Source organism: Methanofollis sp. UBA420 (assembly GCF_002498315.1).
In the GTDB taxonomy this organism is placed as follows: Archaea; Halobacteriota; Methanomicrobia; order Methanomicrobiales; family Methanofollaceae; genus Methanofollis.
In genome coordinates this window covers 477,713-535,383 of record NZ_DAGX01000005.1, presented here as the reverse complement: position 1 = coordinate 535,383, position 57,671 = coordinate 477,713, and the positions used below count along the sequence as shown (strand labels likewise).

The following is a 57,671-nucleotide window of genomic DNA, read 5'->3' as shown; positions in this document are numbered from 1 at the left end:
CATCGCATAGAGGAGGTTGAAGAGGACATCGGCCTTCGGTACGGGGACGTAGTCAGTCCCGAGGATATGCGGCAGGGCCAGACGGTAGAGGGTCTCGAATTGCGGTTCTCCGGCATGCCAGAAGAGGCACACCCGCTCGGAGGATGCCGCGTTCATCTTTTCGATCGCCGTCTTGATCTCCGGCATCCCGAGCGAGAAGGACGCGAGGACGAGATCGTACTGGGGCTCGAGATCATCGTCGGCGACATCCTCCCAGCGCTTCTGCACGCACCTGATATTTTCGGTCCCCTCTTTTTTCATGTACTCCTGCAGTACGGTCATCATCCCGTCCGAAGGTTCGACGGCTGTCACGTGCGCTGTCCGTGAGGCGATCGGTACTGTCAGCACGCCGGGCCCGCTCCCGATCTCAAGCACCCGCGAGTCAGGGGAAAGGTGCAGCGCTTCGAGGGTCGCACTGACGCGGTCGGTGTGGCTGGAGTTCTCTCGACCATAGTCGCGGAGATAATTCCGTGCACTCTCGGCCGAGTCCCAGTGCTGTGCACAGGTGGAGACGGCCGATCCGGAGCGCTGTATCATCACGCTCTTCCATTCATCATTCCAGTCAATCGTATTCAGTGTCATGTTCTCTTCTCCATGTCGGGTTCATCCCGGGATGAGGAGTGCAGGGATGAACCCGTGTTCTCCCGGGGACTTCACAGATTTTCTCATGCTCCTTTTGGTCTATCCCGCCCGGGATCGGGCCGGGACAGACCGATCGTGAGCAAGTGATGAGGAAGATCATCCCTCGCATCTCTCCTCATGTGAACAATGCATTTTACGGCCGGTTTTTTTTGCAAAACGCACGTGGGAGATGGCGTTTCTCCCCGATATCGGGGAAGATGCAGGGATACTTTGTTTTTCACGCCCTGCGGAGCCGGCGTTTGTTCAGCAGCGGTGTGATTATTTTCGATACTTTATTATTTGGTGTTATCTATTTCATATATTGTCTTAAGGGAGTTGACCATGAAGATTGTCGTATGCGGAAAAGGGGGGAGCGGGAAAAGCACCATCGCGTCCCTCCTTGCAAAAAATTTTGCAAAAAATGGCTGTTCCGTCCTTGTCGTCGACACCGACGAGTCGAATTTCGGCCTCCACCGGCAGCTGGGGGTCGATCTTCCCCCCGACTTCATGGGGTATTATGGCGGTAAGCAGGCCGTGGTGGAGAAAATTTTTCAGGCAGCCCCGAACTATGATTCGGTCTCCTTTTTCGATAAGGAATGGGGTTTTGTCGATATTCCCCCCGCGTACCTCTCGGGACATGACGGCGTGAAACTCATCGCCATCGGGAAGATCCACGAGGCGGGCGAGGGCTGTGCATGTGCGATGGGGATGATGGCAAAACAGTTCATCGGGAACCTGAAGGTGAAGCCGGGCGAAGTGGTCATCACCGATACCGAAGCCGGTATCGAACATTTCGGGAGGGGTATCGAGGAGAATGCGGACGCGGTCCTCATGGTGATCGATCCCTCCTACGAATCCCTCAAACTGGCCGAAAAAGTTGCAGAGCTGAGCACAAGCATCGACAAACCGGTATTTTTCGTCCTGAACAAGGTTGACGGATCCAGCGAACACTTCATGTGCGACGCCCTCGGCGGCAGGCACGCCATCGCCGCGGTGATACCGGTGGACCCGTCCCTCGCCCTGGCGGGGCTCCGGGGGGACGAAGTCGAGGCGGACTCCGCCGATATCGAACATCTGGGCCGGTTCCTCCAGGATACCCTGGCCGTGTAATGGCAGGGTGATCTGCGCCCGGCGTGCCGACCCTTTCCCCCTCTCACTCCTTTTTCCTCACCCCATACCGCAGGTGCACCCTGCCCTTCCCCACTTCCTTCGACCCGATCAACTCCAGGTCGACGGGCGCGTCCACCCCCCTGAACAGTTTCGTGCACCCCGCCCCCGCGATCGTCGGCGTCACGACCAGACTGACCTCGTCGGCGACCCCCGCCTCGATCAGGGCGCCGGAGAGGCCGCCGCCGCTGTCGGTGGCGACGCGGGAGATCCCGAAACGCGCTTCGAGTTCGTCCAGCGCCGCTTTGAGGTCGACCCGCTCCGCCCCGCACCTGATGAAGGGGTACTCCCTCTCCCGGAGGTACGCGATGTAGTCCTCCGGCGTCGCGGCGGAGACCAGGACGACGACGTCCTTGATATGCTCCATCTGCCGGTAGAAGTGGAGCAGGCCCTTCAGCACCCCCCTGCTGTCGACGAAGACGCCGATCGGGCGGGGGTCGTCGGGACTGACCGCCGGCCTCCGGAGGTCCGCGGGGCCCTCCGGCTGGTCGATGTCCATAAAAGTCTCGATGCCTGTCCGCGCCGTCGTCGAACCCACGAGCATCGCCTCCGGCCCGAAGGCGAGGAGGATTTCGTAGTGCAGGCCGATGTCGATATCATAGCCGGTGGTCGCGCTGTCGAGACTGACCGTCGTGTGGATGATCACGCGGGGGGACATGGAGGAAAATTCGGCGCCCCCCTATATAATCCGTCCTCGCGGGGCGTGAAACAAAAGTCGGGGGCACAGGATCTGCGGTATGGTCCGGCCCGTCGTGTACCCTACCCGGCAGATCTGTACATCGTGAAGGCGGAAAAATCGTTCTCCGCAGAAAAGTACGGGGGAGATCAGGCCCCCGCCGCCGTGGTCTCCTCCGTCGTCGTCTCCTCTGTGGTTGTTTCTGCCGCGGTCGTCTCTGTCCCTGTCGTCGCCGTCGTCGTCCAGGGCATGGTCACGTCAGGCGGCAGCAGCACGGCATCGATGCCGTGGATCACGCCGTTCGTCGCCATAATGTCGGCCTCCACCACGGTTGCGCCGTTCACCATCACCGTATCGCCCGACACCGTGACCTTCAGCGTGCTGCCCTCCAGCGTCGTGAGAGAGGTGACATTCTGGAGGTCGGTCGCCGTGTACGTCCCCTCGACGACATGGTAGAGGAGGACCGGTTCAAGCAGAGCCGGGTCGGCCCGGATCGCGTTCGTCTGGTCCTTCGTGAGGCTCGTTGCGAAAGCGGTGTTATCCGGTGCAAAGAGCGTATACGGCCCCTCTGTTGCAAGCGTCTGGTCCAGTCCGGCAAGGAGGAGCAGTTCGCGAAGCACGGAGTATTCCGGCATCGTGTTCAGAGTCCTGAAGATGTCGGTCTCATTTCCGGTTGGAACTCCCGTCTCCGTCACCGTCGGCGTCGTCTCTGCCGTGGTGACCGTCGCTGCCGGCGTCTCTTCAGTGGTCGTTGCGGTGGGCGTCGGCGTCGGCTCGGCAGGTCCCTGCTGTGCGCATCCCGCGATGAGCACTGCGCCGAAGCAGAGGATCACAAACGCAAAAACAAACAATTTTTTCATCACATCCCCTCCGTATTCCGGGCTCTTCTCTGGACATATGACACACATTATAAATGCATTTGCATGCGTGCGACGACCCCGGCACCTCCGTCACTTCGTCAGCGACCCCCCGATGAGCCCGCCCACATAGTCGAAGGGGTCGAGCACGTTTCTCCGGGACACTCGCGACGTCCCCCTCTCTCGTTTTGCCTCCCCGAAAAAACCTGTACTATGTTCCGTACTGCATCTCCAATGTCCATATCATTTAAATGAAAAATATACGTTCAACAATGTCATTATTAGAATCTATCGGTCAAAATACCAACATATATATGTAACAAAATGGAATCGCGAGCATCTCAGCCCCCCGTGAGGCGCGATCTCATTTTGCATCCGGGGAAGCTGACGTCCAGTTTATGAGGTGGCTTAAAATGGAAAAAATCCCCCCATTAGGGAAGAAAGTACCTATTTTTCTATTCCTGCTGGTGGCCCTGGCCTGTATCATCGGCCCGGTCGCCGGGGATGAAGAGGGCACAGTCCCGCCCGAAACAGTGGCGTCCTATGAAATGATTACGAATATCTCAGTCCCGACGGAAACCGAGACGCCGGTGGAAACCGAGACACCAGTGGAAACGCTACTGGCACTCTCGCTCGCCGCCGATCCCCCTGACGGCCCGGTGCCGCTCACCGTGCGGTTCACCGGGACGGCGACGGGTCCGGCGGTCGACATCTGGGAGTGGACAATCGACGGCGTCGCGGCGGACGCAGACGGCCCTGACCTTACTCACACTTTCACCGGGGCCGGCACCTACACCGTCGCCCTCACCGCAACCAACGCGAGCGCACACCTCGCGAACACCACGTCGATCGAGATCGTCGCGGAGGAAGAAACACCCCTCATGATCGCCGCCAGGGCCGGGGTCATCCACCCCCACATCTGGAATGTCTCGAAGATCGAGGGGAGCGGTAACGTCACCAGTCTCTGGGAGATCCAGGATCAGATCGGAGACGGTGACACCATCCGCATCTGGGGCATGGCGGAGAGCGCGGCGGACCGCGTCTACGAGAGCGGCATTACCATCAACGTCCCCGACGTGATGGTCAAACAGTGGGAAGGTTCGCCCGCCCAACCCCTCATCGCCGGCCCCTCGGCGGTCGGCCCCTCGGCGGTAGCACCGATGTCCCCCGGCCCCGCGGCACCGGCCTTCGCCGTCACAGCGGACAACGCGACCTTCCGCGGCCTCAACATCTCCGGCAACGCCGCCGGGATCTACGCCGCCGGGGATCCTGAAGACCACATCCGGGGCCTCACCATCGCAGACTGCACCTTCGTCGGGAATGGGGCAATCGGCGGTCCGAGTGTAAATCCTGGTGGCGGTGCGCTCTATGCCGAATATGTCGATGATCTCTCGGTCGAGAGGACAGAGTTCACCGAAAATAGTGCAGGCGTTGGCGGCGGAGTATGTTTCGTGACATGCACCAGGATCACGGTCACCGGTACCGCCTTCACACGCAACGCCGCGATCTACGGTGGCGGCGGGCCGGCTCTCATGAGTTCTGAGTTATTCGACGACGATTACTATGGTTCCGGCGGCGGCGCACTATTCGTGGACTGTACACGTCTCGCACTCCTCGAAACAACCTTTGAGAACAACACCGCAATCAACAGCGGCGGCGGGGCGGAGTTCCATTATTGCGAGAACGCCACGCTCACCGGCGTCACTTTCACCGGCAACGAAGCAGAGGAGTGTGGTGGCGGGGCGGAGTTCCATTATTGCGAGAACGCCACGCTCACCGGCGTCACTTTCACCGGCAACGAAGCAGAGGCGTATGGCGGCGGGGCGGAGTTCCATTATTGCGAGAACACCACGCTCACCGACGTCACTTTCACCGGCAACGAAGCGGAGGATTATGGCGGCGGGGCGGAGTTCTGGGAATCTTCGGGGATCACGCTCAACGGCGTCATCTTCATCACCAACACGGCGAACTCTGGCGGCGGGATGGATCTCTATGAGACATCCGACGTCACGCTCTCCGACATCACTTTCACACGCAACAACGCGGATCGTGGCGGCGGGGCATATCTCTATGAATCATCCGGCGTCAGGCTCTCCGACCTCTCGTTCACAGCCAACAACGCGACCAGGTACGGCGGCGGGGCATACTTCGATGACTGCACAGATTCCGGGGTCTTCGATGTCACCTTCACCGAAAACGACGCAACCAACGGTGGTGGGGCATTTATCGGGTGGTGCGAGAACATCACCATCACCGGCACCACGTTCACCGGCAACACCGTGACCGACCACGACGACGGGGACGTCCCGCGGAGTCTGGAGTCCTCCGACGATGAGTTAGAGAGTTCCGGCGGCGGGGCGTTCTTCTATGACTCATTCGGGATCATCATCGCCAACTGCCGCTTCGACAACCTCGACAATATCCGTGCCGAAAGGGAATCCGAAGAACCCGAATTTAGAGAAAGCGACATCATAGAAAGTTTCTCCGCAATCCTGAACACATCCCGCACGCCGGGGACGAACATCGCCGGCGGGCCGTACCTCGGCGGCAACCTCTGGCTGAATGACCCCGCCCAGAACATCTCGGAGTGGTGTGCTGACGCGGACTTCGACGGCATCTGCGACGAACCGCTGCTCATCGCCATGAACGACGGCGAGGAGTTCGGCACCGACCATCTCCCGCTGGTGTACGGCGGGACGGTGGCAATCGCCTCGACGCCCGCGGGGGCGTACATCCACCTGGACGGCGTGAACATCACCCGCACAACAGACACCTCCCTCTCCCTCCCTGTCGGCGACTACACGATCACCGTCACCCTCGCCGACTACGTGACCCCTGAAAATCGGACGGTGACGGTCTCTCCGGGCGAGACGGTGCCCGTCGTATTCGACCTCGAAGAAGTGTGCGGGATCCTCAACGTCTCGTCCGTCCCGGCCGGGGCCCGGATCGTCCTCGACGGCGTGGACACCGGAAGGTTGACCAACGCGACCCTGGAAGACATCCTGCCCGGAGAGCACAATGTCACGGTCGTCCTCGCCGGCTACAAAACCCCTGAGAACCGGACGGTGACGGTCTCTCCGGACGAGACGACAGAGGTCGCCTTCGCCCTCGAAGCCCTGCCGACCCCGACACCCACCTCATCCTCATCAGGTTCGAGCGGCAGGCACTCCGACCTCGCTGCCGACTCGACAGGAAAGATCCCGGCCGGCGGCAGCGGCACCCTGGCATTCCGGGGCCCGGCCATCTACGAGATCAGGGTGACGGTCGGCGAGAGCATCCAGACTCTCCTTGTCACCATCGGGCGGAGCGGCATCCCCTCCGGCGTCGAGGCCCCGGCCGGTCTGGTCTTTGAGTACGACGAGGTGACGATCTACCACACGACCGACGACGCGATCGAGGGTGCCCTCATCCTCTTCAGCATCCCGAAGGCGTGGCTGGCGGAGAACAGTATCGACCCGGCGGACGTCGTGCTCTACCGCTACCACGACGGCGCCTGGCAGGCCCTCCCCACCGAGGTCACAGGTGAGGACGAGACCTCCTGGCACTTCTCGGCGCAGAGTCCGGGCTTCTCCCTCTTTGCGATCGGCGGAGAACCAGCACCCGTCGCCGTCAAAGTGCCGGACGTCGGGGCACAGGCCGGGACGACAGAACCCCTCCCGCCGGTGACTGAAACACCGGCATCGCCCCCGGCGGAGACACCGCAGCCCTTCCCCACCATGATCCTCCTCCTCTGCGGGGCGGCCGTCCTCCTCATCGCGGCAGTCGTCCTCTGGAAGAGGAGATAAAACCCAACACTTTTTTTCGGAGCATCCCCCTCCGTCACTTCGTCAGCGACCCCCCGATGAGCCCTCCCACATAGCCGAAGAGGCCGAAGAGCGGGAAGAGGGCGACGACGATGAAGAGCGTCGACCCGAGGAACCCCAGGTAACTGATGTCGCCCGGGGCGGTCTCGATGCCATACACCAGGATGGCGGCCGCCAGCACGACCGCGTTCAGGAGGCCGACATAAACGCCCGCTTTCCCGCCGTTCTTTGCGCCCCCTCGCACGATCCAGCCTGCCACGATCCCCCCGACGAAGGCGCCGCCGATGGTGATGAGGTAATTGATGACAAGCGCCACCAACAGCCCGCCTATCACGCCGATCCAGAACTTCTGCGAATCTGATTCGTTCATGGAATTCGTCCTCCTGGCCATCGGCATCCGGGAGGGTCCGGCAGGAAGCAGTGTCTGCACGGACGAGATTGCGTTCCCGGATGCATGGCAGGCAGGAGATATTCACGACCGTATATAAATATGGGTGGACCGCCGCCGGGGCCGCGGTGCCGGGCAGATGCCCGGTTTTCGGGAAAAGTATAATGCCGGTCCCGGGGTAGTGACCCCGGTAGCGGACCGCCGTCTGGCGGACGACGAGGGCGGTCCGGGAGAGAAAGAGGCGAGAGATATGTTGCGAAGAAGGGGAGAAGTCGCCCGGAAGGGCGGAGAGGAAGCCGCACAACGGTATAAAATGAAAGAGAAACTCGTCTCCATCGGGGACGACTACTGGATCGAGGACGCCGCGGGAAAGAAGACCTATAAAGTGGACGGCAAGATGCTGCGCATCAGGAACACCCTGGTGATCCAGGACAGCGACGGGAAGGACCTCTACAAGATCCAGGAGAGGATGCTCCATATCAAGGACACCATGGAGATCGAAAAGGCCGAAGGCGGCACGGCCGCCACGATCAAGAAGGCCCTGATCTCCCCTCTCCGGGACAGGTGGACGGTGAAGATCCCGGACGGCGAGGACTGGAGCATCCAGGGGAACATCCTGGACCACGAGTACAGGATCGAGGCCGGGCGGGAGAAGGTCGCCGAGGTCTCGAAGAAATGGTTCCGTATCCGGGACACCTACGGCGTGGAGATCGAAACGGGCCACGACGCCGCCCTCGTGCTGGCGGTCACGGCCGCGATCGACCAGATGGCGCACGACTAGGCGGCCGGGGACTCCGGGGAGCAGTATTATATCGTCCTGCCTCCCTTCCCCTCCCGGGGAAGGGGTATGGCCATGAAAAAAGAGCCCGGGGGAGGACCGACCGACGGCCGGACGGGTGGGGGCTCGTCCCGTGTGTTTATGGAGATGCTCGCGTCCTCCAGCGGCTGGCTCTTCATCCTTGCCGTGATCGGGTCGGCCCTGGTCTCGGTCAGTCTCTTTGTCTTCGGGTTCGTCCTCACCGTCCTGACGGTCCTTGAGACATTCACCGCCCTCAGTTTCGAGCCCGCAGCCCTGGAAGCACTGCTCTCCATTTCCATCAAGATCATCGACATCTTCCTCGTGGCCACGGTCTTCTACGTCATCTCCCTGGGCCTGTACGAACTCTTCATCGCCAAGGCCCCTCTCCCCGGCTGGGTGGAGATCCGCGACCTCGACGATCTGGAGACCAAACTCCTCGGCGTCGTCGTCATCGCCCTGGCCGTGCTCGTCCTGGGGCAGGCCGTCACCTGGAGGAGCGACGTCTCGACCCCGATCCTGGAATTCGGGCTTGCCGTCGGTGTGTCCATTCTCGCGATATCGGCATACCTCCGGGTGAAGAGGTGACGGCAAAACTATATCTCGCTCCCTCCCCCTCAGGGAACCGATGGCATACCGGCCGAACATCGACGACGAGTCGGTCCTCAGGCGGTGGATGGGCATCGAGGCCGGGCGGATCAACGACGCCCTCGTGGCCGAGAGAAAGACCCTCGCCCGCCTGCTCGACGAGAAAGTTCCGTCGTCGACGACGAAGGGAGGGAAGGAGTACGTCTTCGACAGGGAGGTGATCCGGACCCTCGGCGACCGCCTCCCCCGCGAGATGCACGACCGCCTCTGGCTCCCGATCGTCTTCTCCTTCTCGCCCGAGGTGCGGGACAGTTTTTATCTCCGGGACGGGACGGCGCTCCTCGCCCTCAAGACGCTCGGCGAACTCGGGGCGATGCGCGAGTTTTATAAAGGGCGGCTCTGGGTCTCGAACGCGATCGTCTACGCGATAATGCAGAAATACCCGACCGTGATCCAGATCGGGATCGGGTGACCGGTTCTATCTCCCGAACCTCCGCACGAGAGCCCAACAGACGGCCAGTATCCCGGCGAAGAGCAGGAGGACGGCGAGGTCGTCGGCGGTGAGGACAAGATATGTGGTGTCCACTGCCGCCTCCCCCTTTGCGCCGTGGCCGCGGGCGTCGGCCGGAATACGCAGGAGTTCCTGCGGCGTCGCTGCGGCGCGATAGTCCGCCGGGGTGGCGTTGAGGGAGCGGTCGTCCCCGAAGGGCGTCAGGTTCACGAGGGGGAAGGACGGCACGGCATCCGTGGCTACGGCCGGCACCGCGAGCAGGGCCGGGAGGAGAAGAAGTACGACAGTCTGGAGGCGCATGCGGGTGTGCATCCCCTTTTTCTCTCATCGGCACGGCCCTATGTATACCTGCCGCTCTTGCTCAGGCACCCGCCCAATTCTCCGTATCGTTGCGGTACACACACCTGCCATCTTTTCCCGGCGACAAACGGGATTTCACCCATTTTTTCAGGTGAAGGCGTCCTGTCCATTCGGCTCCGGCCCATCTCCCTCAGCAAATTATATATGATAATATTATAATTCATACCCGATGTACCATGGCTGATATTATCGTCACCATTGGCCAGGTCGGTGGAAGCGTGATCGCATTCCTGCCGTACCTTGTCGCCGCAGTGATCATCCTGATCATCGGCTGGATCGTCGGGCGCCTGCTGGGCTCTGTCGTGTCGAAGTTCCTGGACCGGATCGGCGTGGACGACGCCCTCAGAAAGACGGGGCCGGGCGAGGCGGTCGAGAAGAGCGGCTTCATGATCGTCCATCTCTTCGACCTGCTCGTGCGGTGGGCCGTCTACCTGATCGCGATCATGGTGGCGGCGAGCGTCCTCCAGATCGAGACTCTCTCGCGAGTGATTGCCGCTATCGTCGCCTATCTCCCGAACATCGCGGCGTTTGTGATCATCCTCATCGCCGGCCTGATCCTGGTCGACTTCTTCGCCGACGTCCTGGAAAAAATGAGTTCCGCGGCCGAGGTCGCCCTTGCCGGGCCCATGATCCTGGGCCTGCGGGTCTTCCTCTACTTCGTCGTGATCATGCTTGCCCTGACGCAGCTTGCCATCGACCTGACCATCGTCTACGTTTTCATCGAACCGATCGCCTGGGGCGTCGGGCTCGGGCTCGGCGCTGCTATTGCGATCATTGTCGGCTTCGGCCTCAAGGACCGGAGCCCGGAGATCCTGGACACTCTGCTGTCACAGGAGAAAAAATAATTTTTTTCGGGAGAGAGAAGGGAGGTTGAGTTCTGGAATGATGTGCCTGGTTCACTCGTGTGCCTGGAGGACTTCGGCATTGGGGGCGTTGTTCCTGACGCTCTCTATTCCTTTCAGGCACGACTCCTTCGACTTGTAACTCTGGCTCGTGGCGATGACCTGGCCGTTTGATGCTTTGAGCCTGAACCTGAATTCCCCGGACTTGTCCTGGTAGACTTCGAATTTCCCTCTGGGCATGGTTCCACCGATGATAGAGTTGAATTGTCGCTATAAATATCTTTTTATTTTTCACAGGGATTATTCGGCCCTCTCATGGACGGACCGCCGTCCTGTTTCGTCACCCCTATGTAGGGTGTGCGCCAACAGAGTGGTGATGCACCTTACCTGCCCTGCCTGCGGATGCTCCTTCGAGTACACCGGACGGGCGACATTCTTCACCTCCTGCCCGGCCTGCAAGAAGCGGGTCACGATACGGAGGAGGAAGTCGGAGACGAGCGACTTCGGGGTCTCGAAACGGGAGTGCCACGACGCAAGGGCTTTTTACGGCCGCAAGATCTATGCGGCGGCCGGGGCGGGCAGGGAGAGTGCGATCGCCGAGAACGATCTCCCGCCGGGCGTCAGGAACGCGGTCCTCTGCCGGGACAGCAGGGACCTGGCCCTGATCCCGGACAACAGCGTCCACCTGATGGTGACGTCGCCGCCCTACAATGTGGGCAAGACCTATGACGACGACCTGGACATGGAGGAGTACCTCGCTCTCCTGCGGGCGGTCTTTGCCGAGACGTACCGCGTGCTCGTGCCGGGCGGCCGGGCCTGCGTGAATGTGGCGAATGTGGGAAGGAAACCGTACATCCCGTACCACAGTGCGATCATCGGGGTGATGGCGGAGATCGGGTTCCTGATGCGGGGCGAGGTGATCTGGAACAAGGCGACGGGGGCCGGGATCTCGACGGCCTGGGGGAGCTGGCGGTCGGCCTCGAACCCGACGCTCCGGGACGTCCACGAGTATATTCTGGTCTACTCGAAGGGGTCGTATGCCCGGAAGAAGGGGGAGAGGGAGGACACGATCGGCAGGGAGGAGTTCCTGGAGTGGACGAAGAGTCTCTGGACGTTCCCGACGGAGTCGGCACGTAAGGTCGGCCACCCGGCGCCTTTCCCGGTGGAGCTGCCGTATCGCTGCATTCAGCTGTACACGTTCAAGGGCGATGTGGTCCTGGACCCGTTCGCGGGTGCGGGGACGACGGGCGTGGCGGCGCTGCGGGCGGGCCGGGACTTTGTCTGCGTCGATTCGGACGCGGGCTACGCGGAGCGTGCGAAGGAGCGCCTGCGGGCCGAAGGCTGGGATGGCTGAGGAGGTGGCGACCGCCCGTCTCCGTCTGGTGCCGGTGACGGCGGCGCACCTGACGGCCGACGCCGCGGCCCTCTCGTCTCTCCTCGCCGCCGCGGTCCCGGACGCCTGGCCGCCGGAGACTGTCGAGGATGCCATCCCGACGTTCCTCTCCTGGCTGACGGAGGACCCGGCGAGCGAGGGCTGGAACCTCTGGTATATTGTCTCACCCGATGGGGTGCTCGCGGGGTCGTGCGGTTTTGTCGGCAGGCCGTCGCCCGATGGGGAGGCGGAGATGGGCTACGCGGTCCTCCCGGCCTTCCGGGGCCGCGGCTATGCGACCGAGGCGGCGGCGGCCCTGGTGGACTGGGCGTTCGCGCACTCCGAGGTCGCCTGCGTGACGGCGCAGGCCGACCCGGCGAACCTGGCCTCGGTGCGGGTGCTGGAGAAGGTCGGGTTCGTGCCCGACGGCGCCGGGGACGAGGGGTGCGTGCGGTTCGTGAGGAGGCGGTGGGAGAATTCCCCGAATTTTACATGCACTTGATATGATCAGGGACGGAAAACGACCTCTTCATGATCGCTTTTCATTTTGCGTGTTCTTTTCGGGAGATTGACGATGTATTTGACATAATTGAATTGGAATATTATTTCCTTGCATTATTGCACCCTATCATATGTCACTGCCTTCAGACACTCTTGATCTACTAAATGTCTATTCTCGAAATGATTTATGAAAGAAGTTTGAGATTGTCGACTCTCGATTGAATAATCGAGTAGAGTATAAATAAGCAAGTTTAAACTCTCGTATGTTAATTTTTATTTTGATAATCGGTATTACTTGATTTATGACTGCAGAATACTACTAAAAACAAATACCCTTACTTTTAAAACGTGGGTTGAATGAAATGACAAATATTGATGATTTAATCGAATTTGATAACGAAAACCGTAATTTGGATTTCAAAGGAGCGCAATACATAAAAGAGAACCATGAAGATTTTATAAAAGACCTTATCTCAATGGCAAACGCGGAGACTAATGATGAGCGTTATATTGTTATTGGGATTGTTCAGGGTAATGAAGGAGAAAAAGAACTTCGAGGCATAGAAAAAAAAGATTTTATTGATGATGCCGTTTACCAACAGTTAATCAGAGAAAATGTAGAGCCAGATATAAATTTTGAATATTTCTTACATGAATATAATAGGAAGTATTTTGGGGTCTTCAGAATTGAAAACTGTACCGATAAGCCCTATATGATGAAGAAAGATTATCGACGATTAAAAAAAGGAGATTCGTGGATTAGAAAGGGGAGTCATCAACCTCGTATGGTTCGGAGAGACTTAGATAACATATATGAACAAAAAACGGTTTCGATTGGTTTTAATGGACCTGTAGAGGTATTATTTGAAGAAAATAGATCTCCTCGTATAAGCATACCTACGGCAGGAGAGTTTATCTTACCCTCAGAGCGGAAAGCTAAAAATATTCACCAAGCTATTGAGGAGAAAAAAAACCCTATTATGAAGAAACCAACATTGTCCTATCTGGATGGTCTCACTAATTTAAATGCGTATAATTTGCTTGCTGGCATAAAGCCCTATTCTGAAAGGACATTAGAAGAACTCGAAGAGAACCTAAAGAGCGTCAAAGAAGATTTTGCTGATGATGACATATACTTCTGTTTCGAAGAAATTGGCTATAAATTGAATCTAGTTATTGAAAATAAAGGAGAGCAGTATATTGAAGATGGGCAAATTCATGTTTGGATCCCTAAAGAGGATGGATTGCTTGTCGCATCTAAGGTCCCTAATAAACCCAATAAAAATCCCTTTTTGCACTATGAAGACTTAATTAATGCGGCGAACGGACCCAGATACCCAAGAGTCACAGAATTTGAAAACTATATAGTTGTTAAAAGATCTGTTGGAAACATAAAACATCATATCCCAATTATTGCCTTTGAGAAGCCAGTTAGAATATTTTTTAGTAATGTTTTGACAGGTAAGTCTATCGAAATAATATGCGAGATATTTGGAAAAAATCTTAAGAAATCTCTATTAAAAACTTTAATTATCGATTTGATCGAGCCAAAAACAAATGATTAAGATCAGATCATTATGGTAAAGTTATACTTGCACAGTCCCATTTTTATATCTCTCAACATCCTCCAAGGAGTAATGATCCCCGAACCATTCGCCTCCAACCTCTTCGCCCAAGATCATGCCGTTCATCTCCCCTGTATCCTCGCGGCGAAACGAAAGACCTCAGGCTACCACACCAACTGGTGGTCACCATCACCCACGACACTCTCCTGCTCAACACTCCACATCGGCATCGAGATCAATCACAGGCAATACAAGCCGGAAGGACAGATGAACCCCTTACCAGAGGCTCTATGAAAATATGTATTCACAATATATCCTTCACCGTTCTCACTCGGGAGCCCCCCCTAAAACTCACACATCACCGGAGGAACTACACATGACCCTCCGCGCCTACGCCGACCTGCTGCGCATCCACTTCGCGTTCGCCTGGCCGCTCCTCTTCTGCTCGGGCCTCTTTCTCGCCTTCGGCACGTACGGCGGTTTTTCGTGGTCTCTGGTCGTCACGGCCGCCCTCATCGGCCTCTTCGGTTTCGAGGCCGGGATGGTGCTCAACGACTACGTGGACAGGGAACGCGACACGCGGGACGTCGAGGGGCGGCTGACGCGGTACTGGCGGCTCTTCGGGACGCGGCCCCTTGCCGAAGGAGAGATCCCGGCTGAGCACGCCCTCGCCCTCTTCCTCCTCCTCGCCCTCGCCGCGCTGGCGTTGATCGCCACCCTCCCGTACCCGCACTCCCTCTGGGTGGCCGGGATCATGGCGTACAGTTATGCCGTCGAGGTCTTCTACCAGCTGAAGAAGAGGGACCAGAGATTCCCGATCGCCCAGGTCGTCGGGCGGACGGACTTCGCCCTCTTCCCGGTGGCGGGCTACCTCGTCGCGGGGATGCCCGACCTGACGGCCCTCCTGTACTTCCTCTTCTTCTACCCCTACGCCCTCGCCCACCTCGGCGCGAACGACCTGGTCGACGTGACGAACGACCGGGCGCGGGGGATGCGGACGGTCCCGCTGCTGTACGGCACGCGGGCGGGCGTCCTCTGGGTCGCGGGCTTCACCGCCCTCCACGGCGTTCTGGCCCTCCTCTTCGCCCCGGTGCTCGGGCCGACGGCGCGGGCCGGCCTCCTCGTCGGATTTGCCCTGCTCGTCGTCGCGAACCTGGTCATCCTCCGGGGCCGGACGCCGGAGGCGGCGATGCGGGTGCTGCCCCTCTTCCACCTGGCGATGGTGGTGTATGCCGCGGGGATGGTTCTCGGGGCGGTGTGGTGACCCTGCCGCGGGCAGATCACTTTCGCCCCGCTCTCTGAAAAGAAGCGCATAAATATGATGATTTGTTTCATTCGCCGTGCGCTGCTCTTCTTTATCTCCTATCGGGCTCACTCTCTCTTCGGTGCGGTGCCGCCGGTCCCCGGATGCGGCGGCCCGCCCGGGAGTTGAAAAAAACATGAGAGAGATATCTCAGGATGTCCCCGGTCGGGGGGTCGAGGACGGTACGGACGGATGGACGACGGAGAAGAGCGAGGTGGCGGGATGCGCCGGTTGAATGGCAGCCTTCATGCTTCCCCGTGCGCCAACACCGGATCCCGGAAGACCGCCGCATCTCCGTCGGCCCGCGAGGAGATCACCGCCGTCGATCCTGTCCCCCTGTACCTGGTCCCTCACACGGTCACGGTCGAGGTGAAGAGGTTTGGCGGGGCGATCTCGGAGCTCCATGTGACGCGGGGCGCCCGGCACATGTATGCGGTCACGGTGGTGGTGCGGGAATGAGTGCCACTCTCCGTCTCGGGTCCGACGACGCCGTCTACCTGCTCGTCGGCCGCGAACGTTACCGGATCGCACCCGACGACCTGCGCGGCCTGATCTTCCACGGCCACGCGGTGCCGGTGACGCGGGAGGGCCCGGCGATCGTGGGCCACGCGGCGGTGAACCCTGCCGGCCGTGCGGTGAAGGTCTTCACGGTCTCCGGCCACTTCATCGTGCCGCTCGTCTCGTTCCGCCGCGTCGCCGCGGGCGAGGCCCGTTCCGCCCCGCTATTTCCCCTGGTGCCGGAGGGGTGGCCGTGATCGCCGCCGCCCTTGCCGCCCTGTTCTCCGGCGGCGTGGTGGAGGTGCGGGCTCTCGCGGACTATGCGACGCACTCGGGCTACTTCGACGATTTTGCGAAGTGTGCGGCGGCAGCCGAGGCCCTGGACGCCGACCCGGAGGTCCGCGGGATCTATGTCACCCTGAACGCGGTGAACCCGGCCCTCCTGGCCCGCCGGGCGAACAGGGTGAAGATGCGGCTTTCGCGTTCCGACGCGACGACCTCGGACGCCGACATCGTCCGCCGCCGCTGGCTGCCCGTCGACCTCGACCCTGTGCGGCCGAGCGGGGTGTCCTCGACGGAGGAGGAGCATGCCGCGGCGCTCCGCCGGGCCGACGCGATCGCCCTCTGGCTCGACGAGCAGGGCTTCCCCCATCCGATCCGCGCCGACTCAGGGAACGGGGCTCACCTCCTCTACGCGATCGACCTCGCGAACGACGACGAGGCGACGGCCCTCGTCAAGGGCGTGCTCGCCACCCTGGACGCTCTCTTCTCCGACGAGACAGTCGCCGTGGATACGGCGAACTTCAACGCCGCCCGGATCTGGAAACTCTACGGCACGTGCTCGCGGAAGGGGGACACCACGGCCGAACGCCCGCACCGGCGGGCGAAGGTGCTCTCGGTGCCTGAGGAGAGGGAGATCGTCACGGCCGAGAAACTCCGGGCGATCGCCACCCGCCTCCCCGTCGAGGCGCCGCCGGCGCCAAAGGGCGGGACGATTGACCTCGGAAAGTGGCTCAGGGAGCACGGCCTCGGCGTCCGCACCACCAAACCCTGGCAGGGCGGGACGCTGTACGTCCTCGAAGACTGCCCCTTCTCGACCGCCCACCGCGACGGCGCCTTCGCCGTCCAGTTCCCGAGCGGTGCGGTCTATGCCGGGTGCCATCACGCGAGTTGCGGCGGCGGGACGCAGAGGTGGCCCGAACTCCGGGCCATGCACGAACCGAAAAAACAGAAGGCGAGAGAGGAGGTGCCGCCACCTCCTCCCCCCTCGCCGCCGGCGCCCGACCCCGCGTACCGCGAGAAAGCCCTCGACATTTTGGAGCACGGCGACCCGCTCGCCTTCCTCCTCGACACCTTCCACCGGGAACACGTCGGCGACCGCACCGTCGCCGAGTGCCTGGTGATGTCCATCGCCTCCCAGTCCGTCGAGAACACGAACGGGTTGCACGTCGCCATCTCCGGCAACTCCGGGAAAGGCAAGACCCATGCCTGCACCGCCATGCTCACCCTCCTCCCGGAGACCTTCAGGCTCAAAGGCACAGTCTCCGACAAAGCCCTCTACTACCACGACAGCCTCAGGCCCGGCACCGTCCTCCTCTTCGACGACGTCTCCCTCTCCGACGACATGCAGGACGTCCTGAAGAGCGCCACCACCAACTTCCGGGAACCCATCGAGCACCGCACCGTCACCGCAGACAGAAAACTCCAGGTCTGCCGGATCCCGGAGAGGTGCGTCTGGTGGCTCGCGAAGGTCGAGGACCCGGGCGACGACCAGGTGATGAACCGCATGCTCACCGTCTGGATCGACGACTCGGCCGAACAGGACGAGCGGGTGCTCCAGCACATGAAAGAGGTCGAGGCCTTTGGCCCGTCCGCCGGGGAGGACGAAGACGTGCTCGTCGCCCGGTCTGTCTGGGAGGTCGTCAAGGACGCGGTCCTGCCGGTCCGCATCCCCTTCGCCCGGCACGTCCACTTCTCGGCGTCGCAGAACCGCCGGAACCCGGGCATGCTCTTCGACCTCGTCAAGGCCTGTGCCCGCCTCTTCTTCCTCCAGCGGGAACGTGACGGAGAGGGGCGGGTGATCGCATCTCCCGCCGACTTCGCCGCGGCGGCCCGGCTCTACGGCGCCCTGAACGGAACGGCCGGCGGGCAGGAGACGAAGCTGACGAAGAACGAGGCCGCCGCCCTGGAGGCGGTTGCGGCGACGGGCGTCGGGGTGTTCACGATCGGGCAGGTGCAGGAGGCGCTCGGCGTGACCTACCAGCAGGCCTACCGGGTGCTGCAGGGGTACGCGAGGAGGGGGAAGACCTACGCGGGGCTGCTGGAGAAGTGTCCGGCGGTGAGCGTGGTCAAAACAACGGTGACCGAGGACGGTTGCGGGAACCCGGTGAAAAGGCACGAGCTGCACTTTTTCTTCGACCGCAAGCGCTATCGGGAGTGGACGGCGAGCACGGGGGTGTGGCTGGACGATGACCCCGATGACGACACTTTCGACGGTTTTCGACGCGTTTTCACCGCCTGTCGAAAAGATGCGGGGGGGCGGGATGACGGCGGATCAGGAGTTACGGACAGATCTGATGATCAATGTACGTACATATGTACATCTTTTCACCAGGTGGAAGGACCACAGAGCACGGGGGGCGACGAGGGGGATGGGGGTGCGGGTGAGTGTGAGTGTGATCCTCCGCCTGGTGAAAACACTTTTTCAAAACTGCGGTGCGGGGGCGAAAACGTGATGTGCGGCACGAATGCGCCCGAAAACATTTTCGACGCCGGTCGAAAGATGTCGAAGAGGGGTGAAAGGGTGAAAGAAGGTGCCGGTGTGCCGACTCTCCCGGACGGGGTGGCGGTGAATGCCGGGAAGGGGCGGTTCAGTCCTCCTCATGGTTCCGGACCATCACCTCCTCCACCCCCTCCCTCACCACGATCTCCCGCGTCCTCCCCCTCCCCGGCCGCACGTACAGGTCCACCAGCCGTAACGCCTCCAGCTTCTTCAGCCTCTCGTGGAACACGGTGTACTTCATCCCCTCGCAGACCCGCCCGTACACCCGGCCCGAGATCACCGGCCCCCCTTCCCGCTCCTCGGCCAGGGCCGCGTCGAGCACCGCCCTCTCCCCGGCCGTGAGCGCCCGCACCGCCATCGCCACATGCAGGTGCCGGGAGACGGCAAAGGCCGCGAGCACGTCCCCGGCCGTCACCACGGCCCTCGCCTCCCTCTCGGCCGCCCGCACCGCTCTCTTCACGACGTCCAGGCCGACGCGGAGGTCGCCGCAGGCCATCGCCCGCTCGACGACGAGGTCGAGGGCCGCGGGCGGCATCACGCCGGGGTACAGCCCGGCCCGCACCCTCTCCGCGAGAATGCCCCGCACCTCCTCCGCGGTGTACGGCGGGAAGACGATCTCCGAGGCCTGGAGCACCGAGCGGGTGGCCCGGTCCAGGGCGCGGGAGAGGTCGGCCTCGGGCGTGGAGAGGGTGAGGACCACGCCTGTCCTGGCTCCCGGCCAGGCCTCGTGCATCCTGAGAAGAGGGGCGAGGACGCTGCCGAGCGTGCCGTCGGGGATGAGTTCGTTGGCGTCGTCCAGGCAGACGACCAGCACCGCCCCCCTCTCGACGAGGGCATGGGCAACCCCGGCCATCAGCCGCGTGTTCGAGACCCCGGACGGCGGGGGCAGGTGGCCGAAGAGAGCGAGGAAGATCCGGGAGAAGACGGCGTACTGTGTCTTCTCTGTCTGGCAGGAGACGAGCACCGGCACCACCGCCTGCGTCGTCTCCTCCACCTCGGCAAAGATCCGGCGGACCGCGGTGGTCTTGCCGGTACCGGGCGTGCCGCGGAGCACGGTGTTCAGGGGGCTGGCCCCGTAGGAGAGGGTCGGCCGCAGGGCGAAGGCGAGGTCGTCGAGCTGGGTGTCGCGGTAGGGGAAGGCCTCGGGGAGGTGGGTGATCTCGAAGAGGTCGGGGTCGCGGAAGAGGGTCTGGTCGCTCATGAGGCGGGCGTGTGTCATGAGGGAGGGGTGGCCGTGGGGGTATATAGGGGTGGGGCGTGTGTGCGGGGCGAATGTGAACCGACCCCGGGGACGGCGCAACGAATATATCACATCTCTCCGGATCCGCTCGGGGGGCGGCGGAAATGGGACTCAAGCGGGCACTGACAGAGTTCGACCTGACCAACATCATCGTCGGGTCGATCGTGGGCGCCGACATCTACATCGCCTCGTCGCTCACCGCGGGACTTGTCGGCCCGTTCGCAATCGTCGTGTGGATCCTTGCCGGGATCTGCGCAACGACGATCGCGATCGTCTTCGCCTACTGCAGTTATTACGTCCCGCGGGCTGGCGGTCCCTTCGCCTATGTCTCCGAGGCGTTCGACGACTTTTACGGGTTTCTGACCGGGTGGAGCATGTGGATCGCGGAGATGCTCGCCCTTCCCGTCTTCGCCATCGCCTTCGCCCTCTATCTCGGGTCTGTCGTCCCTCTCAGTCCGACGGCTGAGGTGGCGGTGAGGGGCATCTTTATCGCGGCGCTCACCGCCGTCAATATCGCCGGCGTCAGAGCGGCGGGCAGGCTCAACGACCTGCTCACGGTCATCAAACTCCTTCCCCTGCTCGTGCTCATCCTCGCGGGCCTCGTCTTTGCGGTCCTGCACCCCGCTTTTTTTCTCGGCAACTACCGGCCTTTCATGCCTTTCGGCCTGGAGCACGCGGCGTACGCGGTGGTCCTGGTCTTCTGGGCCTATGTGGGTTTCGAGATGGGGACGCTCCCTGCCGACGAGGTGAAGAACCCTGCCCGCATCATTCCGCGGGCGATTGTCAACGGCATGGCGATTGTCGGGATCTTCTACATCATGACGAACTTCGTGCTGTATGGCCTCATCCCACAGGTTGACCTGGCGGCGAGCGCGACGCCGCTCGTCCTTGCCGGGATAGCCCTCTTCGGGTCCGCGGGTGCGGTCCTCATGACGGTCGGCGCCCTGTTCTCGGTCTCCGGGTCGGACGAGTCGGGCATGCTCGGCACCTCCCGGCTTGCCTATGCGATGGCCATCGACGGCCTCTTCCCGTCCGTTTTTGCACGGATCCACCCGCGGTATGGGACGCCGTACGTCGTCCTCATCGTGGAGGGGGTTGTGGCCTTCGTGCTCTCCAGTATTGCGGACCTCTCCGGGCTGATCTCTTTTTCCGTCTTCAACCTTGCGTTTTCGTTTCTCCTGACGTCTTTCGCGCTCATCGTGCTGAAGGACGACAACAGCCCGCTTGTCGGGCAGACGGTCCTGCCTCTCGCGGGGATCGGGATCTGTCTCTTTCTCATCGTCTCGACGCCCCCGGTCAGTATGATCGTCGGTGCCGCCGTGATCGCTGCAGGGGTCCCGATATACCTGTATTTTTCCCCGAAGACAGACATCCACCACCTCAAAGAAGAATTTCTCTCGGAGGAGGCGCTGTTCCTCCGCAGGGTTGCCAAAAAAGAGCGCTATCTCGCGAACTTTATCCGTCTGCTGCGGGAGGCGTGGGACGCGGGACGGCGGGTGGTGCGTCGCCGCCTGTAGGGTGTCACCCCCACCCGATCACCTTCACGACGACGGCGACGATCCCGCCGACGACTCCGCCCGCCCCGGCGGCGATCTGCCTCTCCTTCTTCTCCTCGCCGACCGTCTCGCTCCGCCAGTTCTCGAGGGCGCGGAGGCGGCCCTCCATCTCCGCGTCCCTCTCCTTCATCTCGGTCAGGGTCCGGCAGATCCACTTCACGTCCCTGTTCGTCTCGACGATCTTCTCCCGCAGGTTCTCGGCCATCTCCATCTCCCGACCACAGAATGGCGGTTAAGGCAGATTAATATTACTTATGGTAATATGGAGATGTGCCTGCGACGGACCCGGGACCTCCAGGCAGGAGAAAAAAGACAATGGCAGACTTTACCCTGTCCACCACGAACAAGACGTCGGTGCGGAAGCTGACCGTGCCGATCGAGGATGCTGCCACCTTCAACGGCATCATCGAGAATGTCCTGACGAACAACCCCTGGGGCTGCACCTCCTGGGAGGGAGCGGGCGAGTCCCACGACCCGGTCGAGAAGGCCAGCGAGGCCTACACGGCGCGGGTCATGTACGAGAACGCCCTCGGCCGGGTCGTCGGCACCGCCGCCGCACGCGCCCCGACCCTCGCCGGTTTCACCGCGGCGAAGACCGAGATCCTCGGCAACACTGCACTGGAGACCGCCATCGGCGGCTCCCCGGTCGCGGACCCGGACAGCGAGACCTATGCCTGCCGCCTCCGCTGCCACGCGGCGAACGGCGAGGTGTACTCCGTCGCCTTCACCCGCACCTCCGTGCGGGTCTCGTCCTATGAGGACGATGCCGTCCTCGCGGCGGTCGAGGCATGGGCGGACAGCGTGCCGGCGCTGGGGTGAGAAGGGAGACCACCGGGAGGGGGGAGATCCCCCTCTTAGATCTCGCCATTATTGCCCTTTTCCCCTTTGGGATATGCTCATAATTAAATCACAATATTATTCCTTGGCATTGTCCCATCCTATCCTATGTCCAAGCCGTCAGAATCTCTTGATCTGCTTAAGGTCTATTCTCGCAAGGATTTGAAAGAAAAGTTTGGCATTTTTGACACTCGCATAGATACCTGGGTATTCCCATGGGAGGCCCGGTCATCGGTCTGGCTATTCGTAACAAAAGAAAAGACAGCTGGCATGACCGATTACTCTGACGACTTTGATGGCCAAATCCTAAATTCAGATGGGCAGATGGCTGGAAGGACCGACAAAAAGATAATTCATCACATGGAGGACGGCAATGAGTTGCTGGTTTTTTTCCGAAACCGGAAAAACGAGTACCCCAATTCTGCCTTCAAATACTTGGGGCGGTTTCAATACCTCTCCCACAAAGGGGAAAGACCGACGAGATTTGTCCTTCAAGCCTTGGACATTGGCACGGATGAGTGCGGTGGACCTGTTCCTCTTGCCGAGTGCCAGAAGCCTGAAGAATACATTGAAGGGATGGAGAGGACGCGGGTCCAGACCTACTATGAGAGGAACCCCCGCCTGAGGGCAGAGGCATTGAGGATCCACGGGACAAAATGTGCGGTCTGCGGCTTTGACTTCTCTGAAACCTATGGCACTCTCGGAGAGGGCTATATCGAGGTCCACCATAAAAATCCCGTCTCCTCCTATGAGGGGGAAGTTGCTGTCAATCCTGAAACCGACCTTGTGCCTGTATGTGCCAACTGCCACCGGATGATCCACAGGAGAAAAGACCCTCTTTCAGTGGAGTCTCTCCGCACAATCGTGCAGAATCGCTGATGAGGTCATCTTCATGGGAGAGTTGTGGTGTCCAAGACTAGCAGGCATCACCCCCTCCCCTACCTTCACCCCATCTCTCAAACTCTCATTCCTTTACATCCGATATCCAATTTAGACAAATATCCGTGTATTAAATATAATTGGGGCATTTCTAAGGCTTATATTTGCAAAAAGATTGACAAGATGTATATACCATGCAAAATAATTCCAAACCATGCCTCTCACCTACCTTGATTGGAATGAACATATTGCCCGATATTTTTTTAATCCGGACAACGCAGGAAAAAACGTAATCATTTTCGTAAACAAAGATATAATCAACGGAATCGGTGAACTTTATGATGAAGGTTTTGATGATTTTGTCCGGTGTTTAGTACGAGGGCCCGATTTTGTGCGGAATACTTCTGAAAATATCTGCAAAACAGCATATGAGACGTACTGTTATGGCAAGCAGACGGACTCAGAACCTCCTCCTTATATCGCCTACTTGGCCCTCTTTGTCTGTGCTGCTACAATAGATGGGGACTATGATAGAAACGCATACTATCCCAGGCTCAAGGATCTTGTCGGTGACGATCAAGATATCAATATGTCCGCTTTGTTTAGCGATTATATCAGTTGTCTCTGGAAAGATTTACAAATATGGAGTCAAGTCAAAAAGGGGGAGGCCTATGGTCGTTTTACAATAATGAGGAGAGGTGGTCACAGAAATGTCGGCATCATCTATGCACAGACCATTCTCTCGGAGAATGAGAGAAAAAAACTGCCAATCATATTCTCAAGAGCTGGGCTTGACCCTACAGACCCCCCGACAGAAGATGTCCTCAAATTGAAACTTAGACGTTATGGCGAGCCATTATTTGAAAGTCGGACAAAAAAATTATTGAACTCAAATTGGGGCCAAGAAAATACGTTGCTGAGTGCACTGATAGACCTCGTGCTTTCTGAACTTGATAGATGGGACGGCACAGTGCCTGAGACCGGAACTGAGGGACAGGACACGCTGGCAGCAACATCCCAGAGGGGACAGCGTTGGGTAAACGTATATGCAAGGGTCTGTCTGTCTAAAGTGCCCGGCGATTTCTCTTCCCATATCAGATTTAAGGCAAACCCAGACAACGTGGTGTTCCCAGAAGATGGGCTTGAGTTCAAGGTCGGTGAGGCCCCTCACCTTATTGAAAAACGGTTATTGGATGAGGTCTTCTCAAGTCATCAAACAAACAAGGCTGGGTGGTCAAGACCTTTACAGACCTCAAAAGACGGGCGAATAGATATCTTAAAGGCTGAATTATTCGATTGGTCAAAAGGCGCAGTTTTTGTAGACCGAGAGATGAACTGGAAGGTTGTACTCCGGCCCGCAAATGTTCGTGTGTTTTTACCTGGTGGGCGAGAAAACCTCCCTGACACCTATGTCGAGGCACAGCACTTAGAACGTGCCTGTCCATTCCTTGTAGCATGCTGCGACTCTGTCAAACAAAGGATTGCTTCATGGGGAAAGAGTGAGACAGAAAACTTTGAACAGGTCTCTTCCTCTGGTCTTCCAGAGGGTTGGTCACTCTTCCGGGGAGAGAACGCTAAGAACGAGTGTAAGGGATTCGATCCGCTGACTCTCCCCAAAGAGATCAGGCTCAGGCTGGCCGGGGGGATACGCCTCTCTGCGGGCAGTAATAATTTCCTACACTTCGCACCGCCCACTATTGTTGTAGACGGTAGCAGCGGTGATGTTACTGTAACGGCCAACGATAAAGAGATCCCCCAAAAACAAGTCGAGGGGATGCAGTGGGATATCCCCTCTTGCTACAAGAAGGGTGAACCAATTACTATCGATGTTCTTGTCGGTGGGGAAAAAGCATGCAGTAGCAGGACGATACACCTCGTGGACCCGGAACTGGCCGAAGACTTCAGTAAAGTACCGGTGATTGACTCAAAGGGTAACCTGCTGAAGTGCGATGAGGAAGGTCAGCCCCTAAGATACGCCCAAGGAGTGGTCGTCTACGGTGTCGATGTATCTGAGTTTGGGAACGTACCCCTCGGTGCACCGACCTATTTGTCCGACTCTATCACTTTTCTTGGGCCTGAACCAGGTATGGTCGCGTGTTGGCCAAATGACGCCCTGCCCACAGAGTGGAGTCCAGTCTGGGCACTCGCAAAGACGGGGAGAAATACTAGAGACGTCCACTACTGCGGCTTACCAGGGGATGAGAACAGCAGACCAAAGGGGACTCCAGTAACGACTTGCCGAAAAACCCTCAAGTTATGGAAAGAATCTGTTTGGGTGAACAGAAAGAGAAATGCCCCTCCTAAGATCCCAAAATTGCGAAAAAAATGGTCAAAATATATGGAAGTGGCTAGGAATGTCTGACCTTCTCTTAGCCGCACTTGGCACCTATGGCGAGATGTCCATTAAAATGTTCGATGAAGTATTTACAGAAATCTGTCTCAAGGAAAATACTCACGAAAACGAAGGGGACTTTAAGAATATCCGGAGGAAAGCGGTCAGGCTACTTGATGCTATAGGATACTGTGAGTTTGACTTTGAGGACAACAAGGTGTATCCATGTCCTCCTACACTAGTCGCACTGCCGGGAGGGGGGGTACACAGGGCTGTACTCACAGGGGTACGTGACCCTAAGATGTTGCTCAAGGTCAAGTCCTTCATAAAAAATCACTCCGACACTTTAAACCTGACCGAGACGCCACAGCGTATCATCGAGTATCGTAGAAATAGAGGTCAAGTGACTGTCGCCACTTTTCCGTCTGCAATACTCATAGATGGACTTGAAAAAGATCTCCTGAAAGATCTAGCGCGTGAATGTAGGCTCCAGGACTCTCTTGACGTCCCTGCGGCGTGGGCACTCTTATGCTTTTGTGCCGGGCTCTCTGAATACATGCAAGACCTGTCCTGGGACCGTCGTAGGGAGGACGAATTAAATTGGGCAAGGAATGAGTTCTCTCCGATAAACCTCGCGTTCAAGCGGAAAAACTCAGAAGAAAAGACTGGTGGCCTTGTTGAGTATATCAGCCCGGTAACATATCAGAGGCGCCACTGGTTCTGGAAGGACGACGCCGCAGCAGTTGTCGACCGAGATTGGGGGAGGTACATCGCCCTCTCCTTTTCAGAGAGGCGGGTGATGGTCTACGATGAGAGACAGCAGTTATTGATCGTCCCAGCGTCTCTGCCCCTCCCCCGGCTCCTCTCGCGTGCTGCGACACTCTGCTCTGGAACGGTTCCTCTTACTGCTTCTACTGGGGACAGTGCTCTCGGGGACATACCCCCCTACTTCCCGGTCTCTGTATACCGAGGAGTCCCCCCTGAGTACTCATCTCAAATAGCGTCAAAGCTCGGTCAGAGGGAGATTAAGAAAAAAATCAGTTTAGATAACCAAGGTCTGGTGACAGTATGATTGACCCAATCAATTCATTTGACGAAGTAAAAGAAGATGTGATCAAATATATCGGTACTGCCTTCGGGACTCGTTTTGAGTCAATAAACCAAGAGAGAGACGAGATCCTCCATGACCCTGCAGTGCTGTGTCAAGACTCCTGGGTTGAGCCCCTCCCAGTGTACAAGAGTTCTGGGAAGATGGTCCGGGCTACAGACGGTGACGGGGCAATAGAACTCTCTCCAGAAGACCTTGGTAATGCACTCACGCCAGAGCAACTCGAAGAGTTCAAGGAACTTGTCTCCTGTGGACTCTTCAAAGACGGGCTCACGCTCTACACCCACCAGTTAGAGATGCTGCGGGAGGCGTTGAATGGTGGGCGTCACTGTGTGATCACCGCAGGTACGGGCTCAGGTAAAACAGAAGCCTTCTTACTCCCTCTCTTTGCAGAACTCATCCGAGAGTCCTCAAGTGCAGAGATATGGAAAAAACCTGCCACACCACTCGACCACCAGGACGACTGGTGGAAGGACGATAATGATATCAAAGTATGGAGAGATGACCTGCTCCGTAGCGAAAAGATTTGTTGGGTGTCCCAAAGGGCAAATGAGAGATCTGCCCCCGACACCGGTCGGCCTGCTGCGGTGCGGGCCATGCTCATCTACCCCATGAATGCACTTGTCGAAGACCAGTTATCAAGGCTCAGGAGAGCTTTAGACTCAGATGCCGCACGAGAATGGTTCAGGAAGCACCGGCAGGGGAACCATTTCTATTTTGGCAGGTACACCGGTATCACTCCTGTCCCTGGGCACCAGTACAACGAGCCCGGTGAAAGAGGGGGGATAAATAAAGACAAAGTCGATTCCCTCGTAGAAAAACTCCAGAAGATCGATACGACATCCCAGCAGGTGCGGGAACACGCCCGAGGAGCCACCCCTGGCACCCCTGATGAAAAGAAGAGGCAAAAAGATCAGTACTTCTTCCAGCACTTAGACGGGGGTGAGATGCGTTGCCGTTGGGACATGCAGGACATGCCCCCAGACATACTGATCACGAACTTTTCCATGCTCAGCATCATGATGATGCGAGAGGAAGAGAACAATATATTCGAGTCCACGCGGGAGTGGCTCCAAGAAGACCCGGGCCATGTGTTCCATCTCATCATCGATGAGATACACCTCTACCGGGGCACAGCAGGTACCGAGGTCGCGTACCTCCTGCGGCTCCTCCTCCTGCGTCTTGGGCTCACCCCTGACAGTCCCCAACTCCGGGTGCTCGGCTCAAGTGCGTCCTTGGGAGACGAAGAAGAAGGACTTCAATTCCTCCATAAGTTCTTTGGGGCTGAAAAAGAGCGTTTCACGGTTATCAATGGAGTGGAAGAGGTTTTAGATGAGTTTGGTCCTGGGGAAGCTGGACCCCTCGGAGAAGATTTTGTCGAAGCTTTTTGCACCATTTCCCAAGGGGCAGACTGTGCTGGGTCCGTCGAAACGGTGCCTGAAGCGGTATGGGCAGACGCCGCTGCGCACATCGCAAAGGCAACAAGTTCGAACATTGGGATGGAGGAATGTGACAAGAGGGTCACCCTCCTCGCGCAACTCGAAGCACCAGGTCTCAAACTACGGTCTCGAGTACGCACTGCGTGCTCTGAGATTGAAAATGATGAGCAGAGGACACGGGCTGTGTCACTCGAGGACTTTGGGAGAAAAATTTTTGGGTCCGAGATCGAGTCTGAAAAAGTAAGAAGCGCTGTCCGTGGCCTCTTCATTGTGCGGGGCTTGTGCACAGAGTTAAGGGACGAAACGATTTCAGGAAGAGATACCGCAGAGTATGTCCAGGAGAAATATGGTGCATCGTCCCCGCTCCCGGCCTTCAGGTTCCACTGGCTCTTCAGGAACTTGGACGGGCTCTGGGCTGCTACACGGCCTGAAGGAGATACACCTGATGGGAGACCTGTCGGCCAACTCTTTACCCAACCACACTTGACCTCACGGGGAAAAGACCCTAGCAGGGTGCTCGAGTTACTGTACTGCGAGAACTGCGGGACGGTCTACCTCGGGGGGAATAGGCTCACCACTGAGGAAGGTCTTGAGATGCTACCGGTCGAGCCAGATGTCGAAGCACTCCCAGACAAAGGTGCAGTCCAGATCGTTGAAAAGAGAAAGTATATTGATTACGCAGTATTCTGGCCGAACGGCCCTAGCCAGTCTATAAATGATGATGATTATGATGGTAATGGGCAATGGCCACTAAAGAGGGACTATAAAGACGATTCTAAGGGAGACACCGAAGATGAACCTAAATATAATGGACTGTGGTCGAAGGCAATGCTCGACACCAGGTCAGGCGAAGTAAAATGTAGCCATGAGGTTCCGTCAGGAGAAGAGAATGTTTGGGTGACTGGGTACCTCTTTCAAGTATGCAAAAAAGGTGAGCGGCAGCCTGTTGGAATCAGGGGATATCCAAAGAACTTAGCCTCTGTATCCGCTCTGCCTACCCGATGTGCCGCGTGCGGTACTGACTACCAGCACAGCAAAAAAAAGGTCTCGCCTATCAGGGGTTTCAGGACTGGTTACGCCAAGATGACGCAATTGCTCACCGATGAACTCTTTTTCCAGCTCCCAGACGACCTCAAAAAGGTTGTAACATTCTCTGACAGCCGGGAAGAGGCTGCAAGGACGGCAATCGGTGTCGAACGAAATCACTATCTCCAGTTACTCAGAGAAGCCTTTGCTGAAGAGCTCCGGACAAGGGTAAAAGGAAAAGCGCAGGTTCTCGAAGACCTGGAAGCCCATTATGACGAGGTCAGCGCTAAGGGCGACGTCAACCCGGCATTCCTCTGTCCAGCCTCCAAAGAATACCTTGAAAAGGACGATGACTTCCTCAGTGAAGTACTCGATGACCTCATCACTGTCAGAGAATACGATCCCGAGGAAGGGTCATCTCCGGCCAAGCGCCAGAAGAATCGTAAAGACTACACTGAGGCATTAGAGAGGTTGCAGACCATCCGTGATGGAGGGACTTCACGAGAAGTCCACTTCTACGAACTCGTCCACCCCCCTGATGGCAGCGGGGCTTTAGATCCCCTCGACCCCGGCAGCCTTGTGCGCCGTCTCGTCAGGCTTGGAATAAACCCTGCAGGACCAGACAAAAGCGCCCAAAAGTACAAAGTTAACCAAGATGACCATGCCAAAGATGTCCCTTGGAAGGAAGTGTATGACTTTAAGACGGGGCTGTGGACCCGTCTCCCAGATGAGAAGGTCTGGGCGAGGTACATCGCACAGAAAAAAGTCCGTGAAGAAGTCTGCAAGTTCCTCTTCGGTAGGATATACTTCGGGTTTGAGTCGTCGGGCCTCGGGATCGTCAAGGCAGACCTAAAAGATGAATATGTAGAAGAGGCAGCGAAAAGGTTGGGTATAAGCACCATCTCATTCCGTGAGACCTGCGATGCGACCCTCCGCGTCCTTGGGGACTGTTACAGGCACGAAGGCTCTGATTTTAAAAAAGATGACTGGGATGGTTATCGGAATGGCGGAAAGCGAACTGGGAGGTTTAAGAGATGGGTCGAAGCAGTAGCCAAAAACAATGGGCAGGTCGAAAAACGCGGGATAGAAAATTTCGGTGAAGAAGTCCTGAATGCGCTTAGGGTATCTGGGCACCATAAAGGGATGATCTCCACAAGTAACCTGACTTTTAGGGTCGCCTCCGCCTTAGACCCTGTATGGGACTGTCCAAACTGTGGGCGCCCCCACCTCCACAGATCAGGTGGCGTCTGTACAAACTGTGGGACATCACTCCCAGAAGACCCTACTGGACTGTGTGAAGAGATCTGGGATAAGAACTATTACTCGTCTCTGACACGTACAGGGAGGCCTCTCTTACGCCTCCACTGTGAGGAACTGACCGGACAGACCGATGACCAACCCGGACGACAGAGACAGTTCCGCAACATATTCATCAATGAGGGGAATGGTTTAGGGCCACGCGAAGTCCCAGAAGCCGACGAGGTCGACATGCTGAGCGTCACTACGACCATGGAGGTCGGCATTGACATTGGAGATCTGCAGGCAGTGATGCTGGCGAACATGCCTCCAGAACGGTTCAACTATCAGCAGAGAGCAGGTCGTGCAGGTCGCCGGGGCCAGGCGTTTTCTACGGTCCTCACCCTCTGTAGAGGGGGTCGGAGCCATGACGACTATCACTACCGGTACCCCAAACACATCACAGGTGACCGTCCACCGGCACCCTTCCTCACCATGGGGGAAGATCAAGAACAGATACGCAAGAGGGCTCTCGCAAAGGAGTGTCTCAGGAAGGCGTTTAAGGAGGCGGGAGTCACATGGGCTGACAGCCCAAGCGGGAGGGACGCCCATGGTGAGTTTGGAAAAGCAGATAAATGGAACGAAAGTGAAGTGCAGTTAAAGGTCAAGGACTGGCTGAAGAACGACCCTTACCGGGAGGAAGTCATATCCTCCTTGACTGACATCACTGAGAAAAGCGAAGAGAAGAAGAGAGAACTCCTAGACTATCTCAGCGACGAACTGCCACAAAATCTCGATAAAATCGCACAAGATAATGAGTTGCCTGGCGAAGGACTCGCTGAACGTCTTGCTGAAGCGGCAGTCCTCCCGATGTACGGCATGCCTTCGCGGGTGAGATCCCTCATACACCAGTTACCCAAGGGCTCAAAGAGCCCATGGACTATCGAGCGAGACATAGCGATGGCCATAACAGAGTTCGCTCCTGGTGCTCAAAAGACCAAAGACAAGGCAGTACACACGTCGGTTGGTTTTTCTGCCCCCCTTTGGGCAACTGGAAATAAACACTGGATGGCTCCCTCAGGTGACGACTCAGACCCTATACCATTTATCAGGTGGGTGGCGCGGTGCAAGGTCTGTGGGAACATCTCTGTTTCTAAAGATGACGTAGGCGCACCTGAGACTTGCCAAGCATGTAACAGGGCGATCGAAGGGGACATTGAGTACGCAAAAGTCGTGACGCCTGCTGGGTTCAGGACAGACTTCTCTGAAGGACGGGACTCCCTGGAGGACGAGCCGTATTTTGGTATGGTCTCTACTACGGCAGAAAAAATGGAACCTAAAAAGGAGAAACCATTCTCTAACTATCACCTTGAGTTCTCTGACCAGGCGAAGGTCTGGCGGATCAACGACAACCGTCAGGGGAACATTCCACATTACTTCAGAGGGGCTATTGTCAAGACGTCACAGAAGGTCGATTCATTAGGCCGCTGGGTCAACCTTGAACCCCAGTGGATAGCAGAGCCCTATATCAAAAAATTAGTGAATGAAAATGATAGACCTTCACCTGAGGAGATCGAAGAACTTGCAATAGGGACCAGAAAGGTCACAAATGTCATGAGCTTTGGGCCACAGCGTGTGCCCCGAGGGCTAAACTTCGACCCCCTGTCTCCAGGTGGTGGAGTAAAGGCTGCCGTCTACTCTTCCGCGTTCTTGGTCCAAGCGGTCATCGCACAGATGCTCGATATCGACCCAGAAGAACTTGAGATATGTCGGGTACAGCCAACGAGAACTGATGACACATCAGTCGTTGGGAAAGTTGTCCTCAGTGACAGCCTACCGAATGGGTCTGGGTTTGCAAGTTGGACCTTTGATAACTGGAAGAGCGTCATGAATGAAGTCCTCAACACTCCACCAGACTCGGATTCGTTTATGGGTAGACTAGTGTCCGATAGACACCGATATGGTGATGAACTTACTCCTCCGTGCAGAACGGCGTGTTACCAGTGTCTCATGTCCTTTAGGAACATGTCCTACCATGGCCTGTTGGACTGGCGCCTCGGTCTCGCGTATCTACGCGCCCTCAACGACCCTTCGTACACCTGTGGCCTGACAGAGTCTGACTATAGACGATACCCTGAGCTCTGTGACTGGTGCAAGACAGCAGAACTGGAGGGTGAGCGCTTTGCGAGACTCTATGGATTTGAATATTACGCCCCAGAAGATGTCAAACTCCCATATCTCACTCGAGAAATAAACGGTGTGGTCCACGCCCTCATCGTCCACCATCCGCTCTGGGACAGGCGCATCAGGACAGGGATCTTCAACACGGCGGTTTCAGAGGTGATCAGAAAGGGGTACACGCCGCACGGTATAGACACCTTCAACCTATTGCGCCGGCCGAGTTGGTGCTATTCACAGTTTAACGAGGAGTTAGATGGGAGAGTAGAAGAGTCCGTGACATACCTGCCCCAATGAGACCTGGTGTCCTCCCCATAACCCCACCATTAGCCCCACTACGACGCATCACGCCGAGTACCTTACTGGCCTATCGAGAGTGCCCGCTCAGGGCGGTGTGGTCTGCAGCCGGACAGAAACCCCCACTCCCAACTTTTGCTGGCGCAGCGTTAGGGAGGACCGTCCACAGCGCCATGGAGTCTGCGAGAAGAGAGCACGTGGGGTCAAGGAATGACTTCGAACGGGTCTGGGAGCGGTGTGTGCAAAATGAGGAAAAAGTGCTGGTACAGTCTTGGACTGAGGCACATCTCGTCCCGCTCTCTCAGTCTGTACGTAACTATGAACAAAAAAAAAGAATTGTGTTGGCTTGCAGTACAGGACATAAAACCCTCTTTTATCCGGAAATGGCAGTGGTCTCCTCCTATTTGGCCCCCCTGTGGAGACGAACTTTGGCTAGAGACACGAGACGGGGTGTGTGCCGGCCGGGTTGGCCGTATCAACAACAAGGGCGGCGTTATCGAGGTCATTGACTATAAGTCAAAGGTACTGCTCCCTCCTGCTGAGAAGAGAGATAACCTCGGCACTTACACCTCCCAACTAAAATATTACGCTGCCCTCTACCACGCACAGTACAGAAAGTGGCCCACGATTTTGAAAATTGTTGCAAACGGGGGACAAGAAATAGAAATACCTTTTACACAAGACGAGTGTGAGAGTCTCCTCAAGGAGGCCTACGCCTTGCTCGCAAAGGTCAACTGTACAATACGGTGACTTCCACAGACAAAGGGAAAGCACTCTCTTCACTTGCAAAGCCATCGCCGAAAACGTGCTCCCTTTGTCTTTACCGCCCAGTATGTGCCCCATATTGGAAAGCACGTTATCGAGCACCAAATCAAGACTGGCCAAATGACCTCCACGGTACAATTATTGAAATCGGTCGGTGGGGCAAGGACAGAATTTTCCTAGACCTCGCCCCTTACGAAGGGGACAAGGATGTTAAGGTCATTGAAGTCTCCCCAGGGAGACACCCCGCTCTCAAGAGAGAGAAAAAGGAAGTTTACCTCTTCTCTCTCCTTCGGTATAAGGATAGGCCATGTGTTTTTCGGGAGGGTAATTATACAATGGTCTACGTGCCCAGGTAATGAGAGTATCAGCACAGATTATATCAAAAGTGGTCTTGGCCTCTTTTTATATGCAGAGGAAGATAGGGATTGGTTTCCAGATTGGATATTTTGACGAGTTCCAGTCCCTTCCTATCCAAAGATCGACGCCTACATCTGTGAACAGCTCCTAGGAGACCACTGACGCTTTAGCCCTCAACCGTAAACTTGTTCCTGTCTGGATGAGGAATGGCCACCTTGGTTTTGGAACCTTTGTCTACTCTTTTGATTTATATATGGATAATTCAAAATAGAGTCTCTATTAATCATAATTCTGTGATGGACAAAGATACTCTCCAAAAAAAATACTTTGTTCAAATTATATTAGAATGGTCGAGTAAATATAAAAGGGACTTTGAATGGAGAAAAAATCGTAATCCCTATAGAATATTTGTTGCGGAATTATTACTGAAAAGAACAACAAGTAAAGCTGCAACTAGGGTTTTTCATGAATTTATTACAAAATATCCGGACATATTCGCCCTAGCAGATGCCGATATAGATGGACTTAAATTAATTATCAAACCAATCGGCCTGTACGAGCAGAGATCAAAAGGCTTGGTAAGAGCAGCCAGATGTCTCGTAAATACCTTCAAAGGTGAGTTTCCCCGGTCCAAAGACCAATTGTTATCCATACCTCATGTTGGTGAATATACTGCAGGATGTATCCTTTCATTCGGTATGGGCATCCCATCCCCTGTAGTTGATTCAAATGTCCAGAGAGTCCTATCAAGAGTATTCTGTAGTTCTGTTGGTGATAAACCGAGTATAGATTCAACGATCAAATTGGCCCAGACATTAATCCCAAAGGGTCGCCATGTCGATTTTAATTATGCTCTAATAGATTTTGGCGCGGTTGTATGTACATACCGGGGTTGCTATGGAGATACCTGCCCCCTCAAAGACATCTGCGACATATACTTCATGTTGAAAAATCATAATGAATAGGCACAATGCCTTTAAACACTGAATAAAATGATTATTGAATAGTTTTTACCGTATTGGTGACAGAATGCTCGGTCAAACCCCCCCTACTTCCAAGCCTTCACAGACTAAGTTCAAAGTAATATCATTATTTTCTGGAGCAATGGGCCTTGACCTCGGCCTCCAGTGCACAGGCCAATTTGAAATAATCGCTTGCGTAGAAAAAGAGAAAGTCTTTTGTGATACAATACGTCTGAACCAAAAAAAAGGTCTTTTGTCAAAGGATCTGAAAATATTTGAGGAAGATATTTGCAATATTACTCCAAAGGAGGTATTAGACTCTGTTGGTCTCCGATCTGGAGAAGTGGATCTAATCGCTGGAGGGCCACCGTGTCAGCCATTTAGCACGGCCGGTAGGAGAGGAACTTTCCAAGATCCTCGTGGCACACTGCTATGGCAATATTTACGTTTCATCAAGGACATTCAACCTCGGTTTTTCCTTATAGAAAATGTAAGGGGACTGATGTCTGCTGCTCTGAGGCATAGACCCATTGCAGAAAGGCCTGAACTCGGTGGGGCACCCCTTGAAGATGATGAAAAGCCAGGATCTTTTGTCCACCGTTTTGCCAAGGATCTAAAAAAAATTAATGGCAGTTCGTATCGTCTTGACTGCTTTGGGGTAAATGCTGTCAATTATGGGGCTCCTCAGATCCGCGAGAGAGTCCTCTTCATTGGGAATAGATATCATGCCCAAGTTAACTTCCCAGAACCCACCCATGGTTCTCCTCAGGCAAACGATGGTCAGAGAAAAACTCTCAACTCAGAGGTTCAAGATCTTAAACCTTGGAAGACCCTCAGAGATGCAATAGGGGATCTAAAGGAAGAAGATCCAGTTATATCAGATTTCAGCCCTAGAAAAAAATATTATCTCAACAAAGTACCTGAGGGCTCAAACTGGCGGAGTCTCACTGTTGAAGAACAGAAAGAGTCCATGGGGAGAGCATGGTATGCGACAGGTGGCAGGTCGGGATGGTGGAGGAGGTTAAGTTACGACCTTCCTTGTCCGACACTGATGACGCTGCCAACTCATGCTTCCACGTCTCTTTGCCATCCTCAAGAAGTCCGTGCACTAACGCTCCGAGAATATGCTAGGATTCAAGAGTTTCCTGATGAATGGGAATTTGTTGGGGCTACGGCCCAACAATATGCTCAAGTCGGAAATGCAGTTCCCGTCCGCCTTGGTAAGGTCGCAGGCGAAGTAATAATCTCATGCTTAGAAGAACTTGAAACGAGGAATTGGGAACCCTATCCTAATCCCGGCGAAAACATCAAAATAAAATATATTCAATCTCACGTTAGAACCCGCCAGTGGTATAAAAATGGAAAAACGATTGTATTTGATGATATAGATTAAAAATTCCTCAAATCTAATCAAATAGAAAATAAACGCGATAATCCTATTTTTTGATCCCTTGACATTTTCCTTGGTGAAAGGGGTTGCATCCCCACCGAGTGAGGTCCGCACCTCCACTGGCATCTGCTGGTGCCCCTTGAAGATCAAAAATATTCTCCAGATTGTTTTCTTTCACACTTCCCTTGGGTGGGTGAGTAGAGGCCGGTTCGTGGTCACAATGATCCTGGCGCCCTTGCCTCTCGTGTCACCAGAATCCTGCGTCTTCCACAACTATGCAAGCCCGAAAGCGACGTTCCCGATCCCTTTAAACCTGCTAGTACTCCTGTATATTTGCCGCAGCATTCTAGAAGGCGAAGGCCATCCTCCTCTCCGTCGAGGAGATCAGGGCCTTCGTGCGGTCGGTCGAGGAGAAGGAGAAGGAATGAAGACCTGCATGTGACGGTGCGGGAAAAAAAGGGAATCAGTCATACTCCCGGAAGAGCGCCGGGTTCTGCCTGTGGATCCACCAGCGCCTGATGAGGACGCCGCCGCCGATCAGCACCAGGACGGCCCCGGCGCCGATCGCGATCGCCGCGAGCGGGAGTCCGGGCGAGGCCTGCTGCGTCGCCGGCACGGCCGTCGTCTCCTCCGCCGTCGGCGCCGGCGTTGCGGGCGAGGTCGTCTCCGCCGGTGTCGGGGTCACGACCGTCTTTTCTATCCCGGCGACCGCGTAGAGGGAGAAGCCCGGACTCGTCGCCGTGAAAGTGACCTGCCCGTCCGCGGTCGCCCTGGCCGTCGTCGGCAGGGCGGTCCAGGTGGCGTTGGCATAGTGGTAGAGCACGACGTCGGCCGGGGAGAGGCGGTGCTCCTCCAGCCACGCCAGCGGCACGGAGAAGGTGACCGTCGCCCCGGTGATGTTCGTGTACCGCCGCGGCACGAGGTCGACGTACTCGAGTACGCTGCCCGGCACCGGCGGGACACCGGCGGGCGGTGCGGAGAGGACGGTGGCCGTAATGATGATCCCGGAGGTCCCGGTGCCGGTGACGGCGATCCGGGTCACGGCCGATCTCCCGCTCACGGTGACGTCGCGTGTGGACGGGGTCTGCGCCGCCGGTGCCGTCCACGAGTCCCCGCCGCTGTCGCCGCCCGACGACGGCGCCCTGACCGTGACGGTCTTCTGCTCACGATCGTACCCGCCGGCATTGAACGCCTGGAACGTGACCGTATAGGTGCCCGGCGTCGTGTACGTGTGCGACGGGTTCTGGTCGGTCGAGCCTGCGGGCCGGAACTGCCAGACGTCGTGCACGAGTCCGGTGTCGTCGGAACCGCCCATGAGGACGACGCTCCCGTCGGGCATTGCGACGCCTGCATGACCGATCCTTTCCGTCCACCCGGCATCGGGCAGGTGCGTCCAGGCTGTGCCGCCGTCGGTGGACCGCCAGACATCGTTTTTATCGGTGCCGTCGTTGCCGCCCATCAGGAGGACGCTGCCGTCTGGCATCGCGAGCGTCGTATGGCCGCTCCTGGCCGTCCACAGGGGACCACGTGCCATGACCTGCGTCCAGGTTCTGCCGTTGTCGTCCGACCGCCATACATCGTTCTTGTTCCCGTCCACTGTTATGCCGCCGGTGAGGAGGATGCTGCCGTCTGGCATCACGACGCTGCTGTGGTCGAACCGTCCCGACCACCCCGAACTCGCGTTCACCAGCGTCCATGTCCTGCCGTTGTCGTCTGACTGCCAGGTATCGTTTCTATAGGTGTCATCCCAGCCGCCCATGAGGAGGATGCTGCCGCCGGGCAGGGTGACAACCGCATGACCATTGCGCTTTGTCCATCCCGAACTTGCGTTCATCTCCGTCCATGTCCTGCCTTTGTCGCCCGACCGCCAGGTGTCGTTCAGGCGGGAACCGTCCCACCCGCCCATGAGGACGACGCTGCCGTCAGGCATGGCGACGCTGCCGGGATAGAGTCGGCCCGTCCACCCCGAACGTGCGTTCTGGAGCGTCCACCTCATGCCACCGTCTGTCGAGACCAGGGTGTCGTTCTTCCAGGCGGTGCCGTCGTATCCGCCCATGAGGATGATGGTGCCGTCGGGCAGTGCTACCGCCGTATGGGCGTACCGCGCCGTCCACCCTGCGTTGGGCAGAGATGTCCAGTCCTCCGTGTAGTCCTCGTCGCCGAAGAACCAGGCCCGCCCGGTCGGGTCGCCGGCCGACGTGTCGGTGAAGCGGACGGTGAGGGGCGCGGTGCCCGCGGTCGGGGAGGCGGAGAACGCCGCCGTCGGCGCGACCGGTGCCCTGACCGTGATCTCGCGGGTCGCCCGCGTCGACCCGCCGGCATTGAACGCCTGGAGGGTGACGGTGTAGGTGCCCGCGGCCTCGTAGGTGTGCGTGGGGTCCTGGTCGGTCGAGCCTGCTGGCCGGAACTGCCAGACGTCGTTTTTATCGGTGCCGTCGGAACCACCCATGACGACGACGCTCCCGTCGGGCAGGGCGACGGAGGTGTGGCCGCCCCGTCCCATCCACCCGGCATCGGGCACCTGTGTCCAGGTGGCGCCGTCATCGGTCGACCGCCAGACATCGTTCGCATACCCGCCGTCGTACCCTCCCATCAGGAGGACGCTGCCGTCGGCAAGCGCGACGCTCTCGGGGTACATCCGTCCCGTCCACCCGGCGCGGGGCACCTCCGTCCATGTCCTGCCGCCGTCCTCCGAGCGCCAGGTGTCGTTGCGTAATCCGCCGGTGGGACCGCCGCAGGAACCGCCCAGGAGGAGGATGCTCCCGTCAGACATTGCGACGCTCTCCGGGTACATCCTTTTCGACCACCCTGCGTCAGGCAGCTTCGTCCACGTAAAGCCGCCGTCCTCCGACCGCCAGACGTCGTTCACGAAGCCGGTGCCGTCAAAACCGCCCATGAGGACGACGCTCCCGTCGGGGAGGGCGACCGCCGTATGGGCCTGCCGCGCCGTCCACCCTGAACTCGCGTTCACCTGCTCCCAGGTGACGCCCCTATCGGTCGAGATCCAGGTGTCGTTCTGTTCGGCGGTGCCGTCGTATCCGCCCATGAGGACGATAGTGCCGTCGGGGAGGGCGACCGTCGTATGGCCGCCCCGTGCCGTCCACCCCGAACTTGCGTTCACCTCCGTCCACGTCCTGCCGCCGTCTGTCGACTGCCAGGTGTCGTTTGTGTAGGCGGACAATTCACGGCCGCCCATGAGGACGATGGTGCCGTCGGGCAGGGCGACCGTCGCAGGGAAACTCCGCGCCGACCACGCGGCGTCGGGCAGAGGTGTCCAGTCCTCCGTGTAGTCCTCGTCGCCGAAGAACCAGATCAGCCCGGTCGGGTCGCCGGTGGAGGTATTGGTGAAGTGCACGGCCAGGGGTGCGACGCCCTCCGTCGGGTCGGCGGTGAATGATGCCGCCGGGACGGCAGCGCTCGCCGTGCCGACAAAAAGCAAAAATGCCCCAATAAATGTGCAAAATATCCGTACTGGGTTGTTCCTGGGGTAATTATTCATCGATATTTGAAAAATTCAAATCCATATACACATTCCGCTTTTTTCCCGGTTTGTATGTATGGGAACAGAGGAAAATTCCCTGTCTCCCACGGCTGCCCCTCCCTTCGCCCCCCAGAAAGTCGGAGAGTACAGGGGCACCCCCCTCCTCACCCTCCCCCGAAGACCGGGAGGTGCACGCCCGTCCGGTCGTCGAGCGCCCTCTCTGCCGCCATCCCGACGAACTCGACGACCACCGCCTCCACGACGAGGTAGACGGCCGCACGCTCCCGGAGACACCCCGCCCGCGTCGCCTCCCCCCTCCCGGCGGCGACATGGAGGTGGAGGGCCGGACCCTCCCCGCCGGGGTAGATCGTGCCGGTGCCGACGATCTCCCAGCCGCCGGCGACCGTCTCCAGGTGGGGGACGGGCGGGAAGACCGGCCTCTCCGGCCCGGTGACGATCCTCCCCTCCCTCAGCGCCCCGAGCACCTGCACCATGCCGCAGGCGATCCCTTTCTCCCCGACAAAGCGGGTGAGTTCCGCGAGGACGTCCTCGCCGTCGTCGATCCGCAGGGAGAAGACCCGGCCCACCCTGCCTTCGGTGTACTGCATGGCAGGGCATCGGCCGGAGGAGGGATGAAGGTGTCCCCCGGCGGCGAAAGAAAAATAGGTTGGAATATATATATCGCCATTATATCATGAATCCGTGAGGTGATCGCTCATGCTCTATTATGCGCAGGGGAATGCGATTGTAACCAGGGACGAACTCTACGAAAAAGTGGATTCCGGGGAGCTGACGGAATTTTACCGTGACCTGTCGTTGAAAAAAAGCACGCGGTCCATCCGCTTCTCTACCGGGGACCTCACGCCGGAAAATGCGGTTGCGCCCGACATTGTTCCGTTTCAGCCGATCGGGATGGGAAAACCTCTCACCATCATGATCCGGGAGGTCTATACCGGCCGGTACCCACAAAAACTCCTGGGGGATCGGTCGGACATGCTCGTGACCTCGGCCGTCAGGAGTTCCTTCACCTACGACGCCAGACCCCGTGCGATACATTATCTGGCGAAAGGTGTCTCCCGGAAAAAGCGCCTTTCCCGGCCTTCGGCCTCCGACGAAGGCACCCCGGTCGTTTTTTATTCGCCAGCCCTCATCGAGCGGTCCCTGACCCTCGATCTGACCATGGTCTTTGACGACTTCCCGAAAGCGGTCTTCGAAAAGTTCGGGGGTTTGATGAGCACGGCAGCGGCGATCCCGGTATTTCTGCCGTACTCCGCCTATCTGTTTTCAGCCGGCGTGGTCACGAACCTGATCGGATCTGTGGGAGAGATGGCATTCGACCGCAGCCCCGAATTTTCCGCATCCGAACCCCTCGATATCTGGCTGCCCGGAAGTGTCCCGGTCCCTTCGGGCTTCGCCCTGATCTCGGATGAAAACGTCGACCGCTACGACGAGACCTTTTTGACGGAGTATCATGTCGACGGAAGGGGCCGGGTCGTCGATATGGCGGGCAAACCCTATGCCGGCGACGTCCCCTATATCGTCGTCAGCCTCGACGGTACGCCCCACGACGAACTCTCCGCCTTTGCACCGACCGCGGCGAGTGCGGCGGTTCTCTCCAGGTTTTTCGGCGTCGCCGACAAACAGACAGAATCGTTCGAACTCCTGGCCGAGGGGATCAAACTCTACAACGACTACACCTGCCGCAAACAGGTGGACGAACTCGACGCGACGATCGCCTCTCTCCCCGCGGGCGAAGAGAAAGAGGCTCTTGTGAAAAAAAGGGAGGCGCTGGCGAAAAACATCCTCACCGATCTGCTCAAGAAATAGGTCTCGCCGCCGACACCCCCCACCTTTTATATCCCCCCACCCCCTCAGGGGAGCGATGATCCCCGACTCCTTCCGCTGCGAGATGGTCGGATGGGAGAGGGCCGCCCGCCTCTCCCGTCTCCTCGCCGAAAAGATCAAAGCCTCAGGTTACCGCCCCGACGTGGTGGTCGCCATCGGCCGGGGCGGGTACGTCCCGGCCCGCATCGTCTGCGACTCCCTCCTCATCGGCGCCATGACAGGCATCAAGATCGAGCACTGGGGCCTCGGCGCCGAAAAAAAGGAGGAGGCGACGATCCGCTACCCCCTCGCCGCCGACGTCGCGGGCCTCGCCGTCCTGATCGTCGACGACGTCACCGACACCGGGGAGACCCTCGGCCTCGCGACCGGATACGTGGAAGGATTTTCGCCCCGCGAGGTCAGGACCGCCGTCCTCCACCACAAGGGCACCTCAGCCGTCCTGCCCGACTTTTATGCCGGCTACGTCGGCGACTGGCGGTGGGTGACCTACCCGTGGGCGGCCCACGAGGACCTGGTCGGCTTCGCCGGAAAAGTCCTGCTCGATCGCCCTGCATCGACCGCGGAGGTCGCCGCCGCCCTGGAGGAGCGCTACGATATCCGGGCCGGGGCGGAGGAACTCCTCGCCGCCCTCGCCGACCTGGTCGCCCTCGGCGAGGCCGTGCAGGAGGGCCCCCTGTATCGGCGGGCGTCTCCCTGATCAGCAACCCTTATCTGCCGCGGGCGCACCTGCCCATCATCATCGGGGGAGACAGATGACGAAGGAGAAGATCATCGGCATAGATCTCGGGACATCGAACAGCCAGGCGGCGGTGATGGTCGGCGGAAAACCGACGATCATCCCGTCCGCGGAGGGGGCGACCTATGGGGGCAAGATGTTCCCGTCGTACGTCGCCTTCACGAAGGAAGGGCAGATGCTCGTCGGCGAACCGGCGCGGCGGCAGGTCGTCACCAACACGGAGGGGACGGTGATGGCGGCGAAGAGGAAGATGGGGACAGACCATGTCTACCGCATCCGCGGGAAGGAGTACACGCCCCAGCAGGTCTCCGCCTTCCTCCTCCAGAAGATCAAAAGGGACGCCGAGGCATATCTTGGCGAGAAGGTCGCGAAGGCGGTGATCACCGTTCCCGCCTACTTCAACGACAACCAGAGGACGGCGACGAAGGACGCGGGCACCATCGCGGGCCTCGACGTGGTGCGGCTCATCAACGAACCCACCGCCGCCGCCATGGCCTATGGTCTCGACCGCGGGGGCGAGCAGAAGATCCTGGTCTTCGACTTCGGCGGCGGCACCCTGGACGTCACGGTGATGGAGTTCGGCGAGGGGACGTTCCGGGTGCTTGCCACCGCGGGCGACACGGCGCTCGGCGGCACGGACATGGACGCCGCCGTCGTCGACTGGATCGCGGAGGAGTTCAGGAAGCAGGAGGGCATCGACCTCAGGAAGGACCCGACAGCGCTCCAGCGCCTGCGGGAGGCGGCCGAGAAGGCGAAGATCGAACTCTCGAACGTGCAGGAGGCCGAGATCAACCTCCCGTTCATCTCCGGCGGCCCCGACGGGCCGAAACACCTGGTGATGAAGATCGGCCGGGCGACACTCGAACACCTGGTCTCGCCGATCATCGAGAGGTGCACCGCCCCCTTCGAGCAGGCGCTCAGCGATGCGAAAGTCTCGAAGGAGGAGATCGGGAAGGTGATCCTGGTCGGCGGGCCGACCCGGATGCCGGCCGTCCAGCGCTTCGTCGAGGAGCACACGGGCAGGAAACCCGAGAGGGGCGTCGACCCGATGGAGTGCGTCGCCATCGGTGCGGCGATCCAGGGGGCGATCCTGGGCGGCGAGATCACCGACATGGTCCTCCTGGACGTCACGCCCCTCACTCTCGGCATCGAGACTCTCGGCCGGGTCAGGACCGCCCTGATCCCGCGGAACACCACCATCCCGACGCGGGCGAAGCAGGTCTTCACGACCGCCGCCGACCTCCAGACCTCGGTGACGATCAACGTCCTCCAGGGGGAGAGGCCGATGGCGCCTGACAACACGAGTCTCGGCCAGTTCAACCTGGTCGGCATCGTGCCGGCGCCGCGGGGTGTCCCGCAGGTCGAGGTCAGTTTCGACATCGACGCCTCGGGGATCCTGAATGTCTCGGCGAAGGACCTCGGCACCGGAAGAGAGCAGAAGATGACGGTCACCGCCCCGACGAAACTCTCCGGGTCCGAGGTGGACAGGATGGTGAAGGAGGCGGAGACGTTCGAGGACGAGGACAGGAGGAGGGTCGAGGAGGCGCAGACGCGGAACGAGGCCGACTCCCTCGTCTATGCCGCGGAGAAGACCCTCGCCGATCTCGGCGAGAAGATGGGGGCCGACCAGAAGGAGAGGGTGGCGGCGGCGGTCGCCGACCTGAAGGGCGCCCTTGCCGGGAAGGAGATGGACGCCGTGAAGTCCGCGACCGAGAGGCTCAGGTCCGTCCTGCAGGAGGCCGGGACGACGATCTACCAGGCCGCGGCGCCGTCGGGCGGCGGCGAGCAGGTCTATGACGCGGAGTACAGGGTGAAGGACGAGAAGAAGGAGGGATAGGTTGTTAGGCCGCCGGGGTACACTTTCCTGTATCCTGGTGACACATGGTGGTGCAGCAGACTGTACAGGGCCGGAGATGGCCCTCCCTCATCACGTACCTCTCGGTCGTCGGGTTCTTCGCGATCTTCTCCACGACCATCTCGAAGAATCCGGTGCTCCCCCTCTTCTCCAGCGCCCTCGGCGCGGACGAGGCGATGATCGGCCTCATCGCCGCCGTCTCCCCGGCGGCGGGCATCCTCTTCTCCTTCCCTGTCGGGGTGATGGCAGACCGCATCGGGCCGAAGCGCCTCCTCACTGCGTCGGCCCTCGTCTTCCTCTCCGCCCCCCTGCTGTACCTCCTGGTCGCCGACCCTCTCTGGCTCATCCCTGTCAGGTTCTTCCACGGCCTTGCGACTGCCATCCTGGGTCCGGTCGCCGCGATGATCATCTTCTCCCGGTACCCCGATAGGAAGGGGGAGATGAGCGGCCTCTACTCCTCGGCCACCCTCGCCGGGAGGACGGCCGCCCCTCTCGTCGGCGGGATCGTCCTCTCGGCCTTCGCGGCGTCGACCGGTCTCTTCCCCTACCGGCTCGTCTATATCGCCGCCTTCCTCGCCGCGGTCCCCGTCCTCCTCCTCGTACTCCGCATCGAGGACGGCCCGGACGCACGGCCTGCCGCGGGCGGGGCCGTCTCCCTCCGCAGTTTCGGCGAGAGCCTCGCCTCCTTCGGGAAGAACCGTCTCCTCCTCTCGACGGCCCTCGTCGAGATGGCGACCTACTTCGCCTTCGGCATCTTCGAGACCTGGCTCCCCCTGTACCTCGTCGCGGCCGGGACGCCGGAGTACCTTATTGGTCTCCTCTTCGCCCTCCAGGTGCTCGCGATCGCTCTCTCCAAACCTTTCTTCGGGGCGGTCTCCGACAGGACAGGGCGGCGGACGCAGATCGTGCTCGGCCTCCTCGCCGTCGCCGCCTGTATCGCCGCCGTCCCCCTCTCCGCCGCCGCGCCGGTCGTGACCGCGGTCGCCGTCGGTTTCGGCCTTGCCGTCTCTCTCGTCACCGTCTCGACAGGGGCGTACGTCGCCGACATCGCGACGCGGCAGGAACTCGGCGCCTCTGTCGGCGCCCTCAGTTCGATCATGGACATCGGCCACGCCTCAGGCCCTCTCGTGGCGGGCATCGTCATCGGGAGCGCCGGCTATGCTGTGGGATTCCTCGCCCCCGCCCTCCTCGCCTCTGCCGTCGCCGTTCTCTTCGTCGTGGCCGGGCGGCGGGAGAGGGACGGGGCGGTCGAGGGGCGGTGACCTCTCTCGACGGTCGCGTTGATGAGACGATTCTCATTCTGTTCTGAGATGTCTCCCTCCTGATCGCAGGGAGGGAGCGCCGATCCACTGCCTTCCCCCCGGCGTTTGCCGGGGGACTGCTCGAAGGTCTTCGACCCGCTGCACATCGAAGATGTGCGTGAACAGGAAAATCTTCGATTTTCCGTGAATCTTGATTTTCGGCGTCAGTCCCCCGGCAGGCAGTATGGGGAAGGCTGTGGACCCACGCTCTCCTCCGGGGGGTTTCACCCCCCGGTCCCCCCATGTCAGGATAGGGGTGGGATGGTAACTTCCCTCTTCACGATCTCCTCTTGCCCTTCCCTGTTCCTATCCTGATCTGGGATCTGGGGACAACGAGCAATAGTGCGAGATAACTGGAGGCTTTCGAGGAGCCCCCGGTGGGTTATCTGTGGGGATGGCGGCGGACCCTCGCTTCCGCTCACGGGATCAGAAAGTATTCAGAAAAAAAGGGATTATTTCCTGCCGTTGAGGCGGATGACATGCCAGCCGAACTGGGTCTTCACCGGGCCGACGACCTCTCCTTCCTTCGCGGCGAAACAGGCCTTCTCGAAGGGCGGGACCATCTGCCCCTTCCCGAACCAGCCGAGTTTTCCGCCTTCTTTCCCTGACGGGCAGGACGAATGCTTCCGTGCCAGGGCCTCGAAGTCCTCGCCGGACCGGATCCGCTCGATCAGTTCCTGTGCCTCTGCCATGCTCCCGACAAGAATGTGGGACGCGTTGCACTGTACCATACAAAAAAGATGTGACGTCTGTCTATATCAAGGGGGGTAAAGGTCCGTAATCTCTGGTGCTCGAAAGCCTCCCGGAAGGACCCCGAGATGCCGGGGCCTTATGCGTGGACGCCCGGAGGGTACTCCCTGCGGCCTCCGGAGAGGGGATATTCATTCTCTTTTTCTTCTGTCGCCGTCCTGACCGCCTCGATCAGTTTCTGGAAGAAACTGTCTCCCTCTCCGATCTTCCGGATGATCCAGCCCGCTCCCGCCGTCCGGGCACGGGCGGCCACGTCTCCGTGCCTCCCGCCGGTGATCAGGATGTAGGGCAGGTTCATTCCACGGTACCGAAACTCTTCGAGGAGACGGATCCCATCCATCCCCGGCATCTCGAAATCAGAAATACATACATCGAAATGCTCGCTCTCCATCTTTTCCAGGGCCTCGCCTCCTCTGTGGGCGAGTGTGGTGCTGATCTCACCGGTACTTTCCAGGAAAAGTCCGATCACGTTCAGGAGAGCGGGATCGTCGTCCACGATGAGGACGCGGATCTGCTCGTCTGTGTGGGGGGGCATTAGGTGGTAATTATTGTGTCGGGTATATATTAGTTTCTATAATTCTGAGATCCTATATGAGAAAATGCCGCCCGTATCCTTTTCTCCCATCGATATGGGTGCTCCCTGTTTCGGGGAATGTCGATGACCCCGGTTTCCGGCAGATGGTGACGAAAATCGTCGTAGTTTTCGTATGATTTATCTCTCCTGACGTCCTGTCTCCTGTATGGTACGAAACGTTATTCTGGGCGCCCTCGCCCTTCTCTGCTGCGCCTGCCTCCTTGGTGCGGGCTGCACCACGACCGGGCCGGCACAGACGAACACGACCACCCCGGTACCGGTGAACACCACCGCCCCTGTCACGCCGACGGAGACGGTCATCGGCATGCCCAACCCCGCCGCGGCATGGTGCCAGGAGCAGGGCTACGGCTATGAGACCAGGAAGGACGCGGCCGGCAACGAGTACGGCGTCTGCATCTTCGGCAACGGCACCGAGGCCGACGAATGGGCGGTCTACCGTGCGGCAACCGGCGCCTTCAACGAGACGGCGAACGGGACCGCGGTCAACGCCACGGTGGGCGACATCGTCGGGATCAGCCTGAGAGAGAACCCGACGACCGGATACCTCTGGAACGCGACCCTCTCCTCGGGCCTGACCCTCCTGAACGACACCTACACCGTCGACCCCCACTCCGAGGGCATGGTCGGCGTGGGCGGCACCCACCTCTGGCTTGTGCGTGCCGACGCCGCAGGGAACCAGACCTTCTCCGCCGTCTACAAGCGCCCCTGGGAGAACACGACCGGGACCGAGGACACCTTCTCGCTGACGCTGAAGGTCGCCTGATCCCCTCTCCCCTTTTTTTCACTGACCCTGAGGGTTTTTCGCCGCCACCGCGGCGCACTCGGAGAAATATTCCCCGGCCGCCGTGAGAAAACCGTCCTTCTCGGCATAAAACTCCCGTGCAAGCAGGAAGATCCGGGAAGCGTCCCCGACCGCCGTGTGCGGACTGATCCTGCCGTCATAGACCTCGGGCACCGGGTACCGGTAGTGGCGGGAGAGGATCTCCCCCTGTGTGTGGGCGAAATCGATGATACAGGAGGCGCGGTCGAGGGAGAGGACGTCTCTCATGCCGAGGGCCGCCCTGACCTCGTGCTGGAGATCGGTGCAGCGGTATCCTGAAAGGTCGAAACCCGCCCGTGCAAGAGCCTTCGTCTCCATGCCCCGTGCAAAGAACGCAAACCGCGAGATATCCTCCTCGTCGCAGAGATCTCTCATAAAATCTCCCAGGTCGGTGAAAGACGCGGCCGCCACCTCTCGCGCCCTCCGCCATCCCCTGCCGCCGAGGCGGTGGGAGGGGTCGTACGGCCGACCTTCCAGCCCTTTCCCCGGATTTGCGACGCTCGTCTCGACGCCTGTCCGCACCCCCAGGGGGCCGATCCTGTTCTGCCAGACCTCGACCTCGATGTCGTATGCAAAAGTCCTGCCGGCAAACACGGGCATCTCGTCGTCCCGGCCGTAGACCACCGCGCCGACTTCGATGGGCATGACGACGTTGCGGTGCGTCCCGTAGACGTGCCCGAACTCCATGTCGATGCAGGCGATGCGCCCTTCTTCGCGGTCCATTCTACTCGACGGGGACGAAGAATGTCTTGTCCACCCCGCATCTCGGGCAGACCCAGTCTCCGGGAAGCTTTTCAAAAGGTGTTTTCGGCGGGATTTTCTGGGTGTGGTCCCCGCTTGCAGGGTTATAGATGTACCCGCATTTGGTGCACCTGTACATGTCCATGGTTTCTCAGGTGCATGTCACGTATATAATGTTTTGGGATCGCTCGCTCCTCAGTCCTATCCCTTTTTCGCGGAATACCGGGAGGTTTATCGCCCTCCCACCCCAAAATGTAAGAGAGCGATGTACTACCACCTCATTCTTACCGACGCCTGCAACCTCTGCTGTTCGTACTGCCGTGCCAGGGACTTCGAGGAGATGGACCCCTGCGGGCGCGAGGTGGCGATCGACGAGGACGTGCCCCCCGACCTCTCCCTCGACCTTTCCGATCTCTACCGCTTCCTCTCCGAGGACCGGGCGCCTGTCCTCACCTTCTACGGCGGCGAACCGCTGTTGCGCCCCGACCTGATCGAGAAGGTCATGGACAGCGCCCCTCCCGCCTGCCGGTTCATGGTCCAGACCAACGGCCTCCTCCTCGACCGTCTCGGCCCCGAGGTCGTCAATCGCTTTTCGACGATACTGGCCTCCGTCGACGGCCCCGAGGCCCTCACCGACGCCCACCGCGGCGCCGGGGTCTATGCGCGGGTGATGAAGAATGTGCGGGCGATCCGCGCCGGCGGGTATACGGGCGAACTCATCGCCCGGATGACCGTCGCCGAGGACACCGATATCGAGGAGGCGGTCCTCTACCTTGCCGGCCTCCCCGACTTTACCTCCATCCACTGGCAGATCGACGCCAACTTCTGGGGCGACTACTCCCGGCGCGACTTTGCCGCCTGGGCGAAGGAGTCGTACAACCCCGGCATCCACCGCCTTGTCGGGAGGTGGGTGGCGACGATGCGCGAGGAGGGGCGGGTGCCCCGCTGGTACCCCTTCCTGGGGTGCATGGAAGACCTCATCCTCGGGCAGGGAAGCCGCCTCCGCTGCGGCTGCGGCTACGCGAACTACACGATCATGACAGACGGGACTGTCATCCCCTGCCCCTGCATGGTCGGGATGAAGGACTGGTACCTCGGGCACATCTCCTCCACCGTACCCCACGACCTCCCTGTCGTCCATGTCGGCGCCCCCTGCACGTCCTGCAGCCTCAGGAGTTTCTGCGGAGGGCGGTGCCTGTACTCGAACATCCTCCTCCCCTGGCCCGAGGGAGGGCGGCGGCTTGTCTGCAGGACGGTGCAGAACCTCCACGACGCCCTGACGTCGGCGCTTCCCGCGGTGCGGGGGCTCATCGCGGAGGGGAAGGTCGGCATCTCCGACTTCTCCTACGAGCGCTTCAACGGCTGTGAGATCATTCCCTGATGCAAAGATTAAGACTGTTCAGGAGTGATATCACTCTGATGTCCCCCTCCCTCGACGACTCTATCGGGAACTTTGTCGCCGCCGACGGGAGTCCGACCTGCCGGGAGACTGTGTGCTGCGGCGGGATCGAGGTGCCGCGCTATCACAACGAGTTCTGGACGGCGCGGCAGCGCCAGGCCTCCTCGATCCACGAGGTCTCGTATCGAGCGTGTTTCAAGCCCCAGCTCCCGCGTTTCTTTATCGACCTCTTTACACGGGCCGGGGATGTCGTCTACGACCCCTTCAGCGGCCGGGGCACGACCGCAATCGAGGCGGCCCTCATGGGGCGGCGGGTGATCGCAAACGACATCAACCCCCTGAGTGCGGTCCTCGCACGGCCGCGCCTCTCCCCGCCGTCGCTCGACGCGGTCGCCGAAAGGCTCGACGAAATCCCGCGGAGTCGGGGCGGGCGGGCCGGCACCGACCTATCGATGTTCTATCACCCGAAGACCCGGGCCGAGATCGTCGCCCTCAGGCGGTACCTCCTCGGCCGGAAGGAGGACGAGGACGGGGTCGACAGATGGATCAGGATGGTGGCGACGAACCGCCTCACCGGCCACTCGAAGGGGTTCTTCTCGGTCTACACCCTCCCGCCGAACCAGGCGGTCTCGCCGGAGAGCCAGCGGCGGATCAATGAGAAGAGGCGCCAGAAACCGGAGTACCGCGACACCCATGCCCTTGTCCTGAAAAAGTCTCAGCAACTCCTGAAGCGGGTCTCTCCGGAGGAGGCGGCGGCCCTCAGGTGCGCGGGGACCGACGCCCTCTTCCTCACGGGCCGGGCCGACGAGACGCCCGCGATCCCGGACGCCTCCGTCGCGCTCACCGTCACCTCGCCGCCCTTCCTGGACATCGTGCAGTATGCGAAGGACAACTGGCTGCGGTGCTGGTTCAACGGCCTGGACGCGGAGGAGGTCGGGGCCGGGATCACGACGGCGCGGACCGTGGAGGAGTGGCAGGCGGTGATGGGCCGGGTCTTTGCCGAACTCTTCAGGGTGACGCGGCCGGGCGGCCGGGTCGCCTTCGAGGTCGGCGAGGTGCGGCACGGCCGCGTCGCCCTCGACGAGCATGTCGTCCCCCTCGGCGCCGGGGCCGGTTTTCTCCCCGAGGGGATCATGGTGAACAGCCAGGCCTTCACCAAGACCTCGAATATCTGGGGGATCGCGAACAATGCCGGCGGGACGAACACGAACCGCATCGTCCTCTTCAGAAAGCCCGAACGGGGCAGGAAGAGTGCGAAAAAATCCGCAGTTATCGATCCCGATATATAATGCCGTGTCCATGATCCTCCATGGACCGGTGGATACTCCTGCCCCTTGCCGGGGCCCTGCTGATCGTGTGTGTCTGGGGCCTCGCCCTCATCCTCCCCGACGCGGGGGGAGGGGTGGACGAGAGCGGCCTGCGCACCTTTTCTTCCGATGCCGAGGTGATCGATTTCCTGAAAGAGCATGCGGCAACGTACCCGCCGGGCGGGTACGTGGACGGCGTCGTCCCTGATACGGCGCCGGCAGAGGCACCCCGGACCCTCACCCCCACGATGGCCCCGACGGCCGGCGGTGCGGCCGACTATTCCTCGACGAACGTGCAGGTCGCCGGCGTGGACGAGGCCGACGTCGTCAAGAACGACGGGGAGTACCTCTACATTCTCAGGGAAGGGGAGTTCGTCGTCGTCCGCGCTGTCCCGCCCGGCGAGGCGGAGGTCGTCGGCCGTGCGGCGGTGGACGGGTGGCCGCGGGCGCTCTTCCTCGCGGGCGACCGTCTCGTTGTCTTCACCGTGAAGACGGAGGACGACCTTGTCACCCCCGAGGGGAGCGCGGCGCCGGTGCCGGTGCACAGGGAGGTGACCGCCGCAGAGATCTGGTCGGTGGAAGACCGGGCGAACCCCCGTCTCCTCGACACCGTCACCGTCACCGGGGCCTACGAGGGTGCGCGGCTCATCGACGGCGAGGTCTGGCTCATGACCGCGGAGCGCCCCTCCTCGCCTGTCTATCCTCTGCCCGAGGCCGGGGGCGTCCGTCCCTCGATCTACACTCCGCCGATCCCCCAGCGGTACTACACCTTCCACACCCTCGCCTCCTTCCCGGTGGCGGGCGGCCGCGAAGCGTCGGCGGTCTCCTTCCTCCTTGGCGACGGGGGGACGATGTACGTCTCGGCGAAGAACCTGTACCTCGCCTACTATGACGCCCCCGGCGGGAAGTCGGTCGTCCACCGCTTCGCCCTTGCGCCCGGCGGCGCCGCCTATGCGGCGACAGGCATGATCAACGGCACGGTGAAGAACCAGTTCTCGATGGACGAGGCGGGCGACACCCTCAGGGTGGCGACGACCTCCTTCCAGAACAACAGCACGAGCGGGGTCTACCTCCTCGACAGGGATCTGGAGGTGCTGGGCGCCCTCGAAGGGATCGCGCCGGGCGAGCGGATCTACGCGGCCCGCTTCATCGGCGACCGCCTCTACCTGGTCACCTTCAGGCAGATCGACCCCCTCTTCGTCATCGACCTCTCCGGGACGAAGCCCGCCGTCCTCGGCGCCCTGAAGATACCAGGCTACTCCGAGTACCTCCACCCCTGCGGCGACCACTGCCTCATCGGCGTCGGCAGGGAGACGGCGGTGAATGAGTGGGGCGGCACCGTCAACGGCGGCCTGAAGGTCGCCCTCTTCGACGTCGCCGATGTCTCGGCCCCGACGGTCGTCGACACCGCTGTCATCGGCGGCCAGATGACCGGGTCGCCGGCCCTCGAGGACCATAAGGCCTTCTTCTTCGACGAGAGGCGCGGCGTCCTGGTCCTCCCGGTCTTCGACCATAGAGAGAATTATCCCGTCTCTTCCTCTCCCTGGAACGGGGCGTACGTCTTTACCGTCTCCGAAGGGGAGGGCATCGACCATATCGGGACCATCGCCCACGAATCGTCATGGGACGGGCGGGTGGAGAGGACGGTGCGCTTCGACGAGACCCTGGCCACGATCTCCGAACTCTCCATCGTCCTGACCGACCTCCCGGACTGCACCCGCGCCGGGTCGGTCGTCCTGGGGGATTCGAGCGTGCTCCCGCCGCCGGTGGTGACCACCCCGCGGCCCCTGCCGCCGGAGATGGGGGAGTGACGGCCCTGTCGTCTTCCCCGCGTCGCATTCAATCCCATATTTTTATTGTCCCTGCCGGAGAGGTCTTCTGACGTTATGGTTATCGAGTATCCCGAACCCGCAGCCATATTGCAGGCCCTCCCCCTGCCTGTCGGCGTGATCGACCGGGACGGCCGCGTCATCCGGGCGAACCCCCTCTTTTCGTCGGTGCCGGACGACCTCCTCTCTTCGCCGGACTTCGCCGCGTTCCTCGCGCATGTGCGGGAGGAGGGTGCCGCGTCTGCAACCCTCTGCACCGGTCCGGACTGTTTCGAGGCGAAGGGGCGGGTGGTGCCGGGGCCGGGCGGCCATGTCGTCGTCGCCCTCGTCCCCGACAGGGATGGAGGGCAGGGCGGGTGCCGTCTTGCCGTCCTCGTCGGCATCATCAGGGCCGCCACCGCACCGACCTCCCTCCAGGAGACTCTGGCGGCGGTGGTGGAGAAGACCGTCGCCCTCCTCGACTTCGATGCCGGGGCTATCTACTTTGTCGAGAAAGGCGGAGCCTCGGCCGCGCGGCGCGCCGACGCCGGACTGTACCGTCTCTACTTCCCCGACGCCATCGCCGTCGGCGGCGACGGGGACGACTGGTCCAGCATCTTCTCCGACGGCAGGGCCCGGTATGGCGAGGCCTACCTCGGCGTCGCCCATGCCGAGGGGGAACTCGGCGTCTATTCCCACGCGGTCGTCCCGGTCTCCCTCCCCTCAGGGACGGTGATCGGCGCCCTCGCCATCGCAAACAGCAGTTTCCACTCCTTCTCCCCGCTGGAGAAGGAGACCCTGGAGGCGATCGGCAGGGAGGTCGGCGGCATCATCCACAAGGCCGCCCTTGCCGACGACCTTGCGGCCGCCAGGACCGAGGCCGACCTCTACCTCGACGTGCTGACGCACGACATCAACAACGCGAACAGTGTGGCGATGGGCTACCTGGAGATGCTCAGGGAGGAGGTCGCCGGCGAACAGTCCGTCTTTGCCGGGAAGTGCCTCTCCGGGATCAGGCAGAGCTGCGGGATCATCGACCGGGTCCAGGTCCTGCGGGCCTGCCAGCAGGAGCCGACCCTCCGTGCGGTGCCCCTCGACCCGGTGATCCGGTCGGTTATCGACGGTTTCCCCGGTGCATCGGTCACGTACGCGGGGACCGGAGCGGTCGTCCGCGCCGACGACCTCCTCCCCCGCATCTTCGAGAACCTCATCGGCAACAGCCTGAAGCACGGGGGCGCGGCCGTCGGGATCGCGATCGACGTCGCCGCGGAGAACGGCGGGGTCGATGTCAGGGTCAGCGACACCGGGCCCGGCATCCCGCCCGGCGCCAGAAAAAAAGTCTTCGAGCGTTTCTTCAGGTACACCCGCTCCCGGCCGGGGCAGGGCCTCGGCCTCTATATCGTGGGGACGCTGGTGCACCGGTACGGCGGCGAGATCAGGGTGGAGGACAGGGTGGAGGGGAGGCCCGAAGAGGGCGCCGCCTTCTGCTTCACTCTCAGGTCTGGCTGATATCTACCTTTTTTCCGCCGCCTGCACGGCCTCGCCGACGTCGGGGTGGATGGGGATGATCCGGTCGAACCCGGCGGTGACGAGCACGTCCCGCACCCGCGGCTGCGGCCCGGCGATGGAGAGGTCGCCCCCGCCCTTCCGCATCTCCTTGAGTGCCGTCAGCATCACCCGCAGACCCGAGGAACTCGTGTAGGTGAGGCCGCCGAGGTCGAGCACCACGGCGGGGGGGCGGCGCCCGGTCACCGCCGCGAGCGCCTCCGCTGCGGCCGACGAGGAGACGGCGTCGAGCCTCCCCTGCAGGGAGACGACGACCGCCTGCCCTTCCGACCGCTCGGAGACCGCTATCTCCTCTGTGTTCATGGAGGAGAGGGTCGCCTTCGCCCCTCAAATATCTTCGTCCTCAGGTCACCGTGACCTGCCGGAAGCGCCAGCGTGCGAGGAGATAGGTGAGGGCGGCGAAGACGAGGAGGACGCAGAAGGAGAAGGCGACGTCCGCGGCCGTCGTCACGTAGCGGACGCCGAGGGCGGTGAAGTCCGGGCCGATGGCGAAGTACCTGAGGCCGGTGATGAGGTGGGTGAGGGGGTTTACCGCGGCGAGGGCCCTGAGGGCGTCGGGCAGGGTGGCCGTCGGGTACAGGGCGTTCGAGGCGAAGAAGATCGGGAGGGTGAGGAGGGTGATCACGGCCTGCAACCCTTCGGGTGTCTCCATCGTGACGGCGATCGCCGAGGAGAGGAAGAGGAAACCGAGGGCGAAGACGCCGACGAAGGCGAGCATGCCCGCGACGGCGACGACCGTCTCCATCGCGCCGAAACCCGCGAAGAACTCGACGCCGAGAATGAGGCCGAAACCCGTGATGACGATCGCCTGAAGGTACGACTTGGTCACGCCCGAGAGGGCGATGCCGACGATGATGCTGCCGCGGGGGAGAGGGCTTGCGACGATCTCCCGGAGGAGGCCCCAGTTCTTGTCGAAGAGGAAGATGATCCCGCCGTACAGGCTCGTGAAGAGCGTGGTCAGGGCGATCACCCCGGCGCACATGAAGGTGAGATAGCCGATCGTCGTCGTGCCCGGTGCGGCGGCGGCCGGGGCGAACCTGTCGAAGGAACTCGCCATCCCGATCCCGAAGAAGGCGAGCCAGAGGGCGGGCTGTACGAGGGAGGCGACCAGGACCGACTTGAAGCGGACGAAGCGGAGGAGGTCGCGCCAGGTGATGGTGAGAAAGCGGAGGTCCATCTTTACGTCTCCCCCGCCAATGCCCGCCCGGTGAAGTGGACGAAGACGTCGTCCATCGAGGGCTTTTTCATGTTCACCGCCGTCACCCTGATCCCCTCCTCCGCCATCGCCGCCATGACGCCGGGGAGGAGGCGGGTGCCGTCCGCGGCCGTCAGGAGGAGGACGCCTTTCGCCTTCTCCCGCACCTCCTTCACGGCGGGCATCGCCGAGAGCACCGCTGCCGCCCGCTCCTTCTCCGCGGTCTCCAGGTAGATGAGGTCCTGGCCGAGGGCGTTTTTCAGGTCGATGGGCCGGCCCTGGAGGACGATCTGCCCGCCGTCGACGAGGCTGATCCTATCGGAGAGGTGGTCGGCCTCGTCCATGTAGTGGGTGGTCAGGAAGATCGTCGTCCCGGCCTGGTTCACCTCCCGTATCGCGTCCCAGATCCGCCGGCGCGTCTGCGGGTCGAGGCCGATCGTCGGTTCGTCCAGGAAGAGAACTTTCGGGCGGGTCATGAGGCCGCGGGCGATCTCAAGCCGCCTCTTCATGCCGCCGGAGAGGTGGCGGGTGAGGACGTCCCTCTTATCCGTCAGGTCGACGAGGACGAGGAGGTCGTCGATGCTCCTCCTCCTTTCCTCCGTCTCCATGCCGTACAGGCGGCCGTGGAACTCCAGGGTCTCGCCGACTGTCATGTCGCGGTCCAGGGTGACCTCCTGGAAGACGATCCCGATCGCCTCCCGCACGCGATCGGGCTCGGCCGCCACGTCGAACCCGGCCACCACGGCCCGCCCTCTCTGGAGGGGGAGGAGGGTGGTGAGCACGTTGATCACCGTGCTCTTTCCGGCGCCGTTCGGCCCGAGGAAGGAGAAGATCTCCCCTTCTTCGACGGTGAAGCTGATCCCCTGCACCGCCTTCACCGTCCCGAAGGAGTGTTCGAGCCCTTCCACTTCGATGACCGCTGCCATCGCTCCTTCTTTCCCTGCCTCATTCCTCTTGAAGGTAGCGGGGCGGGAGGTCGGGCCTGAAGTCCGCGACCTCAAGATAGGCCGGGGTGTCGGGTGCGGGCGGCGCCGCCGTGAGGGTGACGCCCTCCGGCCCCGCGGCGGCGACTGTTCCCGCGGTGAGGACCCAGCCGTCGGCGTCGAGGAGGGCGGCGAAGTGGCCGGGGGTCGGGGCGTGGCCGATGCGGTGCACGCCCGGGCCGACGACGATCTTCTCGGCCCCCTCCATGTGGCGGGCGAACCGTTCGGCACGGTACCGCCGCCTCTCCCCCTGCGACCGCCGCCGCGCCGCGGGCGCCGGGGGGAGGCGGTGGACCTGTATGGCCGGGAAGGGTGCGAGGATGCGGCCGATCTCGGCCTGCCTGCCGATGGCGACGATGGCGTCAGGTTTGAGGATCTCGATTGACCGCCTCTGGAACTCCACGCCTCCGTCGCCCCAGATGTACCCGCAGGAATCGACGAGGACGACCTCCGGCCCTTCGGCGACGGCGGCGTCGAGGAGACGCCGCAGGCTGACGAGGGTCGCAAGGAGCGCGTGCGAGGGGGAGAACGCCCCGGTGAACCGCAGGCGGACCCTCCCGTCGGGAAGTTCGAGGCCGAGGGTGCCGGGCGGGCCGAGGACAGACTGCCCCGGATCGCCGTCGATGTAGGCGACGTCCCTCATCTGTGTGGAAATCCAGCGGGCAAGGGTCGTCTTGCCGCAATCGCTTGCACCGAGGAGGAAGACGGTGCCTGGTCGGTCGGTCCCCTCCAGGTCGTGCACAAGACCTTCCCATTCCGGTGTCGGGACAATCATCTGATCGCCATCGGATGGCTATCTTAAAATATACCTCTATCCTCTGGAGGAGAAACAGGGGAGGAGACATGACATTGATGGAGTGTTGCCAGGTGCCGGTCGTGAGCGTCCCGCCGGAGACGCCGGTCTTCGACGTCGCCGCGATCATGGCCGAGCAGAATGTGGGGAGCGTCGTCGTCGTGGAGAACAAGAAGCCCGTCGGCATCGTCACCGACCGGGACATCACGGTGAGGGTCACGGCGC

At 60.1% G+C, this 57,671-nt stretch carries 49 protein-coding genes and 2 pseudogenes (2 of these 51 running past the window's edge); 33 read left to right on the top strand and 18 right to left on the bottom strand.

Translation table 11 applies throughout. The features are described 5' to 3' along the window. On the bottom strand, window positions 1-621 hold the 5' portion of the coding sequence (locus tag BP869_RS08780) for a class I SAM-dependent methyltransferase (RefSeq protein WP_342678796.1). Its footprint begins 222 nt before the window's first position; 621 of the gene's 843 nt are visible here — the first part of the coding sequence; the start codon lies at window positions 619-621; its stop codon lies off the left edge, out of view. Between the two features lie 381 nt (window positions 622-1,002). On the opposite strand from BP869_RS08780, the gene BP869_RS08775 reads away from it, so the two are divergent. Continuing rightward, window positions 1,003-1,770 carry a P-loop NTPase gene (locus tag BP869_RS08775; protein WP_342678794.1) on the top strand — a complete coding sequence of 256 codons (768 nt, stop codon included), beginning with the start codon at window positions 1,003-1,005 and terminating at the stop codon, window positions 1,768-1,770. Between the two features lie 43 nt (window positions 1,771-1,813). Here BP869_RS08775 and BP869_RS08770 read toward each other — a convergent pair whose 3' ends face one another. Together BP869_RS08770 and BP869_RS08765 are read right to left on the bottom strand one after the other, a co-directional pair. Then, a complete protein-coding gene (locus BP869_RS08770; RefSeq protein WP_342678792.1) occupies window positions 1,814-2,485 on the bottom strand; it encodes a dihydrofolate reductase family protein in 672 nt (223 codons plus the stop codon). A 167-nt stretch (window positions 2,486-2,652) separates the two neighbouring features. After that, the gene (locus BP869_RS08765; protein WP_342678790.1) at window positions 2,653-3,363 is read right to left on the bottom strand and encodes a fasciclin domain-containing protein; all 711 of its coding nucleotides are present in this window, start codon (window positions 3,361-3,363) and stop codon (window positions 2,653-2,655) included. 410 nt (window positions 3,364-3,773) lie between these two features. On the opposite strand from BP869_RS08765, the gene BP869_RS08760 reads away from it, so the two are divergent. Continuing rightward, window positions 3,774-7,145 carry a PEGA domain-containing protein gene (locus BP869_RS08760; protein WP_342678788.1) on the top strand — a complete coding sequence of 1,124 codons (3,372 nt, stop codon included), beginning with the start codon at window positions 3,774-3,776 and terminating at the stop codon, window positions 7,143-7,145. Window positions 7,146-7,179: 34 nt separating this feature from the next. On the opposite strand, the gene BP869_RS08755 is transcribed toward BP869_RS08760, so the two are convergent. Then, entirely contained in the window at window positions 7,180-7,533 is a 354-nt protein-coding gene (locus tag BP869_RS08755; RefSeq protein ID WP_342678786.1) for a DUF5518 domain-containing protein, read from the bottom strand. A gap of 331 nt (window positions 7,534-7,864) precedes the next feature. Between BP869_RS08755 and BP869_RS08750 the strand changes: the two genes are divergently transcribed. From BP869_RS08750 to BP869_RS08740, 3 genes are all read left to right on the top strand, one after another. Continuing rightward, a complete protein-coding gene (locus tag BP869_RS08750) occupies window positions 7,865-8,332 on the top strand; it encodes an LURP-one-related/scramblase family protein (protein WP_342678785.1) in 468 nt (155 codons plus the stop codon). Between the two features lie 72 nt (window positions 8,333-8,404). Next, window positions 8,405-8,935, top strand: a complete 531-nt coding sequence (locus BP869_RS08745; RefSeq protein ID WP_342678783.1) for a YqhA family protein — start codon at window positions 8,405-8,407, stop codon at window positions 8,933-8,935. 40 nt (window positions 8,936-8,975) lie between these two features. After that, complete coding sequence (locus tag BP869_RS08740) at window positions 8,976-9,407, top strand: DUF61 family protein (protein WP_342678781.1); 432 nt, start codon at window positions 8,976-8,978, stop codon at window positions 9,405-9,407. A 6-nt stretch (window positions 9,408-9,413) separates the two neighbouring features. Here the strand turns inward: BP869_RS08740 and BP869_RS08735 are convergent, their stop codons facing one another. Continuing rightward, window positions 9,414-9,758, bottom strand: a complete 345-nt coding sequence (locus BP869_RS08735) for a hypothetical protein (protein ID WP_342678779.1) — start codon at window positions 9,756-9,758, stop codon at window positions 9,414-9,416. A gap of 224 nt (window positions 9,759-9,982) precedes the next feature. Here BP869_RS08735 and BP869_RS08730 point away from each other — a divergent pair, with 224 nt between their 5' ends. Next, entirely contained in the window at window positions 9,983-10,651 is a 669-nt protein-coding gene (locus BP869_RS08730) for a mechanosensitive ion channel family protein (protein WP_342678778.1), read from the top strand. Window positions 10,652-10,702: 51 nt separating this feature from the next. On the opposite strand, the gene BP869_RS08725 is transcribed toward BP869_RS08730, so the two are convergent. Then, a complete protein-coding gene (locus tag BP869_RS08725) occupies window positions 10,703-10,888 on the bottom strand; it encodes a YegP family protein (RefSeq protein WP_342678776.1) in 186 nt (61 codons plus the stop codon). A gap of 136 nt (window positions 10,889-11,024) precedes the next feature. On the opposite strand from BP869_RS08725, the gene BP869_RS08720 reads away from it, so the two are divergent. The 7 genes and pseudogenes from BP869_RS08720 to BP869_RS08690 form a co-directional block, all read left to right on the top strand. Beyond that, a complete protein-coding gene (locus tag BP869_RS08720; RefSeq protein WP_342678774.1) occupies window positions 11,025-12,002 on the top strand; it encodes a DNA-methyltransferase in 978 nt (325 codons plus the stop codon). Then, window positions 11,995-12,522 carry a GNAT family N-acetyltransferase gene (locus tag BP869_RS08715; protein WP_342678772.1) on the top strand — a complete coding sequence of 176 codons (528 nt, stop codon included), beginning with the start codon at window positions 11,995-11,997 and terminating at the stop codon, window positions 12,520-12,522. Before BP869_RS08720 ends, BP869_RS08715 begins: the two co-directional genes overlap by 8 nt. Before the next feature lie 361 nt (window positions 12,523-12,883). Then, entirely contained in the window at window positions 12,884-14,086 is a 1,203-nt protein-coding gene (locus tag BP869_RS08710; RefSeq protein ID WP_342678770.1) for an ATP-binding protein, read from the top strand. A gap of 376 nt (window positions 14,087-14,462) precedes the next feature. Beyond that, complete coding sequence (locus tag BP869_RS08705; RefSeq protein ID WP_342678768.1) at window positions 14,463-15,350, top strand: UbiA family prenyltransferase; 888 nt, start codon at window positions 14,463-14,465, stop codon at window positions 15,348-15,350. A 231-nt stretch (window positions 15,351-15,581) separates the two neighbouring features. Further along, window positions 15,582-15,848 (top strand): hypothetical protein, encoded by a 267-nt coding sequence (locus BP869_RS08700; RefSeq protein ID WP_342678767.1) that lies wholly within the window; start codon window positions 15,582-15,584, stop codon window positions 15,846-15,848. Beyond that, window positions 15,845-16,144, top strand: a complete 300-nt coding sequence (locus BP869_RS08695; protein WP_342678765.1) for a hypothetical protein — start codon at window positions 15,845-15,847, stop codon at window positions 16,142-16,144. Before BP869_RS08700 ends, BP869_RS08695 begins: the two co-directional genes overlap by 4 nt. Then, a pseudogene (locus BP869_RS08690) lies at window positions 16,141-18,570 on the top strand (hypothetical protein); the annotation flags it as partial. The gene BP869_RS08695 and the pseudogene BP869_RS08690, both read left to right, overlap by 4 nt. Before the next feature lie 187 nt (window positions 18,571-18,757). Here the strand turns inward: BP869_RS08690 and BP869_RS08685 are convergent. Then, a complete protein-coding gene (locus BP869_RS08685) occupies window positions 18,758-19,870 on the bottom strand; it encodes an ORC1-type DNA replication protein (protein ID WP_342678763.1) in 1,113 nt (370 codons plus the stop codon). A 143-nt stretch (window positions 19,871-20,013) separates the two neighbouring features. Here BP869_RS08685 and BP869_RS08680 point away from each other — a divergent pair, with 143 nt between their 5' ends. Next, window positions 20,014-21,426, top strand: a complete 1,413-nt coding sequence (locus tag BP869_RS08680; RefSeq protein ID WP_342678762.1) for an amino acid permease — start codon at window positions 20,014-20,016, stop codon at window positions 21,424-21,426. Window positions 21,427-21,430: 4 nt separating this feature from the next. On the opposite strand, the gene BP869_RS08675 is transcribed toward BP869_RS08680, so the two are convergent. Further along, entirely contained in the window at window positions 21,431-21,676 is a 246-nt protein-coding gene (locus BP869_RS08675; protein ID WP_342678760.1) for a hypothetical protein, read from the bottom strand. Between the two features lie 104 nt (window positions 21,677-21,780). Here BP869_RS08675 and BP869_RS08670 point away from each other — a divergent pair, with 104 nt between their 5' ends. The 9 genes and pseudogenes from BP869_RS08670 to BP869_RS08635 all read left to right on the top strand — a co-directional run bounded on the left by BP869_RS08670 (window position 21,781) and on the right by BP869_RS08635 (window position 36,274). Further along, a complete protein-coding gene (locus BP869_RS08670) occupies window positions 21,781-22,284 on the top strand; it encodes a hypothetical protein (protein WP_342678758.1) in 504 nt (167 codons plus the stop codon). Between the two features lie 126 nt (window positions 22,285-22,410). Further along, on the top strand, window positions 22,411-23,181 hold the full coding sequence (locus BP869_RS08665) for an HNH endonuclease (RefSeq protein ID WP_342678756.1): 771 nt from the start codon (window positions 22,411-22,413) through the stop codon (window positions 23,179-23,181). A 214-nt stretch (window positions 23,182-23,395) separates the two neighbouring features. Continuing rightward, complete coding sequence (locus tag BP869_RS08660; RefSeq protein WP_342678754.1) at window positions 23,396-25,543, top strand: hypothetical protein; 2,148 nt, start codon at window positions 23,396-23,398, stop codon at window positions 25,541-25,543. Continuing rightward, entirely contained in the window at window positions 25,536-26,585 is a 1,050-nt protein-coding gene (locus tag BP869_RS08655; protein WP_342678752.1) for a hypothetical protein, read from the top strand. Before BP869_RS08660 ends, BP869_RS08655 begins: the two co-directional genes overlap by 8 nt. Next, window positions 26,582-32,797: a DEAD/DEAH box helicase gene (locus tag BP869_RS08650; RefSeq protein WP_342678750.1), complete on the top strand. Its 6,216-nt coding sequence runs from the start codon at window positions 26,582-26,584 to the stop codon at window positions 32,795-32,797. The genes BP869_RS08655 and BP869_RS08650 overlap by 4 nt, the downstream gene beginning before the upstream one ends. Beyond that, a pseudogene (locus tag BP869_RS11815) lies at window positions 32,794-33,021 on the top strand (PD-(D/E)XK nuclease family protein); the annotation flags it as partial. The gene BP869_RS08650 and the pseudogene BP869_RS11815, both read left to right, overlap by 4 nt. A 22-nt stretch (window positions 33,022-33,043) precedes the next feature. Then, the gene (locus tag BP869_RS08645) at window positions 33,044-33,547 is read left to right on the top strand and encodes a hypothetical protein (RefSeq protein ID WP_342678748.1); all 504 of its coding nucleotides are present in this window, start codon (window positions 33,044-33,046) and stop codon (window positions 33,545-33,547) included. A 668-nt stretch (window positions 33,548-34,215) separates the two neighbouring features. After that, entirely contained in the window at window positions 34,216-34,884 is a 669-nt protein-coding gene (locus BP869_RS08640; protein ID WP_342678746.1) for a hypothetical protein, read from the top strand. Between the two features lie 64 nt (window positions 34,885-34,948). Continuing rightward, window positions 34,949-36,274 carry a DNA cytosine methyltransferase gene (locus BP869_RS08635; RefSeq protein WP_342678744.1) on the top strand — a complete coding sequence of 442 codons (1,326 nt, stop codon included), beginning with the start codon at window positions 34,949-34,951 and terminating at the stop codon, window positions 36,272-36,274. Between the two features lie 460 nt (window positions 36,275-36,734). Here the strand turns inward: BP869_RS08635 and BP869_RS08630 are convergent, their stop codons facing one another. After that, window positions 36,735-39,710 carry a Kelch repeat-containing protein gene (locus BP869_RS08630; protein ID WP_342678742.1) on the bottom strand — a complete coding sequence of 992 codons (2,976 nt, stop codon included), beginning with the start codon at window positions 39,708-39,710 and terminating at the stop codon, window positions 36,735-36,737. A 206-nt stretch (window positions 39,711-39,916) separates the two neighbouring features. Next, window positions 39,917-40,360 (bottom strand): PPC domain-containing DNA-binding protein, encoded by a 444-nt coding sequence (locus BP869_RS08625; protein ID WP_342678740.1) that lies wholly within the window; start codon window positions 40,358-40,360, stop codon window positions 39,917-39,919. 109 nt (window positions 40,361-40,469) lie between these two features. Between BP869_RS08625 and BP869_RS08620 the strand changes: the two genes are divergently transcribed. The 4 genes from BP869_RS08620 to BP869_RS08605 are packed head-to-tail and all read left to right on the top strand — an operon-like array spanning window position 40,470 to window position 45,450. Beyond that, on the top strand, window positions 40,470-41,579 hold the full coding sequence (locus BP869_RS08620; protein WP_342678738.1) for a hypothetical protein: 1,110 nt from the start codon (window positions 40,470-40,472) through the stop codon (window positions 41,577-41,579). A 55-nt stretch (window positions 41,580-41,634) separates the two neighbouring features. Further along, a complete protein-coding gene (locus BP869_RS08615) occupies window positions 41,635-42,294 on the top strand; it encodes a phosphoribosyltransferase (protein ID WP_342678736.1) in 660 nt (219 codons plus the stop codon). A 55-nt stretch (window positions 42,295-42,349) separates the two neighbouring features. Next, window positions 42,350-44,170, top strand: a complete 1,821-nt coding sequence (dnaK, locus tag BP869_RS08610; protein WP_342678734.1) for a molecular chaperone DnaK — start codon at window positions 42,350-42,352, stop codon at window positions 44,168-44,170. Between the two features lie 44 nt (window positions 44,171-44,214). Beyond that, on the top strand, window positions 44,215-45,450 hold the full coding sequence (locus BP869_RS08605) for an MFS transporter (protein ID WP_342678732.1): 1,236 nt from the start codon (window positions 44,215-44,217) through the stop codon (window positions 45,448-45,450). A 491-nt stretch (window positions 45,451-45,941) separates the two neighbouring features. On the opposite strand, the gene BP869_RS08600 is transcribed toward BP869_RS08605, so the two are convergent. Next, the gene (locus tag BP869_RS08600; RefSeq protein WP_067048927.1) at window positions 45,942-46,220 is read right to left on the bottom strand and encodes a peptidylprolyl isomerase; all 279 of its coding nucleotides are present in this window, start codon (window positions 46,218-46,220) and stop codon (window positions 45,942-45,944) included. A gap of 98 nt (window positions 46,221-46,318) precedes the next feature. Then, entirely contained in the window at window positions 46,319-46,774 is a 456-nt protein-coding gene (locus tag BP869_RS08595) for a response regulator (protein WP_342678729.1), read from the bottom strand. A 205-nt stretch (window positions 46,775-46,979) separates the two neighbouring features. On the opposite strand from BP869_RS08595, the gene BP869_RS08590 reads away from it, so the two are divergent. Next, window positions 46,980-47,597 (top strand): protease inhibitor I42 family protein, encoded by a 618-nt coding sequence (locus tag BP869_RS08590; protein ID WP_342678727.1) that lies wholly within the window; start codon window positions 46,980-46,982, stop codon window positions 47,595-47,597. Window positions 47,598-47,615: 18 nt separating this feature from the next. On the opposite strand, the gene BP869_RS08585 is transcribed toward BP869_RS08590, so the two are convergent. Further along, window positions 47,616-48,377 carry a hypothetical protein gene (locus BP869_RS08585; protein ID WP_342678725.1) on the bottom strand — a complete coding sequence of 254 codons (762 nt, stop codon included), beginning with the start codon at window positions 48,375-48,377 and terminating at the stop codon, window positions 47,616-47,618. 1 nt (window position 48,378) lies between these two features. Next, window positions 48,379-48,540 carry a rubredoxin gene (locus BP869_RS08580; RefSeq protein ID WP_342678723.1) on the bottom strand — a complete coding sequence of 54 codons (162 nt, stop codon included), beginning with the start codon at window positions 48,538-48,540 and terminating at the stop codon, window positions 48,379-48,381. A gap of 120 nt (window positions 48,541-48,660) precedes the next feature. On the opposite strand from BP869_RS08580, the gene BP869_RS08575 reads away from it, so the two are divergent. The 4 genes from BP869_RS08575 (at window position 48,661) to BP869_RS08560 (ending at window position 54,418) form a co-directional block, all read left to right on the top strand. After that, the gene (locus tag BP869_RS08575) at window positions 48,661-49,776 is read left to right on the top strand and encodes a TIGR04084 family radical SAM/SPASM domain-containing protein (protein ID WP_342678721.1); all 1,116 of its coding nucleotides are present in this window, start codon (window positions 48,661-48,663) and stop codon (window positions 49,774-49,776) included. A gap of 38 nt (window positions 49,777-49,814) precedes the next feature. Beyond that, a complete protein-coding gene (locus BP869_RS08570; RefSeq protein WP_342678719.1) occupies window positions 49,815-51,083 on the top strand; it encodes a DNA methyltransferase in 1,269 nt (422 codons plus the stop codon). Between the two features lie 20 nt (window positions 51,084-51,103). Beyond that, window positions 51,104-52,912 carry a beta-propeller domain-containing protein gene (locus tag BP869_RS08565; RefSeq protein WP_342678717.1) on the top strand — a complete coding sequence of 603 codons (1,809 nt, stop codon included), beginning with the start codon at window positions 51,104-51,106 and terminating at the stop codon, window positions 52,910-52,912. 75 nt (window positions 52,913-52,987) lie between these two features. Then, the gene (locus BP869_RS08560) at window positions 52,988-54,418 is read left to right on the top strand and encodes an ATP-binding protein (RefSeq protein WP_342678715.1); all 1,431 of its coding nucleotides are present in this window, start codon (window positions 52,988-52,990) and stop codon (window positions 54,416-54,418) included. Window positions 54,419-54,421: 3 nt separating this feature from the next. Here BP869_RS08560 and BP869_RS08555 read toward each other — a convergent pair whose 3' ends face one another. Genes BP869_RS08555 through BP869_RS08540 form a run of 4 tightly spaced genes read right to left on the bottom strand, consistent with a single transcriptional unit; the run spans window position 54,422 to window position 57,428 of the window. Continuing rightward, window positions 54,422-54,778 carry an STAS domain-containing protein gene (locus BP869_RS08555; protein WP_342678713.1) on the bottom strand — a complete coding sequence of 119 codons (357 nt, stop codon included), beginning with the start codon at window positions 54,776-54,778 and terminating at the stop codon, window positions 54,422-54,424. A 40-nt stretch (window positions 54,779-54,818) separates the two neighbouring features. Further along, window positions 54,819-55,652: an ABC transporter permease gene (locus tag BP869_RS08550; protein ID WP_342678711.1), complete on the bottom strand. Its 834-nt coding sequence runs from the start codon at window positions 55,650-55,652 to the stop codon at window positions 54,819-54,821. Window positions 55,653-55,654: 2 nt separating this feature from the next. Continuing rightward, window positions 55,655-56,596 (bottom strand): ATP-binding cassette domain-containing protein, encoded by a 942-nt coding sequence (locus BP869_RS08545; RefSeq protein WP_342678709.1) that lies wholly within the window; start codon window positions 56,594-56,596, stop codon window positions 55,655-55,657. 19 nt (window positions 56,597-56,615) lie between these two features. After that, a complete protein-coding gene (locus tag BP869_RS08540) occupies window positions 56,616-57,428 on the bottom strand; it encodes a Clp1/GlmU family protein (protein ID WP_342678707.1) in 813 nt (270 codons plus the stop codon). 68 nt (window positions 57,429-57,496) lie between these two features. Here BP869_RS08540 and BP869_RS08535 point away from each other — a divergent pair, with 68 nt between their 5' ends. Beyond that, window positions 57,497-57,671: the 5' end (the start) of a CBS domain-containing protein gene (locus BP869_RS08535; protein WP_342678705.1), read on the top strand. Its footprint extends 248 nt past the window's final position; the window shows 175 of its 423 coding nt (coding positions 1-175); the start codon lies at window positions 57,497-57,499; the stop codon falls past the right edge of the window.

Excerpts from the sequence above, each read along its gene's own strand:
- BP869_RS08635 (WP_342678744.1), top strand. The coding sequence starts at position 34,949 with ATGCTCGGTCAAACCCCCCCTACTTCCAAGCCTTCACAGACTAAGTTC.
- BP869_RS08680 (WP_342678762.1), top strand. The coding sequence starts at position 20,014 with ATGGGACTCAAGCGGGCACTGACAGAGTTCGACCTGACCAACATCATC.
- BP869_RS08730 (WP_342678778.1), top strand. The coding sequence starts at position 9,983 with ATGGCTGATATTATCGTCACCATTGGCCAGGTCGGTGGAAGCGTGATC.
- BP869_RS08550 (WP_342678711.1), bottom strand. The coding sequence starts at position 55,652 with ATGGACCTCCGCTTTCTCACCATCACCTGGCGCGACCTCCTCCGCTTC.
- BP869_RS08725 (WP_342678776.1), bottom strand. The coding sequence starts at position 10,888 with ATGCCCAGAGGGAAATTCGAAGTCTACCAGGACAAGTCCGGGGAATTC.
- BP869_RS08615 (WP_342678736.1), top strand. The coding sequence starts at position 41,635 with ATGATCCCCGACTCCTTCCGCTGCGAGATGGTCGGATGGGAGAGGGCC.
- BP869_RS08705 (WP_342678768.1), top strand. The coding sequence starts at position 14,463 with ATGACCCTCCGCGCCTACGCCGACCTGCTGCGCATCCACTTCGCGTTC.
- BP869_RS08575 (WP_342678721.1), top strand. The coding sequence starts at position 48,661 with ATGTACTACCACCTCATTCTTACCGACGCCTGCAACCTCTGCTGTTCG.
- BP869_RS08770 (WP_342678792.1), bottom strand. The coding sequence starts at position 2,485 with ATGTCCCCCCGCGTGATCATCCACACGACGGTCAGTCTCGACAGCGCG.
- BP869_RS08650 (WP_342678750.1), top strand. The coding sequence starts at position 26,582 with ATGATTGACCCAATCAATTCATTTGACGAAGTAAAAGAAGATGTGATC.
- BP869_RS08590 (WP_342678727.1), top strand. The coding sequence starts at position 46,980 with ATGGTACGAAACGTTATTCTGGGCGCCCTCGCCCTTCTCTGCTGCGCC.
- BP869_RS08570 (WP_342678719.1), top strand. The coding sequence starts at position 49,815 with ATGTCCCCCTCCCTCGACGACTCTATCGGGAACTTTGTCGCCGCCGAC.
- BP869_RS08620 (WP_342678738.1), top strand. The coding sequence starts at position 40,470 with ATGCTCTATTATGCGCAGGGGAATGCGATTGTAACCAGGGACGAACTC.
- dnaK (WP_342678734.1), top strand. The coding sequence starts at position 42,350 with ATGACGAAGGAGAAGATCATCGGCATAGATCTCGGGACATCGAACAGC.
- BP869_RS08645 (WP_342678748.1), top strand. The coding sequence starts at position 33,044 with ATGAGGAAAAAGTGCTGGTACAGTCTTGGACTGAGGCACATCTCGTCC.
- BP869_RS08695 (WP_342678765.1), top strand. The coding sequence starts at position 15,845 with ATGAGTGCCACTCTCCGTCTCGGGTCCGACGACGCCGTCTACCTGCTC.
- BP869_RS08640 (WP_342678746.1), top strand. The coding sequence starts at position 34,216 with ATGGACAAAGATACTCTCCAAAAAAAATACTTTGTTCAAATTATATTA.
- BP869_RS08560 (WP_342678715.1), top strand. The coding sequence starts at position 52,988 with ATGGTTATCGAGTATCCCGAACCCGCAGCCATATTGCAGGCCCTCCCC.
- BP869_RS08585 (WP_342678725.1), bottom strand. The coding sequence starts at position 48,377 with ATGGACCGCGAAGAAGGGCGCATCGCCTGCATCGACATGGAGTTCGGG.
- BP869_RS08755 (WP_342678786.1), bottom strand. The coding sequence starts at position 7,533 with ATGAACGAATCAGATTCGCAGAAGTTCTGGATCGGCGTGATAGGCGGG.
- BP869_RS08700 (WP_342678767.1), top strand. The coding sequence starts at position 15,582 with ATGGACGACGGAGAAGAGCGAGGTGGCGGGATGCGCCGGTTGAATGGC.
- BP869_RS08720 (WP_342678774.1), top strand. The coding sequence starts at position 11,025 with ATGCACCTTACCTGCCCTGCCTGCGGATGCTCCTTCGAGTACACCGGA.
- BP869_RS08710 (WP_342678770.1), top strand. The coding sequence starts at position 12,884 with ATGACAAATATTGATGATTTAATCGAATTTGATAACGAAAACCGTAAT.
- BP869_RS08665 (WP_342678756.1), top strand. The coding sequence starts at position 22,411 with ATGTCCAAGCCGTCAGAATCTCTTGATCTGCTTAAGGTCTATTCTCGC.
- BP869_RS08660 (WP_342678754.1), top strand. The coding sequence starts at position 23,396 with ATGCCTCTCACCTACCTTGATTGGAATGAACATATTGCCCGATATTTT.
- BP869_RS08775 (WP_342678794.1), top strand. The coding sequence starts at position 1,003 with ATGAAGATTGTCGTATGCGGAAAAGGGGGGAGCGGGAAAAGCACCATC.
- BP869_RS08565 (WP_342678717.1), top strand. The coding sequence starts at position 51,104 with ATGGACCGGTGGATACTCCTGCCCCTTGCCGGGGCCCTGCTGATCGTG.
- BP869_RS08750 (WP_342678785.1), top strand. The coding sequence starts at position 7,865 with ATGAAAGAGAAACTCGTCTCCATCGGGGACGACTACTGGATCGAGGAC.
- BP869_RS08625 (WP_342678740.1), bottom strand. The coding sequence starts at position 40,360 with ATGCAGTACACCGAAGGCAGGGTGGGCCGGGTCTTCTCCCTGCGGATC.
- BP869_RS08540 (WP_342678707.1), bottom strand. The coding sequence starts at position 57,428 with ATGATTGTCCCGACACCGGAATGGGAAGGTCTTGTGCACGACCTGGAG.
- BP869_RS08740 (WP_342678781.1), top strand. The coding sequence starts at position 8,976 with ATGGCATACCGGCCGAACATCGACGACGAGTCGGTCCTCAGGCGGTGG.
- BP869_RS08685 (WP_342678763.1), bottom strand. The coding sequence starts at position 19,870 with ATGAGCGACCAGACCCTCTTCCGCGACCCCGACCTCTTCGAGATCACC.
- BP869_RS08735 (WP_342678779.1), bottom strand. The coding sequence starts at position 9,758 with ATGCACACCCGCATGCGCCTCCAGACTGTCGTACTTCTTCTCCTCCCG.
- BP869_RS08715 (WP_342678772.1), top strand. The coding sequence starts at position 11,995 with ATGGCTGAGGAGGTGGCGACCGCCCGTCTCCGTCTGGTGCCGGTGACG.
- BP869_RS08655 (WP_342678752.1), top strand. The coding sequence starts at position 25,536 with ATGTCTGACCTTCTCTTAGCCGCACTTGGCACCTATGGCGAGATGTCC.
- BP869_RS08760 (WP_342678788.1), top strand. The coding sequence starts at position 3,774 with ATGGAAAAAATCCCCCCATTAGGGAAGAAAGTACCTATTTTTCTATTC.
- BP869_RS08670 (WP_342678758.1), top strand. The coding sequence starts at position 21,781 with ATGGCAGACTTTACCCTGTCCACCACGAACAAGACGTCGGTGCGGAAG.
- BP869_RS08545 (WP_342678709.1), bottom strand. The coding sequence starts at position 56,596 with ATGGCAGCGGTCATCGAAGTGGAAGGGCTCGAACACTCCTTCGGGACG.
- BP869_RS08600 (WP_067048927.1), bottom strand. The coding sequence starts at position 46,220 with ATGGTACAGTGCAACGCGTCCCACATTCTTGTCGGGAGCATGGCAGAG.
- BP869_RS08595 (WP_342678729.1), bottom strand. The coding sequence starts at position 46,774 with ATGCCCCCCCACACAGACGAGCAGATCCGCGTCCTCATCGTGGACGAC.
- BP869_RS08580 (WP_342678723.1), bottom strand. The coding sequence starts at position 48,540 with ATGGACATGTACAGGTGCACCAAATGCGGGTACATCTATAACCCTGCA.
- BP869_RS08765 (WP_342678790.1), bottom strand. The coding sequence starts at position 3,363 with ATGAAAAAATTGTTTGTTTTTGCGTTTGTGATCCTCTGCTTCGGCGCA.
- BP869_RS08745 (WP_342678783.1), top strand. The coding sequence starts at position 8,405 with ATGAAAAAAGAGCCCGGGGGAGGACCGACCGACGGCCGGACGGGTGGG.
- BP869_RS08675 (WP_342678760.1), bottom strand. The coding sequence starts at position 21,676 with ATGGAGATGGCCGAGAACCTGCGGGAGAAGATCGTCGAGACGAACAGG.
- BP869_RS08605 (WP_342678732.1), top strand. The coding sequence starts at position 44,215 with ATGGTGGTGCAGCAGACTGTACAGGGCCGGAGATGGCCCTCCCTCATC.
- BP869_RS08555 (WP_342678713.1), bottom strand. The coding sequence starts at position 54,778 with ATGAACACAGAGGAGATAGCGGTCTCCGAGCGGTCGGAAGGGCAGGCG.